Origin of the sequence: Halomonas sp. CSM-2, from assembly GCF_002119345.1 — a bacterium.
In the GTDB taxonomy this organism is placed as follows: domain Bacteria; phylum Pseudomonadota; class Gammaproteobacteria; order Pseudomonadales; family Halomonadaceae; genus Vreelandella; species Vreelandella janggokensis.
Genome location: NZ_NBYR01000019.1, coordinates 1 through 57,170, shown reverse-complemented (window position 1 = coordinate 57,170; position 57,170 = coordinate 1). Strand labels below are relative to the sequence as shown.

At 59.1% G+C, this 57,170-nt stretch carries 52 protein-coding genes (1 of these 52 running past the window's edge); 24 read left to right on the top strand and 28 right to left on the bottom strand.

Annotated features, from left to right (window positions below):
* From putA to B7L15_RS15855, 5 genes are all read right to left on the bottom strand, one after another.
* Window positions 1-1,603, bottom strand: the beginning of a protein-coding gene (putA, locus tag B7L15_RS15875) for a bifunctional proline dehydrogenase/L-glutamate gamma-semialdehyde dehydrogenase PutA (RefSeq protein ID WP_085919909.1). It extends 2,063 nt beyond the left edge of the window; the window shows 1,603 of its 3,666 coding nt (coding positions 1-1,603); its start codon is at window positions 1,601-1,603; its stop codon lies beyond the left edge, outside the window.
* Between the two features lie 149 nt (window positions 1,604-1,752).
* A complete protein-coding gene (gene putP / locus B7L15_RS15870) occupies window positions 1,753-3,243 on the bottom strand; it encodes a sodium/proline symporter PutP (RefSeq protein WP_085919908.1) in 1,491 nt (496 codons plus the stop codon).
* 431 nt (window positions 3,244-3,674) lie between these two features.
* Window positions 3,675-4,499: an AraC family transcriptional regulator gene (locus B7L15_RS15865; protein ID WP_085919907.1), complete on the bottom strand. Its 825-nt coding sequence runs from the start codon at window positions 4,497-4,499 to the stop codon at window positions 3,675-3,677.
* Window positions 4,500-4,522: 23 nt separating this feature from the next.
* Window positions 4,523-4,882: a hypothetical protein gene (locus tag B7L15_RS15860; RefSeq protein WP_085919906.1), complete on the bottom strand. Its 360-nt coding sequence runs from the start codon at window positions 4,880-4,882 to the stop codon at window positions 4,523-4,525.
* A gap of 271 nt (window positions 4,883-5,153) precedes the next feature.
* A complete protein-coding gene (locus tag B7L15_RS15855) occupies window positions 5,154-5,561 on the bottom strand; it encodes a CBS domain-containing protein (RefSeq protein ID WP_085919905.1) in 408 nt (135 codons plus the stop codon).
* 223 nt (window positions 5,562-5,784) lie between these two features.
* On the opposite strand from B7L15_RS15855, the gene B7L15_RS15850 reads away from it, so the two are divergent.
* From B7L15_RS15850 to B7L15_RS15820, 7 genes are all read left to right on the top strand, one after another.
* On the top strand, window positions 5,785-6,306 hold the full coding sequence (locus B7L15_RS15850; protein WP_085919904.1) for a YqaE/Pmp3 family membrane protein: 522 nt from the start codon (window positions 5,785-5,787) through the stop codon (window positions 6,304-6,306).
* A 117-nt stretch (window positions 6,307-6,423) separates the two neighbouring features.
* Complete coding sequence (locus B7L15_RS15845; protein WP_085919903.1) at window positions 6,424-7,293, top strand: carboxylate/amino acid/amine transporter; 870 nt, start codon at window positions 6,424-6,426, stop codon at window positions 7,291-7,293.
* A 113-nt stretch (window positions 7,294-7,406) separates the two neighbouring features.
* On the top strand, window positions 7,407-8,315 hold the full coding sequence (locus B7L15_RS15840; RefSeq protein WP_085919902.1) for an NAD(+) kinase: 909 nt from the start codon (window positions 7,407-7,409) through the stop codon (window positions 8,313-8,315).
* Window positions 8,316-8,317: 2 nt separating this feature from the next.
* The gene (locus tag B7L15_RS15835; protein ID WP_085919901.1) at window positions 8,318-9,334 is read left to right on the top strand and encodes a metallophosphoesterase; all 1,017 of its coding nucleotides are present in this window, start codon (window positions 8,318-8,320) and stop codon (window positions 9,332-9,334) included.
* 248 nt (window positions 9,335-9,582) lie between these two features.
* Complete coding sequence (locus B7L15_RS15830) at window positions 9,583-10,428, top strand: rhomboid family intramembrane serine protease (RefSeq protein WP_085919900.1); 846 nt, start codon at window positions 9,583-9,585, stop codon at window positions 10,426-10,428.
* A 14-nt stretch (window positions 10,429-10,442) separates the two neighbouring features.
* On the top strand, window positions 10,443-10,727 hold the full coding sequence (locus B7L15_RS15825) for a YeaC family protein (RefSeq protein WP_085919899.1): 285 nt from the start codon (window positions 10,443-10,445) through the stop codon (window positions 10,725-10,727).
* Window positions 10,711-11,556 (top strand): DUF2797 domain-containing protein, encoded by an 846-nt coding sequence (locus tag B7L15_RS15820; RefSeq protein WP_441316955.1) that lies wholly within the window; start codon window positions 10,711-10,713, stop codon window positions 11,554-11,556. Before B7L15_RS15825 ends, B7L15_RS15820 begins: the two co-directional genes overlap by 17 nt.
* Window positions 11,557-11,562: 6 nt before the next feature.
* Here B7L15_RS15820 and B7L15_RS15815 read toward each other — a convergent pair whose 3' ends face one another.
* The 6 genes from B7L15_RS15815 to ptsP all read right to left on the bottom strand — a co-directional run bounded on the left by B7L15_RS15815 (window position 11,563) and on the right by ptsP (window position 20,657).
* A complete protein-coding gene (locus B7L15_RS15815) occupies window positions 11,563-11,868 on the bottom strand; it encodes a winged helix-turn-helix domain-containing protein (RefSeq protein WP_085919898.1) in 306 nt (101 codons plus the stop codon).
* 40 nt (window positions 11,869-11,908) lie between these two features.
* Window positions 11,909-12,994 (bottom strand): PA0069 family radical SAM protein, encoded by a 1,086-nt coding sequence (locus B7L15_RS15810; protein WP_085919897.1) that lies wholly within the window; start codon window positions 12,992-12,994, stop codon window positions 11,909-11,911.
* Between the two features lie 237 nt (window positions 12,995-13,231).
* Window positions 13,232-14,905, bottom strand: a complete 1,674-nt coding sequence (gene pgi, locus B7L15_RS15805) for a glucose-6-phosphate isomerase (RefSeq protein WP_085919896.1) — start codon at window positions 14,903-14,905, stop codon at window positions 13,232-13,234.
* A gap of 168 nt (window positions 14,906-15,073) precedes the next feature.
* On the bottom strand, window positions 15,074-16,816 hold the full coding sequence (locus B7L15_RS15800) for a PTS fructose-like transporter subunit IIB (protein ID WP_085919895.1): 1,743 nt from the start codon (window positions 16,814-16,816) through the stop codon (window positions 15,074-15,076).
* Window positions 16,813-17,784, bottom strand: a complete 972-nt coding sequence (gene pfkB, locus B7L15_RS15795) for a 1-phosphofructokinase (protein WP_085919894.1) — start codon at window positions 17,782-17,784, stop codon at window positions 16,813-16,815. The genes B7L15_RS15800 and pfkB overlap by 4 nt, the downstream gene beginning before the upstream one ends.
* Window positions 17,784-20,657, bottom strand: coding sequence for a phosphoenolpyruvate--protein phosphotransferase (gene ptsP / locus B7L15_RS15790; RefSeq protein WP_085919893.1), 2,874 nt, complete (start codon window positions 20,655-20,657; stop codon window positions 17,784-17,786). Before ptsP ends, pfkB begins: the two co-directional genes overlap by 1 nt.
* A gap of 181 nt (window positions 20,658-20,838) precedes the next feature.
* Between ptsP and cra the strand changes: the two genes are divergently transcribed.
* Window positions 20,839-21,840, top strand: coding sequence for a catabolite repressor/activator (gene cra / locus B7L15_RS15785; protein WP_085919892.1), 1,002 nt, complete (start codon window positions 20,839-20,841; stop codon window positions 21,838-21,840).
* A gap of 44 nt (window positions 21,841-21,884) precedes the next feature.
* On the opposite strand, the gene B7L15_RS15780 is transcribed toward cra, so the two are convergent.
* Window positions 21,885-22,361, bottom strand: coding sequence for a methylglyoxal synthase (locus tag B7L15_RS15780; RefSeq protein WP_085919891.1), 477 nt, complete (start codon window positions 22,359-22,361; stop codon window positions 21,885-21,887).
* 22 nt (window positions 22,362-22,383) lie between these two features.
* A complete protein-coding gene (gene pyk, locus B7L15_RS15775; RefSeq protein ID WP_085919890.1) occupies window positions 22,384-23,856 on the bottom strand; it encodes a pyruvate kinase in 1,473 nt (490 codons plus the stop codon).
* Between the two features lie 283 nt (window positions 23,857-24,139).
* On the opposite strand from pyk, the gene gap reads away from it, so the two are divergent.
* Window positions 24,140-25,144 (top strand): type I glyceraldehyde-3-phosphate dehydrogenase, encoded by a 1,005-nt coding sequence (gene gap / locus B7L15_RS15770; protein ID WP_085919889.1) that lies wholly within the window; start codon window positions 24,140-24,142, stop codon window positions 25,142-25,144.
* A 9-nt stretch (window positions 25,145-25,153) separates the two neighbouring features.
* Here gap and B7L15_RS15765 read toward each other — a convergent pair whose 3' ends face one another.
* The 6 genes from B7L15_RS15765 to B7L15_RS15740 all read right to left on the bottom strand — a co-directional run bounded on the left by B7L15_RS15765 (window position 25,154) and on the right by B7L15_RS15740 (window position 32,278).
* On the bottom strand, window positions 25,154-26,203 hold the full coding sequence (locus B7L15_RS15765; protein ID WP_254902960.1) for a LacI family DNA-binding transcriptional regulator: 1,050 nt from the start codon (window positions 26,201-26,203) through the stop codon (window positions 25,154-25,156).
* Window positions 26,204-26,340: 137 nt separating this feature from the next.
* Complete coding sequence (locus B7L15_RS15760; RefSeq protein WP_085919887.1) at window positions 26,341-27,447, bottom strand: ABC transporter ATP-binding protein; 1,107 nt, start codon at window positions 27,445-27,447, stop codon at window positions 26,341-26,343.
* 63 nt (window positions 27,448-27,510) lie between these two features.
* A complete protein-coding gene (locus tag B7L15_RS15755) occupies window positions 27,511-29,136 on the bottom strand; it encodes an alpha-glucosidase family protein (RefSeq protein WP_085919886.1) in 1,626 nt (541 codons plus the stop codon).
* Window positions 29,137-29,166: 30 nt separating this feature from the next.
* Window positions 29,167-30,009: a carbohydrate ABC transporter permease gene (locus B7L15_RS15750; RefSeq protein ID WP_085919885.1), complete on the bottom strand. Its 843-nt coding sequence runs from the start codon at window positions 30,007-30,009 to the stop codon at window positions 29,167-29,169.
* Entirely contained in the window at window positions 30,006-30,992 is a 987-nt protein-coding gene (locus tag B7L15_RS15745) for a carbohydrate ABC transporter permease (protein ID WP_085919884.1), read from the bottom strand. The genes B7L15_RS15750 and B7L15_RS15745 overlap by 4 nt, the downstream gene beginning before the upstream one ends.
* A 14-nt stretch (window positions 30,993-31,006) precedes the next feature.
* Window positions 31,007-32,278 (bottom strand): ABC transporter substrate-binding protein, encoded by a 1,272-nt coding sequence (locus B7L15_RS15740; protein WP_085919883.1) that lies wholly within the window; start codon window positions 32,276-32,278, stop codon window positions 31,007-31,009.
* 391 nt (window positions 32,279-32,669) lie between these two features.
* Between B7L15_RS15740 and B7L15_RS15735 the strand changes: the two genes are divergently transcribed.
* The 7 genes from B7L15_RS15735 to B7L15_RS15705 all read left to right on the top strand — a co-directional run bounded on the left by B7L15_RS15735 (window position 32,670) and on the right by B7L15_RS15705 (window position 39,657).
* A complete protein-coding gene (locus tag B7L15_RS15735) occupies window positions 32,670-34,181 on the top strand; it encodes a carbohydrate porin (RefSeq protein ID WP_085919882.1) in 1,512 nt (503 codons plus the stop codon).
* A 191-nt stretch (window positions 34,182-34,372) separates the two neighbouring features.
* The gene (locus tag B7L15_RS15730) at window positions 34,373-34,897 is read left to right on the top strand and encodes a DUF3455 domain-containing protein (RefSeq protein WP_085919881.1); all 525 of its coding nucleotides are present in this window, start codon (window positions 34,373-34,375) and stop codon (window positions 34,895-34,897) included.
* A gap of 118 nt (window positions 34,898-35,015) precedes the next feature.
* Window positions 35,016-35,570 (top strand): sigma-70 family RNA polymerase sigma factor, encoded by a 555-nt coding sequence (locus B7L15_RS15725; RefSeq protein ID WP_233337418.1) that lies wholly within the window; start codon window positions 35,016-35,018, stop codon window positions 35,568-35,570.
* Complete coding sequence (locus B7L15_RS15720) at window positions 35,567-36,283, top strand: anti-sigma factor (RefSeq protein WP_085919879.1); 717 nt, start codon at window positions 35,567-35,569, stop codon at window positions 36,281-36,283. Before B7L15_RS15725 ends, B7L15_RS15720 begins: the two co-directional genes overlap by 4 nt.
* Window positions 36,284-36,780: 497 nt before the next feature.
* Complete coding sequence (gene zwf, locus B7L15_RS15715; protein WP_085919878.1) at window positions 36,781-38,286, top strand: glucose-6-phosphate dehydrogenase; 1,506 nt, start codon at window positions 36,781-36,783, stop codon at window positions 38,284-38,286.
* Window position 38,287: 1 nt separating this feature from the next.
* Window positions 38,288-38,953, top strand: coding sequence for a 6-phosphogluconolactonase (gene pgl / locus B7L15_RS15710; protein WP_085919877.1), 666 nt, complete (start codon window positions 38,288-38,290; stop codon window positions 38,951-38,953).
* A gap of 41 nt (window positions 38,954-38,994) precedes the next feature.
* Entirely contained in the window at window positions 38,995-39,657 is a 663-nt protein-coding gene (locus B7L15_RS15705) for a bifunctional 4-hydroxy-2-oxoglutarate aldolase/2-dehydro-3-deoxy-phosphogluconate aldolase (protein ID WP_085919876.1), read from the top strand.
* Window positions 39,658-39,691: 34 nt separating this feature from the next.
* Here B7L15_RS15705 and B7L15_RS15700 read toward each other — a convergent pair whose 3' ends face one another.
* From B7L15_RS15700 to edd, 9 genes are all read right to left on the bottom strand, one after another.
* Window positions 39,692-40,573, bottom strand: a complete 882-nt coding sequence (locus tag B7L15_RS15700) for an SMP-30/gluconolactonase/LRE family protein (RefSeq protein ID WP_085919875.1) — start codon at window positions 40,571-40,573, stop codon at window positions 39,692-39,694.
* Window positions 40,570-41,181, bottom strand: a complete 612-nt coding sequence (locus B7L15_RS15695) for a 2-dehydro-3-deoxy-6-phosphogalactonate aldolase (protein ID WP_085919874.1) — start codon at window positions 41,179-41,181, stop codon at window positions 40,570-40,572. Before B7L15_RS15695 ends, B7L15_RS15700 begins: the two co-directional genes overlap by 4 nt.
* A gap of 28 nt (window positions 41,182-41,209) precedes the next feature.
* A complete protein-coding gene (locus B7L15_RS15690) occupies window positions 41,210-42,175 on the bottom strand; it encodes a 2-dehydro-3-deoxygalactonokinase (protein WP_085919873.1) in 966 nt (321 codons plus the stop codon).
* 28 nt (window positions 42,176-42,203) lie between these two features.
* Window positions 42,204-43,352 carry a galactonate dehydratase gene (gene dgoD, locus B7L15_RS15685; protein ID WP_085919872.1) on the bottom strand — a complete coding sequence of 383 codons (1,149 nt, stop codon included), beginning with the start codon at window positions 43,350-43,352 and terminating at the stop codon, window positions 42,204-42,206.
* Window positions 43,353-43,385: 33 nt separating this feature from the next.
* Window positions 43,386-44,105 (bottom strand): FadR/GntR family transcriptional regulator, encoded by a 720-nt coding sequence (locus B7L15_RS15680; protein WP_085919871.1) that lies wholly within the window; start codon window positions 44,103-44,105, stop codon window positions 43,386-43,388.
* A 142-nt stretch (window positions 44,106-44,247) separates the two neighbouring features.
* Window positions 44,248-45,210, bottom strand: a complete 963-nt coding sequence (locus B7L15_RS15675; RefSeq protein ID WP_085919870.1) for a carbohydrate kinase family protein — start codon at window positions 45,208-45,210, stop codon at window positions 44,248-44,250.
* Window positions 45,211-45,254: 44 nt separating this feature from the next.
* Entirely contained in the window at window positions 45,255-46,124 is an 870-nt protein-coding gene (locus B7L15_RS15670; protein WP_085919869.1) for an aldo/keto reductase, read from the bottom strand.
* Window positions 46,125-46,146: 22 nt separating this feature from the next.
* Window positions 46,147-47,112 carry a glucokinase gene (glk, locus tag B7L15_RS15665; protein WP_085919868.1) on the bottom strand — a complete coding sequence of 322 codons (966 nt, stop codon included), beginning with the start codon at window positions 47,110-47,112 and terminating at the stop codon, window positions 46,147-46,149.
* The gene (edd, locus tag B7L15_RS15660) at window positions 47,112-49,001 is read right to left on the bottom strand and encodes a phosphogluconate dehydratase (protein ID WP_085919867.1); all 1,890 of its coding nucleotides are present in this window, start codon (window positions 48,999-49,001) and stop codon (window positions 47,112-47,114) included. The genes glk and edd overlap by 1 nt, the downstream gene beginning before the upstream one ends.
* Before the next feature lie 270 nt (window positions 49,002-49,271).
* Between edd and cobT the strand changes: the two genes are divergently transcribed.
* The 8 genes from cobT to B7L15_RS15620 all read left to right on the top strand — a co-directional run bounded on the left by cobT (window position 49,272) and on the right by B7L15_RS15620 (window position 57,051).
* Window positions 49,272-50,336, top strand: a complete 1,065-nt coding sequence (gene cobT / locus B7L15_RS15655) for a nicotinate-nucleotide--dimethylbenzimidazole phosphoribosyltransferase (protein ID WP_085919866.1) — start codon at window positions 49,272-49,274, stop codon at window positions 50,334-50,336.
* A complete protein-coding gene (gene cbiB / locus B7L15_RS15650; protein ID WP_085919865.1) occupies window positions 50,333-51,370 on the top strand; it encodes an adenosylcobinamide-phosphate synthase CbiB in 1,038 nt (345 codons plus the stop codon). The genes cobT and cbiB overlap by 4 nt, the downstream gene beginning before the upstream one ends.
* A complete protein-coding gene (gene cobD / locus B7L15_RS15645) occupies window positions 51,367-52,482 on the top strand; it encodes a threonine-phosphate decarboxylase CobD (protein WP_085919864.1) in 1,116 nt (371 codons plus the stop codon). Before cbiB ends, cobD begins: the two co-directional genes overlap by 4 nt.
* Window positions 52,466-53,002, top strand: coding sequence for a bifunctional adenosylcobinamide kinase/adenosylcobinamide-phosphate guanylyltransferase (locus tag B7L15_RS15640; RefSeq protein ID WP_085919863.1), 537 nt, complete (start codon window positions 52,466-52,468; stop codon window positions 53,000-53,002). Before cobD ends, B7L15_RS15640 begins: the two co-directional genes overlap by 17 nt.
* Before the next feature lie 41 nt (window positions 53,003-53,043).
* Window positions 53,044-53,814, top strand: coding sequence for an adenosylcobinamide-GDP ribazoletransferase (gene cobS, locus B7L15_RS15635; protein WP_085919937.1), 771 nt, complete (start codon window positions 53,044-53,046; stop codon window positions 53,812-53,814).
* Complete coding sequence (locus B7L15_RS15630; protein WP_085919862.1) at window positions 53,751-54,404, top strand: histidine phosphatase family protein; 654 nt, start codon at window positions 53,751-53,753, stop codon at window positions 54,402-54,404. Before cobS ends, B7L15_RS15630 begins: the two co-directional genes overlap by 64 nt.
* Window positions 54,356-54,781, top strand: coding sequence for a bifunctional adenosylcobinamide kinase/adenosylcobinamide-phosphate guanylyltransferase (locus B7L15_RS15625; RefSeq protein WP_085919861.1), 426 nt, complete (start codon window positions 54,356-54,358; stop codon window positions 54,779-54,781). Before B7L15_RS15630 ends, B7L15_RS15625 begins: the two co-directional genes overlap by 49 nt.
* A gap of 170 nt (window positions 54,782-54,951) precedes the next feature.
* Window positions 54,952-57,051, top strand: a complete 2,100-nt coding sequence (locus B7L15_RS15620) for a type VI secretion system Vgr family protein (protein WP_085919860.1) — start codon at window positions 54,952-54,954, stop codon at window positions 57,049-57,051.
* The last annotated feature ends 119 nt before the right edge of the window (window positions 57,052-57,170 follow it).

The following is a 57,170-nucleotide window of genomic DNA, read 5'->3' as shown; positions in this document are numbered from 1 at the left end:
AAGCCGGCTCGTTGATACGGTAGCCCTTGGAGTTCTTGCGATCAGGCTCGAACAGCTCGCCGGGCTGGCGGATCAGGGGGCTTGATACGTCATTGCCGAGCTGCTTAAACCCTTCAATGGGATCCTTCGAGACCTCGCTCGGGGGAATCGAACTATCCACTACCTGGTTAACGAACGAGGAGTTGGCGCCGTTCTCCAGCAGGCGGCGAACCAGATAGGCCAGCAGGTCGCGGTGGGCGCCGACCGGGGCGTAGATGCGACAGTGGGTGCCTTCCGACTCCTTGACGATGTGGTGCAGCGACTCGCCCATGCCGTGCAGGCGCTGAAACTCGTAGCTGTCCTTGTCATCGCCCGCCATCTCCACGACGGCAGCACAGGTGTGGGCATTGTGGGTCGCAAACTGCGGATAGATGCGGTCGCGCCGGTCGAGTAACATCTGGGCGCAGGCCATGTAGCTGACGTCGGTATTGACCTTGCGGGTGAAGACCGGGAAGGTTTTGACGCCCATTTCCTGGGAGAGCTTGATCTCGGTGTCCCAGTAAGCACCTTTTACCAGGCGTACCATGATTTTGCGATCGAAGCGCTCGGCGAGTTCGTAGAGCGTCTCGATCATCGGCGCTGCGCGGCGACCGTATGCCTGCACGACGACCCCGAAACCATCCCAGCCGTCCAGGCTGGGGTCGGCCATCAAGGCTTCGATCACGTCCAGGGACAGATCCAGCCGGTCTTGCTCTTCAGCGTCGATATTGAAACCGATATTGGCTTTGGCCGCTTGTTGCACCAACTCTTTAGCGCGGGGCAATAGCTCTGCCATCACCGTGTCACGGTGGGTGTATTCATAACGCGGGTGCAGCGCCGACAGCTTCACCGAAATGCCGGGGCTACCGCGGACATCACCCTTGGCCTGCTCGGCGATAGCAGAGATCGCCTTGGCATAAGCCTGGTGGTAGCGGACGGCATCTTCGTCGGTGCGCGCTGCTTCGCCCAGCATATCGTAGGAGTAGGTATAGCCTTGCTTTTCGAGCTCACGGGCATTCTTCATGCCTTCTTCGATGGTCTGACCAAGCACGAACTGGCGGCCAAGGATCTTCATCGACTGGCCAACTGCTTTACGCACGACCGGCTCGCCCATGCGCCGAACCAGACCGCGCAGTGCCCGTGTGGGCCCCTTGGGATCTTCTTCCAGTACCTTACCGGTCAGCAACAGTGCCCAGGTCGAGGCGTTGACCATCGAGGATGCTGACTTGCCCAGGTGGGCGCCCCAGTCGGACGGCTCGATCTTGTCGTGGATCAGGTCGTCGATGGTTTCCGCATCGGGCACGCGCAGCAGCGCTTCTGCCAGACACATCAAGCCGACGCCTTCGGTAGTCGAGAGCCCGTACTCGGCCAGGAACGCCTCCATCATCGAGGGCGACCTTTCCTTGCGCACACGCTCTACGTACTTGGCGCCAACGGCGGCGACTTGCTTGCGGTCATCCTCCGACAGCTTGATACGCTCGATAAGCGCGTGCAGTACATCTGCCTCATTGGCGTCGTAATTCTTGCGAATGCGCGAGCGCAGGTCACTCACGTCGCTATGCAGATGAGGATTGGCTTCGTTCATAGGGGTCTCTCCTTGCTAGCCGACACGTAACGTTATTGCGTCGGTTAGGGTTTAGTCGGTCTTTTGGCAGCAAACACAAAAGATCAAACCAACAGAGGGCTCCTGGGGGGAGCCCTCCTGATACGTTGAATGTATCCTGCGCGCTCTTGCTAGCGGGTAATGTGCTGATACTCGCCGGCATCGGCCGTGGCGCTGCTTACCACCAGGATGGCAAGGAAGGCCGCGATGAAGCCGGGAATGATCTCGTAAATGCCCGGGCCACCCATGAAGGAAGCGTTCCAGCCCAGGGCAATCCAGATCATTACGGTGAGGGCACCCACGACCATGCCAGCAATGGCGCCATTGCCGTTGGTGCGCGACCACATCAGCGACAGGATGATCAGCGGGCCGAAGGCGGCGCCGAAGCCTGCCCAGGCGTTACTGACCAACCCGAGTACCTGCGAGTCTGGGTCCGACGCAATCACGGCGGCTATCAAGCCCACCAGGACGACGCTCACACGGCCCACGTTCACGCACTCCTTGTCCGTGGCCTCTTTACGCAGGAAGAGGCGATAGAAGTCCTCGGTCAGCGAAGAAGACGCTACCAGTAGCTGGCTGGAAATGGTGCTCATGACCGCCGCCAGCAGCGCTGCATACAGGAAGCCGGTGATCAGCGGGTGGAACAGCAACTCCGCCAGGATAATGAAGATGGTTTCCGGGTCTTCGACATTCATGCCGTTGCGAACCGCATAGGCGCGACCAAAAATACCCAGCGACACCGCGCCGATCAGCGAGATGGCCATCCAGCTCATGCCGATGTTGCGGGCAATCGGCACATCCTTGAGCGTGCGGATTGCCATGAAGCGCACGATGATGTGTGGCTGGCCGAAGTACCCAAGCCCCCAGGTCACCGCAGACAGCCAGCCGATAAAGGTCAAGCCTTCCGTCCACGACAGCAGCGTGGGATCGACTTCATTGAGGGTCTGTGATGCCTGACCGAAGCCGCCGCCGCCTTCGCCAAAGAGCACCACCGCCGGCATGATCACCAGGGCCAGCATCATGATGCAGCCTTGGACGAAATCGGTCATGCTCACCGCCAGAAAACCACCGACCACGGTGTAAACCAGCACGACGCCGAGGGTGATCAGCACGCCCGCACCATAGTCGCTCATGCCGCCAATGTTCACGACCCCCGCAAAGGCGCTTTCGAACAGCTTGCCGCCGGCCACCAGGCCCGATGCGGTGTAGACCGCAAAGAAGATGACGATCACGATGGCAGACACCGTGCGCAGGGAAAGCGACCGTGTCGGGAAGCGGTTTGCCAGGAAAGCCGGAATGGTGATCGCATTGCCATAGTGAACCGTCTGTTCACGCAGGCGCGGAGCGACCAGGATCCAGTTGAACAATGCCCCCACCAGCAAGCCAATACCGATCCAGGCCGATCCCAGGCCAGAAGCGAACATCGCCCCGGGCAAACCCAGCAGCAACCAACCGCTCATGTCCGACGCGCCAGCTGACAAGGCGGCCACTTTGGGGCTGAGGTTACGGCCACCCAGCATGTAGTCTTCCGAGGAAGAGGTAGCCTTGCGCATGGCATAAATGCCAATGGCAATCATGAGCGCAAAGTAGGCAATGAGACTAATCCAAACACCAATAGCCATGTAACTTCTCCAGTTCGTCAGGACGGCGTTAATTCCGCCCAGTTTGTGCGGTTACCGGGAAGTGCCCGGTAGTGATCCGCATTATTTTTATTAACCCTGTTTTCTACTCACACCACGAGGCCCAACGAGCGCCCGCTAGAACTAGAAAGAGTGTCAGAAGGGTTGATCGCACGGTTGTCAGCAACGACCCCAGTATTATTTTCGACCATAAGAGAGTTCCCTGTTCATGAGTTTTGGTTTGTCGATGATGAGCTGCTCACCCATCGCCCGGCGCCGAAAGCGGCGCATTTCCGCCCAGTGAAGCGGTAATATTGGTAACAGGACGTAAAGCCTGAGCTAACGCTCGAATGTAGAGCGGTGTGGCTATCGGTGTATGCCATTTCCGCGGGAAAATGTGTCAAATTCGAGGTAAGTCGATCACTTATAAGACGTTAGTTGAGTTTGGCAGGCTCTGCCAGCGGATTAAATGGACGGCTAGTCAACGGGCTGGAGAGTCTGCGGGATTGACGAAGCTGGCGGGGAGAAAGGCCATAGCTGCGGCGAAACGCATGCGATAGTGCACTCTGGTTGGCAAAGCCGGTTTGCAGCGCAATATCGGTCAACGACAAGTGGCTCTGTACCACAAGCTGATGCGCAGCATGCAGTCGCTGGCGCTTTACGTATTGCCACGGAGAGAGGCCTGTCTGTTGACGAAAACGTTCTGAAAAATGTGCCTCGCTCAGGCATACCAGTTTCGCCAGGTCGGCAACACGCAGATTGTCGGCCATATGCTGCTGAATAAAACGGTCAAGGTGGCGAATATCGAGGCGCGAGGGTGGTTCAGGGGCATTGCCCAGTCGCCCCTTGAGAGCACCTAGAAAGGTGGCAGCCAGTCGGTCATGTTGAAAGGGCGGCAGGCCAGGGGAGTCGGTCTGGCCAAGCTCGCATTCCATGAAGGCCAGGTAGTGGCGCAGTGAGGCATCCAGGGCAAAAAAACGTGGCGCATCGAACAAGGCGACAAGCTCGCGCTGCTCACCGGTAAGCGCCGGTGCATCTTCTGGCAGGTCCAGTATCAACTGTCGGTTATAGCCGCTGCCCGAGTAGTAATGCTCATGATTTGCGGGCACGATGCAACCCGAAAACGCATTGACACGCCCGCCCAGCCCCTCGATTTCAAACTCCGATGCACCGCACAGAGTAATAACGATCTGGTGAAAATCATGAGCGTGGTGACGCGTAGCGCTTTCCAGAGGAATTCGACGAATGGTGCTGGGCATAGGAGTCTCCGCCGCCACCTGAGTTAATGTGCATGGAGTTCTGTGTGAGCCGCCAAATGATCGCGCAGGGCTTTCAGCTCTGCCTGACCCTCTTCATTAAGCAGGGGCTTTCCCTGAGCCAGTTGCCAGCGCCTGCCATGTTGATCCATCAAGTGGGATGCCCGTCTCCGCACGCCCTCTAAATATTCGTTATGCCGGATGGGGTAGCCGATCAGGGCGTTCCATTCCGTTTCGCTCACCTGGCTGGCCAACGCTTTGTCAAAAAGCGCCAGCAGATCTTTCGGTTCAGTGCGGTAGCGTGGCGTGCGCGAGGTCAGCAAAACGGCCAGGACACTGCCAATCACCAGAAAACACACCCCAAATACCAAAAGATAAAGTGCCATGCAGTACTCCCTTGGGGATTGAGCGTGAAATGACGATAAAGGCCATTATACCGTTCACATTTTTCGAAACGAAAATTTTGCAGATTGCCGAACTTTTTCAGAACAGCGTGTCTGAGTATGTACAGGCAACGTAGTGATAGCAGTCGCTAAAGGTGTTGCCTCGATATTGTTTTGATCCCTTGCTTCCGCTGCTCCATGAGCAGCGGTTTTTTTTGCCTGGCGATAATGGCTTCACGGCAGTGTGCTTTTGCAACGTTCTGCGACAGCCTTCTCAGTGACGGCGAATGGTTAGCAGGGCGACAAGAATATCGCGTCGTGTGACAATCCCTACCAGGCGGCGTTGTTCAACCACCGGATATATTTTGGGTTTTGCGCCCAGCATTTCCTGAGCCAGATCGGTGATGCTTTTCGCCGGGGTGACGCTGAGCACCTCATTGCGCATCAGTTCCTTGACCAATGGCGCCTCATCGTCATGGTACACGCTGTCAAGAACGCGGCCCAATACATCCTGTTCTGAAATAAAACCGATCAGGTTGTCGTGCCGATCAACCACAGGCGCACCCGGCAGACGATGCAGCGCGAGTCCCTGGGCCAACGTGGTGATCGACATTTCCGGCGAGACACGATAACAATCGCGAGACATGATATCGCGTACATTGTGTGGCGTGGGTTTTGACATTGCGGCTCTCCTTTTGCGTGAGCATGGCGAACGTTTTGTTAACCGTCACTTTATTCACTTTAGAAGATTTACATACAGATGCGATGATCATCCTGCAGGGGCATTCAACGTTTTAAAGGCGCTTGTAAAGGGGCGCGAGCGTCGCAATTGTTACTCTTATCTGGTCGAATAACCCAAAGGGCTAACGACAACTGACCCTAATGACTTAGCGTGAGGAAACATTATGGACGCACGTGAATATTTGAATCGTAAAGGGGTGCCGCTGGATCGCGATGCCGACCGCCCCAACACGCTGGAAGAAAAATCCTGGGAGCGTGCGCGTGAGGCCGGACATCAACGTCCCAAGGTGGGGACACCCCACGATTGGGAAGAGTGGGAGCGTTATCATGATGATCTGGCGCACGACGCTGACGCGCTGACGCAAAAAATCGACAAGGACGCACACCGCAAGACGAAGGTTAACGAGTCCACCAAGGCTGAAGCGACGCCCACTGTTGATAAAAGCGTTGAATTTTACACTCCTGAAAAACCATCCGGTAATGAATCGGCGACGCAGCCACCGCCGCTGACAGACATGCCTTCATCGGTGAAGGCGGCGTATTATGCATTGGCAGTGCTATTCCCGCCATTGGCGGTAGCGCTGACGGATGGGGGCGCACGACGCGTCACCATCGCGACCTTACTGACGCTCTGTGTCTGGCTACCAGGGGTTGTTTTCGCTCTTGTATGGCTTCGCCGACAATAAGGCGCCAATTCCCAGGCAGATTCACCTACACAGGCGATGTTTTTGCCCGTCAGCCATTGGCAATAGCGATGCGCGACGTATAATCCACGTCAACTTTTATATTATCTGGGGTTTACGATGGCGTATCTCGTCGGTGTCACCGCGCTGTGGGCGTTCTCTTTTTCGCTGATAGGCGTTTACCTGGCAGGCCAGGTTGACAGTTATTTTGCTGTACTCCTTCGGGTAGGGCTTGCCGCCTTGGTGTTCTTGCCGTTCCTGCGGCCGAGCCTGTTAAAAGGCAAACAGCGTTTGGCACTGATGGTGCTGGGCGCCATTCAGCTTGGCATTATGTACACCTTCTTCTACCAGTCGTTTATATTGCTGTCGGTTCCCGAAGTTCTACTTTTTACTATCTTTACGCCTGTTTACATCGCATTGCTGGATGATCTGCTGTTTGGTCGCTTCACGCCGATCTACCTGTTAAGTGCTGCCCTGGCCGTCATTGGCGCGGCGGTTATTCGCTACGATGGGGTGGATAGTGGTTTTTGGGCAGGCTTTTTAGTCGTCCAGGGAGCCAATCTGTGCTTTGCCATTGGCCAGGTCGGCTACCGGCGTTTAGCGGCTGACTTGCCCGCTGACTTGCCTTGGCACAATGTGTTTGGCTGGTTTTTTATCGGCGCCATGGTGATTGCGCTGCCGGTCTTTCTAGTGTTCGGTAATAGTGCCGCCTTGCCAACAACCAGCGTGCAGTGGGGCGTGCTGGCCTGGCTTGGACTGGTCGCGTCGGGCGTCGGTTATTTTGCCTGGAACCAGGGTGCCACGCGGGTAGATGCAGGCACGCTTGCGGTCATGAACAACGCGCTGGTACCCGCAGGGCTGGCCGTCAACCTGTTGATCTGGAACCGTGAAGCCGATGTGGCTCGGCTGTTGCTCGGCGCGGGGATCATGGCAGCGTCGCTGTGGCTGAATCACTGGTGGCTGCAGCGCAAGCAGGCACACCCTGCCTAGGGCCTGTTGACGTTTCACTCACGTAAGTCCATTTGCCCGCGCTGCCTGCTCTGGCCATAATGGCTTGATCTTACTTGTGTCGACTCACGACCCATCATGTTCAGGAAGCTGCTGTGCCATCGAATACGCCAAAGGAGTCAGGGCGGCCATTTAGTACCATCGGGCTAATTGGCCGCCTGGGCAGCGATAAAGTCGTCGACTCGCTGCAGCGCTTAGTTAACTACCTGGTTGAGCATCGCTACCGTGTGCTGGTCGAGGACCGCACGGCCACGGTAATCCCGCACCATGGTCAGCCCGAGGCCAGTCGTCGTGCGCTGGGGGAAATGTGTGACCTGGTGATCGTGGTCGGCGGCGATGGAAGCTTGCTTGGCGCGGCCCGCACCCTGTGCCATAGCGGTACGCTGATTCTAGGCGTTAACCGCGGGCGGCTGGGGTTTTTGACCGATATCTCCCCGGATGAACTGGAAACCCGCGTTAGCGAAGTGCTGGCCGGCGAGTTCGAGCGCGAAGAACGCTTTCTGCTGGATATGGCGTTATATCGCAACGGTGTGATGGTGGGGTCGGGGGAAGCGCTCAACGAAGTCGTTGTCCATCCTGGCAAAGCGGTGCGCATGATCGAGTTCGAACTTTTCATCGATGGCCAGTTCGTATACAGCCAGCGTAGCGATGGGTTGATTATCGCTACGCCGACAGGCTCTACTGCCTATGCGTTATCCGGGGGTGGGCCGATCATGCACCCCAAGCTGGATGTGATTACCCTGGTGCCGATGTTTCCGCATACGCTTTCAAGCCGCCCCATTGTGATTGATGCGGCCAGCGAGATTCGCCTGCACATCGGTGAGACCAACCAGTCCTATCCCCACGTCAGCTGCGATGGGCAAACCCGCTCGGTTGCCAAACCGGATGATGTTGTAGTCATTACGCGTAAGCCAGAGCGAGTCCAACTGGTGCATCCCATTGGGCATAATTTTTACGAGGTGCTGCGCAGCAAACTTGGCTGGAGCAACCGGTTGGGAGACTGAAGATGGTTCATCAAGTCGCCGCCAAGCCGGTGTTTGAAGGCTATGATCTGATTGGGGACGTGCACGGCTGCGGAGCAACACTTGCAGCGCTGCTCGAAAAGCTTGGCTATCGCCAGCGCAATGGCGTCTATCGCCACCCGCGGCGTCGGGTGATATTTCTTGGTGATCTTATCGACCGGGGGCCACGTATCCGTCTTGCCGTGACGATAGCCCGGCGTATGGTCGAGTCCGGCGAGGCCCAGATTGTCATGGGCAACCATGAATATAACGCCCTGGCGTATACTCACCCGGCACCGCCGGGTAGCCAGCAGCGCTGGTTACGCGAGCACACACCGCGTCACAACCGGATTATTCAAGACACGCTGGAACAATACCGCGACCACACCAATGAATGGGAAGATACGCTGGCGTGGTTTAAAACGCTGCCGCTGTTTCTCGAACAGGATGGCTTTCGGGTGGTACACGCCTGCTGGGATCATCAGCTGATAGAGCAGTTCAAACAGGATTACCCCGATGGTTGCATGGACGACGATTTTCTTGTCGCCTCGACCGATCCGACGACCCAGGCATTCCGCATCCTGGATCGCCTGACGCGGGGCAGCCATCTATCGCTTCCTGATAATGTCGCTATTCACTCGGGAGATGGGTTTACACGGCGCAGCTTCCGAACCCATTTCTGGGCGGCATCGCCACAGTACTGGGGCGATGTTGCCTTCCAGCCCGATAATTTACCCGGCGATCTAGAACAGCGGCCGCTTACCCAAAATGAGCGTAAGACGCTGAGTTATTACGGTCCCGACGAACCGCCTTTGTTTATTGGCCATTACTGGTGTGAAGGCATACCTGCGTTACCCACCGCGAACATTGCCTGTCTGGATTACAGTGCGGTGAAGTATGGCCGTCTGGTTGCCTATCGTTGGAATGGCGAACAAAACTTGAATGCTGACCAGTTTGTCTGGATTCGTGTCGCCAGAGAAGAGCAACGTGTTTTAAACACCTTGCAGGACGACGATGATTGAGCTGAATTGTTGTTGTTACATTAATTTACATAAATTTTGCAAAACATATGAACTAACGCTGCCGCCGCTCGTCAGATTAGGTGTTCCCTTGAATGATCCCTTGCTATTTACCCGGCGGCCCCCTCCGCCGGTTTTTTTTGGTGAAAATAATAACCACTGTATTGCCACGTCCAGGCGTGATCTATCCAATGGGTTGCCAAGCTTAGCGTTTGTATGAAAAGCCTATGTCGTTATCATAAAGGAAGCCTATGCACCCCGTAATGCGTTTACCCCCTGACGTCGACACCCAGGCGCTTCGCAAAGCGCTCTGGCGTTATCGTATTGGGCACCGGATTACCGCTGAAGGCGATGCCCAGGTGCTCTGGGTCGCCGACCCGGGTCAGCGTGAAGCGCTTCTCGCGCTGGTGGCCCGCTGGCAGCAGGGTGAACCTCTTGAGTTAGCGGAGCAGGTCTCAAAGGTGGATTCCCCGGCGCTATTCTCAACGCTTAAACGGTTGCCGGTTACCGTGGCCATGGTGGTGGCGAGTCTGGTGATCTTCGCGCTGATAGGTGTGTTTGGTGATCTGTTGATTGTGGCCCTCACCATTGTGCCGATTGGCATCGTGGGTGGTGAGCTAACCTACGGGTCGCTGACGGAGACGCTGGCCAGCGGCCAGGTATGGCGCCTACTGTCGCCAGCGTTTCTGCATTTTGGCTGGATGCACCTGATCTTCAACCTGATGTGGGTATGGTATTTCGGGCGGCAGGTTGAAGCGTTACAGGGCGGAAGGACGCTGCTCCTGCTGCTGGTCGTTGCAGGGGTGTTGGCGAATCTGGCCCAGTACGCGACGGGTACAGTGTTATTCGGCGGTATGTCGGGCGTCGTTTATGCCTTGCTGGGGCACGTATGGCTGATGTCTAGACGGGTTCCGGGAAGCGGTTTTTTTGTGCCGCAGATGCTCGTCGTGTTCATGCTGGGCTGGATGGTGTTTACCATGACCGACATGGCCGGGCTGGTAGGTTTTGGCAATGTTGCCAATGAGGCCCATCTTGGCGGATTGATCGTCGGCCTGATAACGGGCTGGTATTATAGCGCGCGGCGTTTACGGTCTTAACTGAGGAGTTTGGCATGAGCGACATGACCTTCGACAAAATGATCAACCAGATGACCCCGGCGATTTACGAGAGCCTCAAGCAGGCCGTATCGCTGCGCAAGTGGCCGGATGGACGCTACCTCACGGCTGAGCAGACCGAGTTGTGTCTGGAAGCCGTGATGCGCTATGAAGCGGAAAACAACGTGCCCGAAGCGAACCGTGTCGGGTATCTGGAACAGCGCACCTGTGGTGCTGGCGCCACCGGGCAGGGCGTTTCACCGGAAATGGCCGGTCTTGCCAAGGATGCGTCGCGTGACTGATGGGGTAGTGCAGGGGTGCTTGCGTAAAATGGCGGTGGAACCGGGCCCGACCCAGGCTCAACCTGTCAGCTACCAGCTGCGCGCGGGTGAACACCGCATTGACTTGAACGAGCGGTTGGGGTTGCCTTTACAGCTGCGTTGGAGTGGTGCTATCGCCTGCACCCACTGCGGTCGTGCAACCAAGAAAAGCTTTGCCCAGGGTTACTGCTACCCCTGCTTCAAGCGTCTGGCCCAATGTGATACCTGCATCATGAAGCCGGAAACGTGCCATTATTTTCAAGGCACCTGTCGCGACCCTGAATGGGGAGAGCAGCATTGCTTTCAGCCGCATATCGTTTACCTGGCCAACTCGTCGGGTTTGAAAGTGGGAATTACCCGTAAAACGCAAATGCCTACCCGCTGGCTGGACCAGGGGGCGATACAGGCCTTGCCGATTCTGGAAGTCGATACCCGCCAGCAATCAGGCTTTGTGGAGATGCTGTTCAAGGAACATGTCGGTGATCGCACCAACTGGCGGGCTATGCTAAAAGGCGAAGTTGCGGAGCTTGATCTGAAAGCCGAACGCGATCGCCTGATGGCCGCAACCGCCAGCGGCCTTGGGCAACTTAGAAGCGAGTATGGGGCGGATGCCATTCGCGAACTGGATGGCCAATACCATGCCTTTCACTATCCGGTGGAGACCTTCCCACGCAAGATTATGTCGCACAACTTTGACAAGCAGCCGGAGGTCAGCGGTATCTTGCAGGGGATTAAAGGCCAGTACTTGATGCTGGATACCGGCGTGATCAATCTGCGTAAGTTTACCGGTTATGAGGTTAGCGTCGCTTAATACTGCTTAGGCGTCACGGTAGCCCAGTGCCTCTTGCAGGTATTGGGCGTGACTTGCCACCCAGCGTGGGTCAATCGCCCCCCAATCACGTATCTGATAGCGGCCGATGTTATGCCGCTCTCCCTTATCCTTTTCGAACACACACTCGATATCCAACTCAGCAAGCGAAGTAATGGTATCTTGCGCGGTGCGCCTTGGCATGCCGGTCGCCTCAATCAAGGCCGGGACGCTGGCAGCGCCTTGGTCAATCAGGTACGCCACGTACAGGCGACGGTAAAAGCTCGATTTGGTTTTGCTTAACGGCGCGGGCATGGCGCATCCTTTATGGGGTTCGACAGTAACGCTGCCCAGTCTAATAGAATAAATCCCCTTGCGCGCGCGGCGGGCGAAAATCGCGGGTATTCAATCCCTGCTCGGTGCGGGACTGCAACTTCCACTGGCGGCTGGCACGATTAAACCGCTGGCTGATCATTTCGGCAAACACCCCTTCACCGCGGAAACGCTTGCCAAAGCGGGCGTCATAATCCTTCCCACCACGGCACTGTCGAATCAAGCTCATCACTTTGGCAGCCCGCTCGGGGTAGTGGGCTTCCAGCCACGCCTCGAATAACGGCGCCACTTCATGGGGCAGGCGCAATAGCATCCAGGTAGCGGTGCGCGCCCCCGCTCGGCTGGCGGCTTCAAGAATCCGCTCAATTTCATGGTCGGTCAGCCCAGGGATAATCGGCGAAACCAGCGTGCCCACAGGAATCCCCGCCGTATTCAGCTCGCGGATGATTTTCAGACGGGCTTGAGGCGACGCCGTGCGCGGCTCCAGGGTGCGTTTCAGGTTGGCATCCAGACTGGTAAGGCTGACAAAAACCCGCACCAAACGGTGTTCGGCCATTTCCGAAAGCAACTCCAGGTCTCTCAGTATCAGGCTGCTTTTAGTCACAATGGTGACCGGATGGCGACATTCCAATAACAACTCAAGCAAGCGACGGGTGGTTTGGTGTTTCGCCTCCAGTGGCTGGTAGCAGTCGGTATTGCCGGAAAGGTTAATCGGACGGCATACGTAATTAGGGTGGCACAGCTCGTCGGTTAACCGCTCCACTAAACCGCTGCGGGCAATCAGCCTGGTTTCAAAATCCAGCCCTGGCGATAAATCCCAATACGCATGGGAAGGGCGGGCATAGCAGTAAACGCATCCATGCTCGCAGCCACGGTATGGATTCAGCGAGCGATCAAACGGCAAATCCGGCGAGGTGTTCCACGACAGCGCGCTTTTGCTCACTTCCTCGCGCACCTCGGTTACGATACTTGTGGATGTTTCCTCCCGCCACCAGCCATCGTCTTCCGCAACGCTTTGGGTGGGTGCAAAGCGGTTATGCGGGTCGTACGTCGCTCCACGTCCTTTGCGCACCGAGGAACTGCCATCAGCGTAATGAAAAGCCGTCATTTGCCACCCCGTTTATATATGGCTATATATACAGTATATGACGTTTTGTCCAGTGTGCAAGAATGAGTATAGAGCCATGTTTGGTTGCTTCAGCCTTTCCCGGCCAACCAGGGGAAACAGGCTAGGTCAGGCGGTGGGGTAGGTCGGGATATCGAAAAATGGTTGTATGGACGGTAAATGCAAAACGCCTTGGCTCTCTAAAGCCAAGGCGTTCCGCGTTATCCAGCACGTGATTCGCTAGCGCTTAGCGCTTTTTCCGCGTGGTTTTTTATCGCCGTTGGCTTTTTCGGCGCTGTCTTCACTTCCCCCATTCCCGGGAAAATGGCCGCGCAACAGCTCCAGCAGTCCCTGGGTCGAGGCATCGAAGTCGGCGGCGTTGGTGTCGATGCGTTCGCTGATTTCACCGGCGATGCGCTTGCCCAGCTGCACGCCCCACTGGTCGAAAGAGTTGATGTTCCAGATAACGCCTTGCACGAACACCTTATGCTCGTAGAGCGCGATCAGGGCACCCAGGTTTTTCGGCGTCAGCTCGTCCAGCAGCAGGGTGCTTGATGGGCGGTTGCCGGGGCAGCTGTAGGGGTCATGCTGGCTGAGCTCCTTGCTGTCTCCCTGGCTGCCTTCCATAAAGGCGTTGGCCTGGGCGAGCATGTTGGTCAGCAGCGCGAAGTGGTGGTCTTCGACACCCGGCTCGGGCTTGAGTGAGGCGATAAAGTCGATGGGCACGTAGCGCGTGCCCTGGTGCAGCAACTGGAAGAAAGCGTGCTGACCGTTGGAGCCGGTCTGGCCCCAGACAATCGGGCCGGTCTTGTAATTCACCGGATGGCCGAAGATGTCCACCGACTTGCCGTTGGACTCCATATCCAACTGCTGGAGAAACGAAGGCAGCTGGTGCAGGGCCTGGTCGTAAGGCACGATGGCTTGGGTTTCCGCACCAATGAAATTGATGTACCAGATACCGATCAGCGCCATCAGCACGGGCATGTTCTCGGAGAAGGGCGCTTCAATGAAGTGGTTATCCATCTCGTGAGCGCCTTCCAGCAGCTCGATGAAGCCCTCAAAGCCAATCGAGAGCGCAATCGGCAGGCCAATTGATGACCACATGGAGTAACGCCCGCCGACCCAGGCCCAGAACTCGAACACATTCTCTTCACGAATGCCGAATTCCATCGCTGCCTTGCGGTTGGTGGAGGCAGCGATAAAGTGCGCGCCCACATCGGCGTCTTCACCGGCGTTCTCCAGGAACCAGCGCCGCGCGGTCTTGGCGTTGAGCAGGGTTTCCTGGGTAGAGAAGGTCTTGGTCGAGACGATGAACAGCGTGGTGGCTGGGTCGAGACGCGACAGCACCTTCTGAATATGGGTGCCGTCTACGTTGGAAACAAAGTGGAAGTGCAACTCTGGGTGGCGGTACTTCAATAGCGCACGGACGGCCATGTTGGGGCCCAGGTCCGACCCACCAATGCCAATGTTGACCACGTCCTTGATGCGCTTGCCGCTATAGCCTTTCCACTCGCCGCTGCGCACCGCCTCGGAAAACTGCTTGATCTGCTCGCGGGTACGGGTGATTTCGGGCATCACGTCCTTGCCGTCGACAAATACCGGATCATCGCCGAGGTGGCGAAGCGCGGTGTGGAGAACCGGACGGTCTTCGGTGACGTTGATGATATCGCCCGAAAACATCTGGGCTCGGCGCTGGACGAGGGCGGAGTGGTCGGCCAGTTCGATCAGTTTGGCCTTGACCTCGTCGGATACGTGGTGCTTCGAGTAGTCGAGGAAAAGACCGCCCACCCGCAGGCTCATTTTTTCAAAGCGCTGCGGGTCATTGGTGAAATAGTCACGAATGCGATCGTTAGCGGTTTTGTCGCGCAGGCGTTCGAGAGCCTGCCACGTCACACTGCGGGTCAGCTGAAACATAGCGGTGTCCGTTGTTGTAGGTCGGCGAGTTGCCTTGATGTTATGTGTGTAAAAATACTACATAAAACGCGTGCTGTGGCAAACCATCGTGAACAAAAGCATGTTGTACGGTAATAAAACCAATAGCGAGCCCAATAAAAAGGCGGGCCTTGGCCCGCCTGGCATTGTTTAGCTGGCAATGGCCACTTGAGTAGCGCCCCGTTTGATCATGGCATAGCTCAGACCGGTAATCAGCGAGCCGACCACAATCGCGCTCAGGTAGAGCAGCACGGGGGTAATGGCATTGGGGATCAGCAGGACAAAAATGCCGCCGTGGGGGGCCATCAGTTTAGCGCCTACCAGCATGGAAAGTGCGCCGGTAACGGCACCGCCCAGCATGCAAGCAGGGATTACCCGCAGCGGATCTTTGGCGGCAAACGGAATCGCCCCTTCGCTGATAAAGCACATGCCGAGTACAAACGATGCCTTGCCTGCCTCGCGCTCGGGCGCGGAAAATTTATTGCGTGCCACCAGACTGGCAATGCCCATGCCGATGGCAGGTACCATGCCAGCGGCCATGATCGCCGCCATGGGACCATAGGTTTCCGAGGCCAGAAGTCCGACGCCAAAGGTATATGCGGCTTTGTTGACCGGGCCACCCAGGTCGAAACACATCATGGCGCCCAGCAGAATGCCCAGCAGCACGGCGTTGGTGGAGCCCATGTTTTCAAGGAAGCTGGTCAGCGCGGTAAGAATGCCCGCCACCGGCTCGCCGACGATATAGATCATTACCAGGCCAGTCACCAGGCTGGCGATGAGTGGAATAATCAGGATCGGCTTCAGCGATTCAATGCTCGAAGGCAGTTTAACGTAGCGGGTAACCGCCAGGGCGACGTAACCGGCCAGGAAACCGGCCAGAATACCGCCGATAAAGCCGGAGCCTATATCGGCTGCCAGCATGCCGCCAATCATGCCCGGCGCGATACCGGGGCGGTCGGCAATCGAGTAGGCAATATAACCGGCGAGTACCGGAATCATCAGCGCGAAGGCGGTGCCGCCGCCGATTTTCATCAGCGCGGCGGCCAGTGAGCCTTCTTCCTCGGCGGCGTTGATACCGAACACAAACGACAGTGCGATCAGCAAGCCACCAGCGACCACCATCGGCAGCATGAACGACACACCGGTCAGCAGGTGCTTGTAAACCCCTTTCTCTTTGACGCTTTTGCCTTCACTGCTGGCACTGGGCTGGTTGCCGTCTTCAATGCTGGCGTGAGCGAGGGCAGCTTCCAGTGTTGGGCGCGGTTTTTTCAAGGCACTGCCGGTGGAAGTGCGGTAAATGCGCTTGCCCGCAAAGCGGGCAGGGTCAACGTCGATGTCGCAGGCCAGCACGACCACGTCAGCATCAGCGATCTCTTTATCCGTCAGCTGATCTTGTGCGCCTACCGAGCCTTGGGTTTCCACGCGGATAGCGTGGCCCATGGCTTTGCCGGCTTCGGCGAGTGCCTCGGCCGCCATGAAGGTGTGCGCAACGCCCGTCGGGCAGGCCGTCACGGCGACAATATTCTGTCCTTCAGTGGCGCTTGGCGCCGCAGAACGGGCTGCGGGTGCATCGGTGGGTGCCTGATAAAGCGGCGCATCGCGTTTCGCCGTGGTCAAAAAGCCACTCGGGTCAGGGAGCGCGTCGGTAATCGGCGCTTGATAAAGCCGCTTGCCTTCAAAGCGCTCGGGCGCGGGCACATGATCTGCCGCGACGACGATCAGGTCGGCATTGGCAATCTGCTCGGCGGTGGCCGCCTGAAGCGGCGCCAGCTCACCGTGCATTTCCACATGAGCGTGCCAGCCCTGGCGTTCTGCAGCCTGCTCCAGCCGCTTGGCGGCGAGGAAGGTGGTCGCCATGCCGCTGGGGCAGGCGGTAATCAGAATAATATTCATAGCGTGGCTCCCTCGGTGATGGTGTCGTCAAGACGCCGTACCCGGGTCTGTTGTTGGAGTGAGTCGAAGTCGTCGGCCTGGGGGTTACCCACGCCCACATGGCGGACCGCATCGGCAGATAATGCCGTGGCAAAACGAAGGGTTGTTTCGGGATCGTGGCCGCTGAGCAGGCCGTGGAGCATGCCCGCAACGAGCGTATCACCGGCGCACACGGTGTTGACGGCGGTCACGGACGGTGGCGTTGCCTGCCAGCTGCCCTGGGCATTCACCCACAGCACGCCATCGGCGCCGGCAGAAACAAGCGCCTGTTCCACGCCGCCCTGATGCAGACGACGCACCGCCTGGGTCAGCGCAAGGCTGGTTTCAAGCGGCGCACCGGCCCAGTGTGCAAGCTCAAGTTCGTTGGGCTTGACGGCGGTGGGCTTTACCTCAATGGCGGCGTTAAGTGCCGCGCCGCTGGTATCCACCCAGAGAGGAACGCCGCTGGCCTTCAGGTGCTTTAGAAAAGCACGAAAGTCATCGAGACTGAGCCCCGGCGGTAAACTGCCCGCCACCACGACGGCGTGAGGCGGTGTGGCGTTATATAAATGTGCATCCAGCCTTGCCGTTAAGCGTTGCAGATCCTTTGAGGTGATCGGCGTGCCGGGCCCGTTGATGTCGGTGACCCGGCCGCTTTGTTCAGCAAGCTTGGCATTGATGCGTGTTTCCCCTGCTACGCGCACAAAGTCATCGTGCAAGGCGGCGTGCTGAAAGGCCAGCGCGAAAGGCGCGTCGTTGTCAGCGCCCAGAAAACCGCTCACGGTAACGTCATGGCCTAACCCTGCCAGTACGCGGGCGACATTGACGCCTTTACCCGCGGCTTCCAGCTGTGCGCTGTGGGGGCGGTTAACCGCCCCTGGAATGAGCTGGTCAAGACTGAACGCCAGGTCCAGTGCCGGGTTGAGCGTAATGCATAGCACACGGGCCATCAGCGAGCCTCCAGCGCGTCGCGCACGTCATCGCTGGTGGCCTGAGCCAGCGCCAGTTGAGCACTGGCCTTGGCATCCGCCAGATCAAATTCGCGCAGCCGTGCCTTGACCAACGGAATCTGGCGCGCGCTGACCGACAGTTCATCGACACCCAGGCCGACCAGTACCGGCACCGCCATGGCGTCTGAGGCCAGTTCGCCGCAGACACCGACCCATTTGCCCTGAGCATGGGCGGCGTCAACGGTCATCTGGATCAAGCGCAGTACCGCGGGATGCAGGCCGTCGGCCTGGGCGGAAAGCTCCGGATGGCCACGGTCGATGGCCAGGGTGTACTGGGTCAAATCGTTGGTGCCCACCGAGAAGAAATCCACCTCGGCGGCAAGCGATGGCGCCAGCAGGGCACTGGAGGGCACTTCGATCATCACGCCGAGCTGCACGTCAGTGGCACGTTGTGATGGCGAAATTTCGCTCAGCAGCCGATCATAGATCGCCTTGGCGGCGCGGAACTCGGCGATGTCCTTGACCATCGGCAGCATGATGCGCAAAGGGCTGTCTTTGCCGGCCATCAACAGCGCGCGAAACTGGGTTTCGAGCACTTCCGGCTGGGTCAGCGCCAGGCGAATGCCGCGCAGGCCAAGGAAGGGATTATCTTCTTGAGGCACCGGCCAGTAGGGCAGTGGCTTGTCACCGCCGACGTCCAGCGTGCGGGCCACCAGCGGGCGGGCACCAAGGGCGTCAATCGCCTGGCGGTATTCATCGATTTGGGTGGATAGGTCCGGCGCGCTGGCGTGGGCCATGAACAGGAATTCAGTGCGCAGCAGGCCAACCCCCTCGGCGCCGCGTTCAACGGCGTCTTCCGCATGAGCGGTATTGCCCAGGTTGGCAGCGACTTCGACCCGGTGTCCGTCGCGGGTTTGAGCCGTTTCAAAGCGCGTTTCCCAGGCGTCGGCTTCGCGCTGCTGCTGGTCAAGCAATTGCTGCTCGGCGCGCTGCAGACGGTCTTCCGAAGGCTTGTGGGTGACCCGTCCGCGTTCGCCATCAAGAATCATCATGCCGCCGTCAGGTAGCGCCATGACGGCGTCACCGGCACCGACAACCGCCGGAATGCCTAACGCGCGGGCCAGAATCGCGCTGTGCGCTGTAGCGCCGCCGCGAACGGTGAGCAGGCCACGCACTCGCGAGGTATCCAGTCGCGCGACATCAGACGGGCCAATATCGTCCATCACAAGAATATACGGATGGTCGGGCGGCTCGGGCAGCTTGACGTCACACAGCACGCCAAGGACTCGGCGGCCCACGTCGCGCAGGTCGGCGGCGCGTTCGGCCAGTAGCCGGTCGGCAAGCATTTCCTGGGCGTGGGCGGCGGTGTCGATGGCTTCCCACCAGCCCGCCTCTGCCGACGCCCCTTCGCGGATAGCATCAATGGCGGCCTGGTGCAGCTCCGGGTCGTCGAGCATTTCTTCGTGCATGGAAAGAATGTCGGCGACTTCACCGCCCGGCGCGTCATGCACCAGTGTTTCCAACTGGGTGGCACCTTCCTTCAGCGCCTCGCGAAGACGGGCAGCCTCTTGTTCGGGATCGTCGGCGTGTTGCGGGTATTCAAAGCTTACCGGGCGAATGACAAATACCGGTGCAATGGCAAGCCCCGGGGAGGCGGCCACGCCCGCATGTGGCGTATCGTTAACCAGCGGCTCGGCGGCGGGTTTGGTGCTTTCGGTGGCGGGAGAGAGGCTTTCCCGGCCGCCATCAAATGGGGCAACCTTCTCGCCCAGGCCAGACTCGACGGCCTCGCTGACGGCCGCGAGTGCCTGGCTTGCCTGCTCGCCCTCGGCAGAAAACACGAGCCATTGCCCGCGTCTCGCGCCCATGCCAATCACCTTGGTCAAGCTGGCGGCGGAAACCGGCGTGGCGCTGCCTTCTTCCAGTCGAACGTTGATCGGCACCGCCTGGGCGCGGGCAATTTGTACCAGTTGCTTGGCCGGGCGGGCGTGCAGGCCGTGAGGGTTCAGCACGCGGGCACGTTGAGTTTGTGTGCTGGCAGTTTCACCCGCCAAGGCGGCCAGCCACTGGGCGCTGGTTTTATTGACCAGGCTTTTGCTTTCGCTGTGATCAAGGAGTGGCAGTAATTGCTCAAGCAGCGAACGATGGCTCTCGCCGCTGGCCGCGAGGCAGAACAAGGCATGCACGGGATGTTCCTGATGGCTCAGTGATGTATCTGCCGGGGTTGCGACACCCAGTGCAGGCTGGGCGACACCATGAGGGTGGCTTGCCAGCCATAGGCCATTCCCCAGCCAGGTGGGTTCGACAGAGGCAATGGCACTAATAAACGTATTATCGACACAGCCGCTTTGACGCAGTCGCGCGGCAGCGGCTAGCGTCAATTCCTGCAGGTCCTTGGCGGGGAAGCTAACACACAGCGTTTCGTTATCCAGACGTGGCACCACGGCTGGCTTGGAAAGCAGGCGCGCCACATCGTCGGCGGAGGTGGCGTTAGCCAGTTGCTCAGCGACACCTTCGCGGTCCAATACATGGGTCAGTTGGCGCAGGATATCGAGGTGCTCGTCGTTTTGCGCGGCGATAGTCACCAGTACGTGCACCTGTTGGCCGTCGTGCCACTGAACGCCTTGGGGGAATTGTAAAACGCGTACCCCGGTTTGCTTGACGTATTGGCGGCTTTCCGGGGTGCCGTGGGGGATGGCGATGGCATTGCCCAGAAACGTCGAGGATTGAGCTTCCCGGTCGAGCAGGCCGTCACGGTAATCAGGGTCGACAAACCCCGCCGCCACCAGCGCATCGGCAGCGCTGTTGAGTGCTGCTTGCCAGTCGTCAGCATGGCAGTCCAGCAATATGTCATCAGAGCCGAGCGTCAGCATAGGTGTCTCCGTGTAGAACCATGGTCGTAGCGCACCGAAGTGGGCTGGATGAATCGTGTCATCTGTGTATAGTTGGCTATGCTGAATCGATTCACTTCAGGACACAAGAGGTTCGCGCCTAGACTTTGGTCTGATGGGCGTCTGTCGACTGTTAAACTGGCGGCAATCAGAGGGGAAATTCATGACACTTGCCGATATAGCCCGGCTTGCCGGGGTATCACGTACTACCGCCAGCTATGTGATTAATGGCCAGGCCGAAAAGCGCCGCATTAGCCAGGCGACCATCGACAAGGTGATGTCGGTCGTTCGCCAGCACCGCTATCACATTGATCCCCAGGCGGCCGCATTGCGCCGGGGAGCGAGTCGTTTACTGGGGTTGATCGTGCCCGATCTGGAAAACATCAGTTACGCGCGGCTTGCCAAGCGCATAGAGCGGGGCGCTCGCGAACGTGGCTATCAACTGCTGGTGGTGAGCTCCGATGACTGCCCGGACAGCGAGCGGGCGCTGGCGCTAGCGCTGCGTGCGCAGCGCTGTGAAGTGCTTATCACGGCGAGTTGTCTGGCCAGCGATGATCCGTTTTACGCAGACCTGGTAAAAGAGGGCTGGAGCGTGGTGGGAATGGACCGGGGGCTGGATCCTGCGCGTTTTGCCAGTGTGGTCAGTAACGACCGCCAAGCATCGCTGGCGCTGACCCACTCGGTGATTGATCCTGCTACCCGGCGCGTTGCATGGCTGGAAGCGATGCCTGACCTTTCCATCAGCCGAGAACGCAGGGCGGGATTCGAACAAGCACTTGCGGGCACGTCCATTACGCCGCTATATCTAAGCGGTACGCACTATGAGCGTAGCGAAGGCGCCCGGCTGGCGGTCAAGCTACTAGATGAAGAGGGCGGGGCAGATGCATTGGTCACCGCGTCCTATACGCTGTTGGAAGGGGCGTTTGATGTCTTTCTGGAGCGAGGAGGTTTGCCGGAAGGGATGCGGTTGGCCACCTTTGGGGATCATCGCCTGCTGGACTTTTTGCCTCAGCCGGTCAATTCAGCCTTGCAGGATTACGATCGCATCGCTGAGCTGACGCTGCGCTGTGCATTGGCCGCGACAGAGGGCGAACCTCAATGCGGCCAGCAAGTGGTCGCAAGGCATTTGCGCACCCGCCATCCCGGTGCGCAAATGAGGGCCTGAGCCAAGTGGTTGAGCTGACTCATTAGCAGCCGGTCGGTGGTCAGTCACTCCGTGCGTGCCGCGGCCCAGGCGTTGGCATCAGGAATCGACATGTCGTAGCTTTCATCCAGGTAAGGCGAGGAAAGGACAAAGTCGGCGCTCGCTGCATTGCATGCCACCGGGACGTTCCATAGTGCCGCAAGGCGAAGCAGCGCTTTGACATCCGGGTCATGGGGCTGGGGAGCGAACGGGTCCCAGAAAAAAATCAGCACGTCGAGCGCCTGCTCGGCGATGCGCGCGCCAATCTGTTGGTCACCGCCAAGCGGTCCGCTCATCAACCCTTCGATAGGCAGTCCCAGCGCGTCGTGCAAGCGCTTTGCTGTCGTGCCGGTGCCGAGCAGTTCGTGGCGGCCCAGCGTATCCTTCCAGCGCGTCGCCCATTCAAGCATTTCGGTTTTCTTGCCGTCATGGGCGATCAACGCAATCCGCTTGCGGGCCTGGAGCGTACGAGTCGCCTGACGAGGAGGGCGCGCATCATTCATGGTATGGATCTCCAAAGCAGGATCATTGCGACTCGGCCGCCACCGCTAACACCTTCATGGTGTTGGTGCCGCCATGGGCGTTCATATGGTCACCTCGGGTCAGAATGACATGCTCGCCGGGATCCGCCAAGCCGTGGGCTTTTAATAATCTCAGCGCCTCGCCGTTGACGTCTTCTGCCTGCATATGGGTCGTGTCGAACGGTATCGAGACAACGCCCCGATACAACGCCATGCGTCGCTGAGCGATGGGGCTATGGGCCAGGCCGACAATTGGCAGCTTGGAGCGAATGCGCGACGCAATCAGGGGCGTGTAGCCGGTGGCAGTCATGCAGGCGATGACACTGACGCCCTCGAGATGGTTGGCTGCATACATCGCGGATAGAGCGATCGTCTCGTCAATGCGCTCGAAGCCTTCGTGAATGCGGTGGCTCGACTCCTGGGCAATGCGCTCGCGCTCGGCGCCCAGGCAGACGCGGTTCATCGCCTCGATGGTTTCAACTGGATAATCGCCCGCGGCGGTTTCGGCCGAGAGCATGACCGCATCGGTGGCATCCAGCACCGCGTTGGCCACGTCGAACACTTCGGCGCGCGTGGGCAGCGGCGACTCGATCATCGATTCCATCATCTGCGTGGCGGTAATCACTGCACGATTCAGAGTGCGGGCATGCTTGATGATGCGTTTTTGCGTGCCAATCAGCGCTTCGTCACCAATTTCCACGCCCAGATCGCCGCGGGCTACCATCACCGCTTCTGAGGCCAGGATAATGCCATCCAGGGTTTCGTCGTTGGCCACGGCTTCGGCGCGTTCGAGCTTGGCGACCAGGCCGATTTCTCTTCCAGCCTCGCCCAGCAGGTCGCGTGCCTCTTGCATATCGGCAGCACTACGCGGGAAGGAAACCGCCAAATAGTCCACGCCGATATCCAGGGCGGTAATCAGGTCAGCCTTGTCCTTTTCAGTGAGCGCTGGGGCGGAAAGACCGCCGCCTTGCTTGTTGATGCCTTTATTGTTGGACAGTTTGCCACCCACATGAACTCGGGTGTGAACTTCCTGGTCAACCACTTGGGTGACATCCAGTACCACGCGGCCATCGTCAAGCAGCAGGCGGTCGCCGGTGGTGACGTCATCGATCAGCGATTTGTAGTCACAGCCGACCCGCTCCTGGTCGCCCTGATCGGCCTCCATTGCCATGTCGAGGATAAACGGCTGGCCCTGGGTGAGGTGGATGGCCGCATCCTTGAAGCGGGCAATACGAATCTTGGGTCCCTGGAGGTCGCCCAATACGGCAACGCTGCGGCCCAGTCGTTGGGCGATCTCGCGGACGTCCTGGAGACGCCGCCGGTGGTCATCGGCAGCGCCATGGGAAAAGTTGAGGCGAACGACGTCGACGCCCGCTTTAAGCATGGCTTCCAGAACGCCTGGGCGGTCGCTGGCAGGGCCTAGCGTGGCCACGATCTTGGTGCGGCGTAAGGGGAGCGAGAGGGGTTGGCTCGTCATTGCACATTCTCCTGGGTCGGCCATTGGTTATTGTTGGCGCTGCGCTGGATATTGAAATTGCAGGCTATTAAGTTGTGGACTACGATAGCGTCTATATAGTAATTTTACTACATATTGATTGATGGTTTGCCTTTTTGGAGGCTTGAGACACACCGACGACCCCAATAAGGTGCTTAACTACGTATTTTTGAGTAATTTTTTACGAAATATAGAATTGGTTATGTAGCAAAAAATCAGCTATGTATTTTTGTTACAAACGTTCTCTGCAAAGGTGAGGTGCTCCATGACAACAAGAGTCGCTATCAACGGTTTCGGTCGGATTGGCCGTAACGTACTACGCGCCCTCTATGAAAACGGCTACCGTGATCGTATGCAGGTCGTTGCGATCAACGACCTGGGCGATCCGTCGCTTAACTCCCACCTGCTTCGCCATGACACCGTCCACGGTCACTTTCCCTATTCTGTCGATCATGACGCGGAAAGCATCAGCGTCGACGGCGACCGCATCGCGATCTCCTCCGAGCGGGATCCTGCTAAATTGCCCTGGGCGTCGATGGACATCGATATCGTCATGGAATGCACCGGCTTATTCACCAAGCGTGAAGCGGCAGCCAAGCATATTGAGGCGGGTGCCAAGCGCGTATTGATCTCGGCCCCCAGCCCCGATGCCGATGCCATGATTGTTTACGGCGTCAATGAAGAGACACTCACCGCCGACCATAAAGTGGTCTCGAATGCCTCCTGCACAACGAATTGCCTAGCACCGGTTGCCAAGGCGTTAAACGATGCCGTGGGTATCGAGAATGGCCTGATGACGACGGTGCATGCCTATACCAACGACCAGAATCTGTCGGATGTCTATCACACTGACCCCTACCGGGCGCGCAGTGCAACCCAGTCGATGATTCCGACCAAGACCGGCGCCGCGGCTGCCGTTGGCAAGGTGCTGCCAGAGCTTGAGGGGAAATTCGATGGCCTGGCGGTTCGGGTGCCGGTGATCAACGTCTCGCTGGTGGACCTGACCTTCACCGCTGGCCGTGACACCACTGCAGAAGAGATCAACGCGGTTGTTGAAAAAGCGGCTGTCAATTCACCGGTCTTGGCGGTCAACGCGCAGCCATTGGTGTCTATCGATTTCAACCACGACGCCAACTCGTCCACGTTCGATACCAACCATACCCGGGTGAACGGGCGGCTGGTGAAAATCATGGCCTGGTACGACAACGAGTGGGGCTTCTCCAACCGCATGCTGGATACCGCAGAAGCCATGCAGGCTGCCGCCAAGTAATCCAACGGATCAGGGGCAGGTATCGCCGAGCAACAGCTCCGTTTTCAACAGTTGTTGCTCGGCAGGCAACAGGCCGAGAATCATCTGTGCCGCGACCCGTCCCTTGCCTTCGCTATCCTGACGAACGGTGGTTAAACGAGGAGCGCGGTACTGGCCCTCTGCAATGCCGTCAAACCCGGTAATCCTCAGATCTTCAGGCACCCGAATGCCGCGCTGTTCGGCCAACGTCAGCGCCGTCAGGGCAATGCGATCCGACATGCACAGCAGCAGGTCGGGCCGCTGATGCTCAGGTTGGTCGAGCAACTCTGCCAACACCGGCCCGCACACCTCGAACGTATTCTCCTCAATATTCCACAGCGGTACTTGTTGTGTATCCACCCCGTGTTCGCTGAGTGCGGTATGGAAACCTTCCAGCCGTGCGCGGCTGATCGTACTGGTATTGGGCAGCAGGGTGTGCTCGGGCGTCACGCGACCGTTGCAGGCTTCTTTAGTCAACCGTAGGTTGATGATGGCCGGGCGCATAGGTTGTTGTTTCAGGGCATGACAGGCGATGTGATAGCTGGCCTCGCTATCGTCTATGTGCACCGTTGGGCAGTCAACCACATCAAAGTCCACGGACACGATCGGACGCTGCGCCGGTAGTCGATTCAACAGCTGATTGTTGGGCATCAAGCCGTAGACGATAAAACCGTCGGCAATATTCGCCGAGCCGGCCGGCTGTGAGTCGTGCCCCCGCCCTGGCAAGAGCAACAAGGTGTGCCCATGGGCGTCGAGCACCTCGGCGACGCCGGATAAAAATTCACTGGCCACCGCATCATTCAAGCTGTAAGTGAGACTCTCCGCTAGCACCACGGCGATGATCCGTGAGCGTCCGGTACGCAAGCTGCGGGCTTTGGCATCAGGGCCGCTATAGCCCAGACGGGCCGCCTCACTCAAGATGCGTTCGCGTAGGGTGGGAGATAGCTGGTCCGGCCGGTTAAAGGCGTTGGAAATGGAGGCAGTCGAGACGCCGAGTTCACGGGCAAGGTCCTTGAGCGTCATTCGGCGGGGTGGTGTCACGGGTTTTCCTATGCAAACTAATGATGAGACGTCCATTCTCAAGAATACCGACCCACGCTGTCTCCCGACAAGCCTCGCCTCATAATGCTTGTCGCGATCGGCGTGGGTCAGTAAGTGGAGTGGTCAAGTTGTGCCGATTAAGCGGCCTGTCGTTGAGCAGGCAAATCCAGGGCGGCACCGCCCTCGTCGAACAGGTGAACATGCTGGGTGTCAGGCACCAGCGCGACGTGCTGCCCCAGTTTCCACTGGCTCGGGGCTTCGCTGCGATGGATCAATAGCGTATCCCCTGCTTTTGGGTCCAGATATACGTAGACTTCGTTACCCAGGTATTCCACGTTGACGATTTCGAAGCGATTTTCTCCAGACGGTTCTGCCAAGCGGAGGTGTTCCGGGCGCACGCCAATACTGAGCGGGGCACTTTGCGGCTGCGCCCTTGCATCCTGTGGCAAGGCGAGTTCGCCGACTCCAGCAGCGAGTACCCGGCAGCCATTGTCATCGTTTGCCAGCAGTTGGGCAGGTATGAAATTCATGGTGGGCGAGCCGATGAACCCGGCAACGAATTTGGTCGCGGGGCGCTGGTAAAGCTCTTGAGGGCTGCCCACCTGTTCGACATGGCCGCCGTTGAGCACCACGATCTTGTCGGCGAGGGTCATGGCTTCCACCTGGTCGTGGGTCACGTAAATCATGGTGGAGCCCAGGCGATAATGCAGACGCGCGATCTCGTTGCGCATTTGCACGCGCAGCGAGGCATCGAGGTTGGAAAGCGGCTCATCGAACAGCAGAATACGTGGCTCCCGGGCCATGGCACGCCCCATGGCCACACGCTGACGCTGTCCACCGGAAAGCGCCTTGGGTTTGCGGTGCAGTAGCTCCTCCAGTTGCAGGATGCGCGCCGTCGCCATCACGCGGTCGTCGATAGTTTCCTTGGTCTTTTTCGCCAGCTTTAGGCCGAAGGCCATGTTCTCGTAGACCGACATATGCGGGTAGAGCGCGTAGGACTGGAAGACCATGCCGACACCGCGTTCACGTGGTGGTAAGTCGTTGACCACAGTATCGTCGATACGTAAATCGCCATCGGTAATCGACTCAAGACCGGCAATCAGGCGTAGCAGGGTGGATTTACCGCAGCCCGATGGGCCGACGAAAACGACGAATTCGCCGTCGCCGATTTCAAGGTCGACATCGTCGATGATGTGGTCGCGGCCAAACACCTTATTAATTTTTTCAAGCGTAACACTTGCCATGGGTGACTCCTTGCCAACCTCAAGACTTTTGCCCCGGGTTGGCCTGTTGTTGTTTAAAACGGTCTAGGCGGTGCGCATAAAGGCCGCCTGGTAAGCAGGGAGCCTCAGCCGGTTGCCGTCGCGCTGATAGTTGAAGCCATGACCATCGAGGTCGCCGGCCACCGTAACGGGGAGCGAGACCTCTTGCGCTTGGCCGGTCAGGTTGAAAACGCACAGCAGGGATTCGTCGTCGTGTTGACGGGTAAAGCCCAGTAGGTCATCGCCCACGTCGACCAGCGTCAAATTGCCATCAAACAGCGCAGCGTGCTGGCGACGAAACGCCAGCAACTGGCGTGTGGCATTAAGGGGGGACGCCGGGTCGCCCTGTTGCTGACTGACGGCAAGCTCGCGATGTCGTGGCGAGATCGGCAGCCATGGCTCAGCGCTTGAAAAGCCAGCCTGGGGCGAACCATCCCAGGGCATCGGGGTGCGACAGCCATCGCGGCCCTTGAACTCGGGCCATAGCACCTTGCCATAGGGGTCCTGAATGCGTTCAAAGGGGACGTCGGCTTCGGGAAGGCCAAGCTCTTCGCCCTGATAAAGGCAGACGCTGCCACGTAGTGAAAACAGCATCGCCAGGGAAACTTTAGGATAGGCCGTTGGGTCTTCGTCGGTGCCCCAGCGCGAGGCACTGCGCTCAACATCGTGATTCGAGGTGGCCCAGCACGGCCAGGCATCGCCCGCCAGCCGCTGGAAACGCTCGATCACTTCACGTAGATACGCAGCGGAATGTGGCTTGTTAAGCAGGTCAAAGGTATAAGCCATGTGCAGCTTGTCGCCGCCCGCGGTGTACTCGGCCATGCGCTCCAGCGGGTTGTCATCGCCAATTTCACCCACAGTCGTGGTGCCGGGGTACTCATCCATCAGCGCGCGCAGGTCTTTAAGGAAGTCGAGATTTTCCGGGCGGCTGAGATCATAAACATGACGTTGCCAGGTATACGGATTGCTGTCCGGGGCGCCCAGGGTTTTGGCTTCGCCTTTGGGAACAGGCGGGTTGTCGCGTAACGCCGCGTCATGGAAGAAAAAGTTGACCGTGTCCAGGCGGAAGCCATCGACACCCAGCTCCAGCCAGAAGCGCATATTATCCAGCTGGGCCTGACGTGCTTCCGGGTTATGGAAGTTGACGTCCGGCTGGCTGGTTAAAAAGTTATGCATGTAATACTGCTGGCGGCGTGGCTCAAAGGTCCATGCCGGCCCGCCAAAAATCGACAGCCAGTTGTTGGGTGGCGTGCCGTCTGGCTTGGGGTCTGCCCATACAAACCAGTCGGCCTTGGGGTTGGTGCGATCCTGACGGCTTTCCTGAAACCAGGCATGCTGATCCGAGGTATGGCTGATGACCTGGTCGATCATCACTTTCAGGCCAAGCCTGTGCGCTTTGGCCAGCAGCGCCTTGAAGTCGTCCAGGGTGCCGAACATCGGATCAACGTCGCGGTAGTTGCTGATGTCGTAGCCGAAGTCGAGCATTGGCGAGGTAAAGAAAGGCGATAGCCAGATACCGTCGACATTGAGTGATGCTACATAGTCGAGCTTTTCAGTAACGCCGGGTAAATCACCGATACCGTCACCGCGGCTGTCCATGAAGCTGCGCGGATAAATCTGATAGATAACGCCGCCGCGCCACCAGGCTTTTGTGTCTTGGGTATCTTGCATGAGAGAGTCCGTTGATGACATTAAAAATCCTTAGCCTTTGACGGCGCCAGCGGTGAGTCCAGAGACGATGCGGCGTTGGAAGATGATCACCAGCACCACCAGCGGAACTGTTACCACGACAGACGCAGCCATGATGGGGCCCCAGGGCAATTCGTAGGCGCTGCCGCCGGACAGCAGGGCGATCGCCACCGGTACGGTGCGCTGGGTGTCGGTCAGGGTGAAGGTAAGCGCGAACAGAAACTCGTTCCACGCGGCAATAAAGGCGAGCAGCCCGGTGGTCGCCATGGCAGGCCACATCAGGGGTAAAAACACCTTGGTAATGGTGATCCACGGGGTGGCGCCATCCATGATGGCGGCTTCTTCAAGTTCCATGGGGAGCTGCTTCATGAAGGTGGTCAGCACCCACACCGTGAAGGGCAGGGTGAAGATGGTGTAACTCAAGATCAGCCCGGCCGGGTTGTTGTAGAGGTTGAGCGTGCGGATAACTTCAAACAGCCCGGAGAGCACTGCCACCTGGGGAAACATCGATACCCCCAGAATGACCAGCAATACCGTTGAGCGCCCGCGAAAACGTACGCGACCCAGGGCATAGGAGGCCGTGATACCCAGCAACAGGGCGATAAATACCACGCTGGTCGCCACCACAATGGAGTTCAAGATGGCGCGTAAAAAGCTGGCTTGGGTCAATACTTGAACATAGTTGCCCAGGTGCCAGGAAGAAGGCCATAGCTCGACACGGAACAGCTCGCTCGATGGCTTGAACGAGGTAATCACGGCGTAATAAAACGGGAAGACGGCGTAAACCATGATCAGCACGATTAGTGCCCAGAAGCCGATCTGCTTGGCTATTTTACTCAACTGACGTGCGTTCATGCCTCACCTCCCAGTTGTAGTTGCTTGCGGCCAGCATAGATGTAGGCAACGGTTGCCAAGGCAATAATCAGGAACAGCAGGGTGGACGCCGCGCTGCCATAACCGACGTCCTGGAACTCAACCAGCTGTTGGCGTGCATACACCGACATGGACATGGTGCTGGTGGAATTCGAGGTCAGTACGTAGATGACATCGAACACCCGCAGCGCGTCGAGCAGACGGAAAATCACCGCCACCATCAAGGCAGGCGTTATCAGTGGCAGCGTTACCTTGAAAAACACCCGCACTGGATGAATGCCGTCGACCTCGGCGGCCTCGTAACAGTCCTTGGGCAGCATCTGCAGCGCAGCAAGCACCAGCAGGGCGACAAACGGAGTGGTTTTCCAGACGTCGACCATGATCACTGCCCACATCGAGTAGGTGGCGCTGGCGGTCCAGGCAATAGGGTTGTCGATGACGCCGATCCCCATCAGCATGTGGTTGATGATGCCGAACTGGTCGTTGAGCATCCATGCCCACATTTGCGCCGAGACGATGGTGGGGATGGCCCAGGGAATCAGTACGGCGGCACGCACAATGGTGCGCCCTTTAAACTCCGCGTTGAGAATCAGCGCGACGATGACGCCAAAGACAACCTCAAGCGATACCGACACCACCGAGAAATAGACGGTGTTCCATACCGACTGCCACCATACGGGGTCGGCCATGATGCCAAACCAGCGGCCGTTATCGTGAACCAGATAGTTTTCAAAGCCGATGAAGTTGGCTGTGCCCAGGTCAGACAGCGAGGCGTCGGTAAAACTTAAAAAGAAGGTGCGAAATAAAGGCCAGCCAGCCACCAGGGCTAGCGCGACCAGCATGGGCGTCAGGAATAACCAGGCCGCTTTGACGCGCTGGCGCCGCACCTTGGTGCCGCGAGAGCGCCGCGCCGTCAATGCGGCTGTGCGCGCCCCATCGGGCGCGCTTGAGTGAGAAGTCGTCATTAGGCTCTCCAGCGTTACCAGTTACGACGCTTCAAACGCAGAAGCTCGTTTTCCAGGTCCTCAACGGCTTGGGCGCCATCTTTCGTGCCTGACAGTACTTCGTGTGAAGCGCTAAAGAAGGCGTTGCTCACCCGGCCGTAGGCATCACCGGTGGGAGCTGACGGGCGTGCCACCGCATTGGTGAACGTCTCGTAAAGGGTGCCGAAGAAGGGGACGGCGTCGAGCACCTCTTCATCCTGGTAGAGCGCATCGATAGTGGGGTTATAAGAGGCTTCAATGGCGCGTCGCTTCTGCTCTTCTTCGCTGGTCAGAAAGGCGACGAGCTCGGCGGCCAGTTCAGGGTTTTCAGTGTAGCGTGATACCGCCAGGTTCCAGCCACCCAGGCCAGCGGCGCTTTTACCGTCTTCGCCGCCCGCCGGTAACTGGGTGACGCCAACCTTATCGCGCACGTCGCTGTCTTCGCTCTGCGCCAGCGCCCAGGCGTAGGGCCAGTTACGCATGAACACCGCGTTGCCGCTCTGGAACACACCACGGGCCTCTTCTTCGGTGTAATTGAGCACGCCATTGGGCGAGATGTCGCCGATCCACGATGCGGCAAGGTCGAGGGCTTCGGCGGCCTGCGGGTTATTGATGCTGATAGTACCGTCGGCCTCGACAATGTTGCCGCCACCGTGGCTAGCTACCCATTCAAGGGCGTTCACCGTCAAGCCTTCATAGGCGCGTCCCTGGAAGACATAGCCCTGCATGCGGTCGTTGCCTGCCTCGCGCTCGGCCTGTTTGATCTCGCGGGCGGTCTCGGTAAGTTCTTGCCAGGTGGTGGGCACGTCATGACCATGTTTTTCGAGCAGATCTTCGCGGTAGTAGAGCACGCCCGCGTCGGTAAACCACGGCATGGCGACCAGCCGGTCGTCGATGGTGTTGTTGGTCACGATGGTCTCGAAATGCCCAGCAGCGACGTCATTACCCAGCACTTCGCGCAAATCCAGCAGGTGGTTGGCCAACAGGCCCGGCCAGACAACGTCAATTTGCATCACATCGATATCGCTGGAATTAGCCGACAAGATCTGCTGATAGAGCGATAACCGCTCGGTGGACGAGTTGGGTGTCGAGACCACATCGACCTCATGACCGGTTTTTTCTTCCCACGCTTCAATGCCTTCTTCACAAAGCGTCAGTTCGGCACCCACAGCACCGCATGAAATGGTCAGGTCAGCCGCCTGGGCCTGACTGATGCCACCGGTTGCGCTGGCGAGTGCAATGGCGGTCGTTAAAAGCGTTTTTTTCATGATGGTTCCTCGGCGTTTGTTGTTGTCGGGTAGCGCACCGTTCAAGCCCGTCGAATTTGAACTTAAACGATTAAGTTGATGCGCCTAGTTAGCCGCCTCTTGCCAGCAAGTTCAATAGAGACTTTTGTCTAATTATTTATTCAGGTTGTGCTAACCCGATGCTTGGTGTTTAGACATTGGTCGATAATTAGTGATTACTGGTTGGTTTACGAAGTCTTAATCGATTAAGTTTCACGTATTCCAGCGTTTTGGTTGGTAGCAATAGTTGCTTTACCAACTGTTGGAATAAATACGCTTTACAACGATCGACTCAAACGCGACCGCTTTAATGCGCATCGGATTGAAAAAGCAGTGATGGGCGGGGCGTCGAACAACAACAGGGTTTAAAACAATGGATAAAATGACTTTCAAAACACCGCTGGCGATTGCCATCGCCGCCGCCAGCCTGGGTGTCAGCGGTGCGGCCATGGCCGATACCACCATGGAAGAGCGGCTTGCCGGGTTGGAAGCCCGGATTATCGCCGCTGAACAGCGGGCCGTCGCCGCCGAGCAGCGTGCCGCCGAGGCTGAACAGCAGCGCGCCGCAACCGCCGATATTGAAAGCGATGCTGAAATTGAAGAGCGTCTGGCAAGGGTAGAGCGCTATGCTGACGGCGAAGAAGGGTTTTCATTCAATGTCTATGCGCGCTCGGGCCTGTTGATCGGTGAAGATGGCAAAAGTGCGGAGGGTGGCCCTTACGTCACCCCTGCAGGCCCTGAAGGCGGCGCGGTGGGTCGCTTGGGTAACGAGCCAGATACCTATGCCGAAGCGATTCTGAACTACCGCATGCGTTTCGATAACGGCGCCAAAGCGCTATACCGCACCATGATTGCCGACGGCACCACCTCGAGCAATGATTGGACTGGCGGCGAGTCGGATATCAACGTCCGTCAGGTATATGCCGAATTCAGCGATCTACCGAGCTTTACCGGTGCGTTTGAAAACGCCTCCATCTGGGCCGGTAAACGTTTTGACCGCGACAACTTCGACATCCACTGGCTGGATAGCGATGTGGTCTTCCTCGCCGGTACCGGCGGCGGTATTTACGACATGCAGCTGGCCGATAACTGGAAATCCAACCTGTCGATTTACGGCCGCAGCTTTGCCGACTTTGACGTGGTCAGCAGTGAAGACCCCGGCCTTGAGGGCAATACCGATAACCTGATCCTGACCTCCAACAACTACTTTGGTAACTGGCAGTGGATGGTCAACGGCATGTCGGCAGCCGATAACGACACCCGTGATATCGGGTCAGGTCAGGATGCTGCCGAAAATGGTTTCCACACCATGGTGGCCTATCACGGCGACAGCTTCTTCGGCATGGGCGAGGGCAGTTATAAAGCGGCGGTGCTGCATGGCCAGGGCCTGGGCGCCGAGACGAAAAACATCGGCGCCAACGGTGATTTGACCGATGATGCCAACTCAACCCGTCTAGCGCTTTATGGGACTACCTATCTTGCACCCAAATGGCGTATTGCGCCCTCAGTGCTTGCTGAAACCAGCGAAGACCGTTTTGCAGAAGGCGATTCGTATGACTGGGCCACGCTCAACGTCCGCTTGGCCAACGAGCTGACTGAAAACTTCGAAATGCAGTACGAAGCCAGCTACCAGATGATCGATATTGATCCTCAGGGCTATTCTGACCGCAATGAGGTAGATGGGGACTACACCAAGTTTACTATCGCGCCGACGTTCAAACCCGAAGTGGGAGGGTTCTGGCAACGGCCTGAAATTCGTCTGTTCGCAACCTGGAGTGATTGGGACGACGAGCTTAACGATTACTCAGCGACTGATTCGTTTGGCTCTGATGAATTTACCGGCAGCCAATGGGCCTTTGGCATTCAAAGCGAAGTCTGGTTCTAAGCTAGTAAGCCTGGCAGAAGGCCAGGCCGCTTGTTGTTTCTCCGTTTCTGTTTGCCCGCGACACGTCGCGGGCTTTTTTTACGTTTTTTAGAAATATTATGCATTGACTGCATCCAAAACGCCTCCTCGCGGGTATTCCCTATACAGCTGCTATTAAAGGCAGCTGATATTTAACCCTTCGGAGACTGAAAATGACCATTCACCATCTAACGCGCGCTACCTTGGCCGCCACTCTGATTGCATCCTTCAGTCACGCTGCGCTGGCAGACATGACGCCCGCGGATGTCCAGGTACCGGACGGCAATGCCGTTGCGCTCGAAACTGTCGGTGTTGGCGCAATCACGTATATGTGTGAAATGAACGACGACGACACCATGGCTTGGGTATTTAAAGGCCCGCACGCTGCACTTAATGATAGCGACGGTAGCCAGGTCGGCAGTTACTACGGTCCGCCCGCCACCTGGGAAGCGTTGGATGGCTCAAAAGTAACCGGCACCCAACTGGCTACGGCTGCCAATGGAGATGGCAACATTCCGCTCCAGCTTGTTGAAGCCAACCCCGCTGAAGGTGAAGGTGCAATGAATGGCGTCAGCTACATCCAGCGCCTGAACACCCAGGGTGGCGTTGCTCCGGATGTGGCCTGCGATATGGATCATGACGGTGCCACCGCCGTCGTTACCTACCAAGCCGATTACATCTTCTGGGCGGCTGAATAAGTCGGCTGGAACGCCAATTACGCTGAGGACTCGTTTGTCGAGCCCTCAGCGGCTATGCTGTCTGAGAGTACGACGACTGGCGTCGGTGCCGTCACCAGGGAGCTAGGGTTTGACTGACGTGTCCTCAGAATTTGATCATGCTGGCGCATTAGCGAGATGTGCTCGCGGCGAGCATGATGCCTTGCACCAGCTATACGTCCATGAAGGTGCCAGGCTGCTGGGTGTTGTCTTAAGAATCGTCAAGGATCGTGGCATGGCCGAAGATATTGTCCACGATGCCTGCATTAATATTTGGCAACGCGCCAATAGCTTCGACCCAGCCAAAGGGTCGGCGCGAACATGGATATTCAGCGTGGCGCGCCATCAGGCATTAAACGCCATACGTTACCGTGATCGTGAAATCACGTTTGATAGTAATGACCCCACCGAGATAGACCTCGACGAACATTTCCAGCATTCGTCCGTTGTCGAAGACGCTTTCGATTGGCAGACCGGCCAGCGCATGGATGACTGTCTGCATCAGTTAGAGACCGAGCGGCGAAACTGTGTGCTACATGCGTATGTGGATGGTCTCAGTCACGCGGAAATTTCCGCGCACACGGGTGCGCCGCTGGGTACCGTTAAAGCCTGGATAAAACGCAGCCTGCTGCGCCTAAGGGAGTGTATGGCATGACCGGTCCCATTGAGCACGACGACCACGCCCTGGCAGGTGAATACGTACTGGGAACACTATCGTTGGCACAGCGTAAGGCAGTCGAAGCGCGACTCAAAAACGAGCCGGAATTACTCCGGGCTGTGATGGCGTGGGAAGAACGCTTCATGCCCTATACTGCGCTGACTCAGCCAGTAAGGCCTTCTGACTATTTATGGCCACGTATCGAACGCAGCCTTGATGCTTCGCATGACCCAGAACCAGAGAGCGTGATGCCACCGCCACGCCGTCGCTGGGTCAACCACCTGCCGTTTTGGCAGGGGGCCGCCGGTATCGGCATGGCCGCTGCGTTAGTGTTGGGCGTGGTGTTGACCAATGTGTCTACCACGCCCACAACGCCGGAATACATGGTCGTACTGCTGGCTCCGCAAAGTCAGTCCGCCGGCTGGGTGGTGCAGGCGTCAACCCGCCAGGACATCGAGCTGATACCGTTGGGTACCTTTGAAGTACCGGAAGGCAAGGCGCTGGAGTTCTGGACCAAGGCCGACGAATGGCAGGCCCCAGTATCGCTTGGCTTGGTAGAGCCGGGAGAGCCAATTCGCGTGCAGCTAGATAACCTGCCGCCGCTTGAGGACAACCAGCTGTTTGAGCTGACGCTGGAAGAAGAAACCGGCTCACCTACTGGCTTGCCTACTGGCCCTATCCAGTTTATTGGTCGCGCCGTGGAGATTTAGCTGTTTCATTAATAAACACCCGACCTTTGCCGGGTGTTTGCCTGCTGCTTCGCACATGAAAACTCCCTAATCGATGCCGCTGCGTTCCAGTTCCAGGTTTCAGGCGTTCTCATTCTCATCATAGCGGCTACTTGGCCTTTTCCGGATACCTTTCCGATCCTCCTATCCTGATCGTCCGTTGATCAGCCACGAAGTGAAACCTCAGTTCTTGTCGGCGGTGTTGGCATTGCCCCTTGAGCAGGCTTGGCTACGCTTATTCATACCTGCGCTGCCTCATTATTCCGGGACGCAGAAGTCGTTTATATGGTGGGAATACTTGATGTGAAGAGCCGCCGCTATGTCATATTGCAACAGTGCAACACCATAATAGCGTTAAGGTAACGCTTGAAGGTTTTTTGTAGTAAAATTACACGAAATATTGCGTATAATACCTTTTTTCAGATAGATTTTAGGTAATCTAACAACATTAGATCATCTAATGGTCAACAGGAGCTGAGATGAGCCCGTCACCTGCTTCCCAGGGTGCCCCGTTGGGCGATCCGAATAACGCCATCGACCTAGCGCTGTTTGGCGCGCTGGGCGATTTGGCGATGCGCAAGCTGTTTCCTGCGCTCTACCACCTCGACCGTGAAGGATTAATGCCCGAAAGCACGCGTATTCTGGGGTTAGCACGCCAAGAGTATGAACCCGATGCGTTTCGTCAACTGGTTAGCGGTGCGCTGCAAAAACGGTTAAAAAAGGACGAGCAGGATAAAGAAAGCATGGAGCGCTTTCTAGATCGCCTCGATTACTTGAAGCTGGATTTCACCAGCGTGGAAGGCTTTGATGCCGTTCGACAATGGCGTGAGGGTTCGCCGCGCCCGATGGTGGTCTATCTGTCGGTGGGCGCTAAAATCTACGGCGATATCTGTCGAAACCTTCAGCAAAGCGGCAGCCTGGATGATGCCACGCGCGTCGTGGTGGAAAAGCCGATCGGTTTCGATCTGGCGTCTTCCGAGGAGATTAATGACGCCATTGGCGATGTCTTCCCCGAGTCGCGGGTGTATCGCATCGATCATTACCTGGGCAAAGAAACCGTTCAGAACCTGATTGCATTGCGCTTTGCCAATCCCTTGTTCGGCACCCAGTGGAACCAGAACCATATCTCCCATGTGGAAATCACCGTGGCCGAAAAAGTCGGCATTGAGGGCCGCTGGGGGTATTTCGACGAAGCCGGTCAGCTGCGTGACATGGTGCAGAACCATCTGCTGCAGTTGCTCTGCCTGATTGCCATGGACCCGCCCTCGAATCTGGACGCCGACGCCATTCGCGACGAAAAGGTCAAGGTGCTCAAGGCGCTCAAGCCGTTTACCGGCGAAGCCCTGGGTCGCGATGTGGTGCGCGGCCAGTACACGGCAGGCACCAGCGACGGCCAGCAGGTGCCGGGCTACCTGGAAGAAGAGGGCGCCAACACCGAGAGCCAGACGGAAACCTTTGTGGCGATGAAAACCGAGGTCGCCAACTGGCGCTGGGCGGGCGTGCCGTTTTATCTGCGTACCGGTAAACGCATGCCGGAGAAGCTGTCGCAGATCGTGATCCACTTCCGCCAGCAGCCGCACTATATCTTTGACCCGGATCAGCGCAATATCGCGGCCAACAAGTTGATCATCCGCTTGCAGCCGGAAGAGGGTATCGCGCTCCAGGTCTTGACCAAGGACAGCGGCCTGGACAAAGGCATGCGCCTGCGCCCCGGCCCGCTGCATCTGGATTTCAACAACGCCTTCCCCAAATCGCGCATTCCCGATGCCTACGAACGGTTGCTGCTGGAAGTCATGAAAGGCCAGCAGTACCTGTTCGTGCGCCGTGACGAAGTCGAGCACGCCTGGCGCTGGTGCGATCAACTGATTGATGGCTGGAAGGCCCGGGAAACCCCACCGCGGCGTTATCCGGCAGGTTCCTGGGGGCCGGTCGCCTCCATTGCCATGATTACCCAGGATGGTCGCAGCTGGTACGAGGATTATTAACATGAGCGATGCACGCACACAGCTTGCCGAACAGCTGGCCGAGGCCGTTTTTCAAGCCTTGAACGACGACCTGGAACACCAGGAAAACGCCTTGTTGGTGGTCTCCGGCGGCTCGACGCCAGTCCCCTTTTTCAAAGCCCTGGCGGCCAAGCCGCTGCCCTGGGAGCGGGTGGAGATCACGCTGGCGGACGAGCGTTGGGTGGATGCACAGAGTGATGACAGCAACGCGAAATTGGTCCGCGAGCACCTGCTTCAGGGGGCAGCGGCGGCGGCCCGTTTTGAACCCTTGACCAGCGACGCAGGCACACCTGAAGAAGGCGTGCCTGATGTCAGCGAGCGTGCGCTATCGCTAAGCTGGCCGGCAAGTGTGGTGATCCTGGGCATGGGCGGCGACGGCCATACGGCCTCGCTGTTTCCTGACAGCCTGGAGCTTGGCCTGGCGCTCGCCACGGAGGAGCCGCTGGTCGCCGTGCGAACGCCCAGCCAACCGCAGCCACGCATCACGTTTTCGGCGGACCGGCTGCATCAGGCGCGCCGTCACATTTTACATATTACCGGCGACGATAAGCGGGCGGTGTTGGCCAAGGCACTGAGCGGGGACGACATGCGTCAACTGCCCATTCGTGCCTTTCTATCCTGCCCCTTGGCGATTTACTGGGCGCCTTAGCGCCAGGTTTTACAGATAATAATTTGCTTGGAGACTCACGCATGACCATCGATAAACAGCTGCCGTCGACGCGCACCGCAGAGCTGGACAGCATTTGCCTGAAAGCCGAAGTGATCCCGGTGATTACCATCGACCGCTTGGAAGACGCCGTGCCATTGGGCCGTGCCCTGGTCGAAGGTGGCCTGACCGTGCTGGAGATTACCCTGCGGACCGAGTGCGCGCTGGACGCCATCAAGCGCATGAAAGACGCCCTGCCCGGGGCGAGTATCGGCGTAGGCACGGTATTGACCCCTGCCCAGTATCGCCAGGCCGAGCAGGTCGGCGCTGACTTCGTGGTAACCCCAGGAGCGACCGAGGCGCTTTATCGCTATGGCGTGGAAAGCCCGGTGCCGATGCTGCCCGGCGTATCCACCATTTCGGAGCTGATGACCGGCTGGCAGTACGGCTATCGTCGGTTCAAGTTCTTCCCTGCCGAATCCAGCGGTGGCTCAAAAGCGATCAAGGCGTTTGGCGCGCCGATTCCGGAAGCACGCTTCTGCCCGACTGGCGGTATCACGGTGGATAACGCTGAAGAGTACCTCAAGCTGCCGAACGTCATGTGCGTGGGCGGCTCCTGGGTCACGCCCAAGGCGATGGTCGAGGCGGAAGACTGGGACGGCATCCGCGAACTGGCCCGCCAGGCCGCCGAACGCTTCCACCACTAACCTGAATCGCCCCGGACTTGCGCCGGGGCTTTTTTTACTCAAGCGTCAGTAACGGATCGGCGAGGCCATGAACGCCTACGTTGGCCTTGAATAACCCGCCTGCCAACGGCTCTTCGCGGCGCTGTGCGTCGCTGAATCCCTCCTGCGCCGTGGTGATATAGAGCGTTTCAAGGCCAGGGCCTGCAAACGCCGGGCAGGAGGGCTGGCTGACCGGCACATGCACTTCGTCAATCACCTGACCCGCGGTATCGAGCCGCACGATCTTACCCGCGCCCCAGAGGGCAAGCCACAGGCAGCCTTCGCTGTCGATCACCGCGCCGTCGGGGTTTCCTTCAACCGCCGTGAAGTCCGCCCAGGCAACCGGTTCGCCCACTGGCCAGCCTTGGCTATCCAATGCCCAGCGCATCACGACCCCGGTGGCTGTGTCGGTAAAATACGCCGCGTCACCCATGGGTGAAAAGCAGATGGCATTGGGAATGGTCAGCCCGCTGCGCAGCCGAGTCAGTTCCCCACGATGCAACCGATAGAGGCTGCCCGCTTCGGATTCGGCGGTCTTGCCCATGGTGGAAAGCCACAGGCTACCGTGGCGGTCCACGCGGGCATCGTTGCTGCGCGTAACGGGGTTGTCGGCTTCAAAGTCGGCAAAATGCTCAAGGCGTTGCGTCGCCGGATTCAACAGGCTCAGGCTGTGCTCGCCGACCAGCATTAGTCGGCCATCGTTCAGTGGTGTGGCGAGCGATACCCTTTGCTCAAGCGGGTAATGGCCATGCTCGCCGTTTTTAAGTGACAGCCAGTGAAGGCATTTGCCCAGAATATCGCACCAGTAAAGCCGTCCGCTTCCGGCGTCCCACTGGGGGCCTTCGCCCAGCTCGCAGCGGCAATCCACCGCCAGTTCCGCCATCTTGTTGTGATTCATAAACGATCTCCTGCGGCTTGCCAGGCGTCTACCAGCGCCTGGGCCTGCTTGCCGACTTGCTGAGGCGTTTGCCCCGGTTGGTAAAGCGCGCTGCCCAGGCCTGCTCCATCCACGCCCGCGGCGCGCCAGGCGGCAAAATTGTCGATACCGATACCTCCCACCGCATATAGCAAGGTGTTAAGGGGCAGCACGGCGCGGACAGCCTTCATGCCCGCGATGCCCACCTGTACCGCCGGGAAGAGCTTTAGCCCGGTCGCACCAGCATCCAGGGCATCAAAGGCTTCGGAAGGCGTCACAATGCCTGGCCAACTGGCCATTGAGAGGCGATAGGATTCTTCGATGACGGCAGGGCGGCAGTTGGGCGAGACGATCAATCGACCGCCTGCAGCATGAACATCACGTACCTGCTCAGCGCTTAATACCGTTCCCGCACCGATCAGCGCCTGGTCGCCAAAGGCGTCCGCCAGGCGCTGGATGCTGGTGAATGGGTCGGGGGAATTAAGCGGCACCTCGATTTGCGTGATGCCCGCATCAAGCAAGGCGCCGCCAACGGCCACCGCATCATCGGGCGTTACCCCACGTAAAATGCCAATTAAAGGCAGTGTCATAGCGCTCTCCTTGTTTAGCTGATGCTTATTACCGGGTGCTTTGGTAGGCGAGGGTCAGTCCGGCCAATACCGCTGTGTCGCCGTCAACGCGCTGGGTGCCGATGTCGAGGGCTTCCAGGGCGAGTGCGTAGCGGTGGTTGAGCGCCTCGTTGCCGATCAGGGTCACGCTTTCCCCTGGCGTCAGCTCGTGGCAGGCACCGGCCAGTTCGAGACCGATCGCCAACCCCGAGAGATGTGCGGCAAGCACGGCACCTCGGGCATCACCGCTCGGCAAGGTATTAGCCAGCAAGTCCTGAGCGCGGACGCCGAATAGCCGCTGGCTGAAGCGTTCGGGCGCCTGATAGCTTGCCTTGACCGCCTGGGTAAACGACTGGAGACAGCCGTCGTGTTGCAGGTCATCCTGCCCTACGGAGTGCTTCAGTACGGATTGATGCGCGAGCAGTTGATACAGCTCGCCGGTCAAGTAGGTCGCAAACTCGGTGACGGCACCATCGGTTAAGCGTGCCCATTTGGCATGGGTGCCGGGCAGGCAGACAAGGCCGTTAAAGCGGTACGAATCGGCCAGAAGGCCCGCTAACTGGGTTTCTTCGCCGCGCATCACATCGTAGAGATGCGTATTGCTCCCGGACTGACTTAATCCAGGCAGCAAGTAAACCTGCAGGCGAGCGTCGGCGAGAGCCGGCATCACCGCGCCACGAGAGAGTTGATCGAGACGCGTGGGCGTCGCCAGATAAGCGGCCTCCTGCCAGCCCTGCCGTGCGCCCGCCATACCGCATACCATCACAGGCGTTTGGCCGTTATCGGGCAACCAGGCGTCGACGATCCCAAGCAGCTCGGCCTCATACTCGGCGGCGGTCAGCGACAGCATGCCGCGAGGGCTGGAGGCACTCGCCATGACGTGATTCTGGGCATCCATGGCCCAGGCGCGCAGGTTGCTTGACCCCCAGTCCACCGCAATCCACGCTAAAGGATGTGTTAACTCACTCGCGCCCATAGGGCTATCTCCCGGTTAGTCGCTTGGTTTACCACTCGGCAATAGAGCCATCTTCATGGGTCCATACCGGGTTGCGCCAGCGATGGCCAACGTTGGCGCGCTCTTCAACGAAGGCTTCGTCAATCTCCACACCTAGCCCCGGCCCCTGGGGAATCGCACAGAAGCCGTCTTCAATGCTGAGCGCCGATTTGTCGACCAGATAGTCGAGTACGTCGTTGCCCTGATTGTAGTGAATGCCCATGCTCTGCTCTTGAATAAAGGCATTGTGGCTGACAGCGTCCAACTGTAGCGACGCGGCCAGGGTCAGGGGACCAAGCGGGCAGTGGGGCGCCAGGGCAACATCGTAGGCGGACGCCAAGGCGGCGATTTTAAGCCCCTCGCTGATGCCACCGCAGTGGGAGATATCCGGCTGAATAATGTCGATCATGCCGTCTTTAAGCAGGTCGCGGAATTCAAAGCGGGTATGCAGCCGTTCGCCGGTGGCGAGCGGGTACCCAAGGCCACCGGCAATGTCTTTCAGGCAGGGCAAGTGCTCGGGGGCAACCGGCTCCTCGACGAACATCGGGTGGTAGGGCTCCAGCTCGCGCAGCAGTGCTTTGGCCATGGGGCGGTGCACACGGCCATGAAAATCGATACCAATGCCCACATCCGGGCCGACCGCATTGCGCGCTTCGGCCACCCGGGCGACCGCTTCGTCTACCTTGCGGTGTGAGTCGACGATTTGCAGCTCGGGTGTGCCGTTCATCTTGAAGGCGGTAAAGCCCTTGTCAGCCAGTGCCTTGGCGCCTGCACCCACGTCGCTAGGACGGTCGCCGCCGGTCCAGGCGTACATGCGCATTTTATCGCGCACCGCGCCGCCCAGTAGCTGGTGCACGGGCACACCCAGATCGCGCCCTTTAAGATCCCACAGCGCCTGGTCGATACCCGCAATGGCGCTCATCAAGATTGGCCCGCCGCGGTAAAACCCGGCGCGATACAGCGTGTTCCACAGGTGTTCGATACGGTGCGGGTCCTGGCCAACCAGGTAGTCGGAAAGCTCATGAACGGCAGCCTCGACAGTCGCCGCGCGGCCTTCGATGACCGGCTCGCCCCAGCCGTAGCAGCCTTCGTCGGTTTCGATCTTGAGAAACAGCCAGCGCGGGGGGACTTGCCAGGTTTTCAGTCGGGTAATTTTCATAGGGTCAGATCCTAGTCAGTGGTCGATGGCCGGTTAATTGACGATGCCCAGGTCGATCGCCGTGCGGCGAAGCACTTCCCGCGCGGCGAAAGACGCCGCCTCGGCATCCCGGCGCACAATGGCTTCAAGAACGCGGCGATGCCGTGACAGGCTGTCGTCGAAGGTGTCGGTGCGGTGCTGAGAGCCATGTACCAGGGCCATGATCGAAGGGCGCAACAGGTGTCCCATTTGCCGCCACACCAGGTTGTGGCTGGCCTGGTAGGTGGCATCGTGAAACATGACGTCGTACTCGGCATGCTGGGCGCGAGCGGCAGTTGACTGGGCAGTTTTCTGCATGCCTTCAAAGGCGGCTTCCAGCCGGGCGATATCGTCCGCATCGGCCGCTTCGGCGGCAAGGCCCGCCACGACAGGCTCGGCCGAAAAGCGAAACGCATAGATGGCGCGCGTGAGCTGCGGGTCGAGGTCGGTAAGCCCCGTCATCCATTCGCTCATCAACGGATCCAGCAGGTGCCAGTCGCTCATTTCACGGACGTGCGTGCCACGCCCGGCGGTACGGTCTAAAAGACCAGCGGAGGTCAAGCGGGCCAGCGCATTACGCACCTTATTACGGCTCACATCGAAGTGCGTGCCGATGTCCATTTCCTTGGGGAAGATGTCACCCGGCTGCCAGTGGCCTGCCAGTAATGCCCTTGCCAGCAGGCGGGCTAATTCATCCGCACCCCCTTTATGGCGGGGAAGGGTCTCCAGCGTCATGGCGGTCACTTATTAACGATAGTGTCGGTATGCTAGTAAATGTCTGACATTTATACAAGCCGGAGCTGTACGACCTTTGTCTGCAATGAAGGGCGCATAATGGTGCGCCCTGGGCAAGTGGCTGTTAGTTAGGACGTGTCATTTAGGGAGCGTTGCGCAACGCTTCGATATCTGCGTGGGTGGGCAGCGCTGCGTAAGCGCCTGGGCGCGTTACGGCGTGAGCACCGCAGCGGCAGGCGAGGTCCACCGCGCGGGTGAGGAAGTCAATATCCTGGTGCCAACCTTCCTCGATGCCGTGCTTTGACAACTCGGCCAGCAGGCCGCCGATGAACGCATCGCCACCGGCGGTGGTGTCCACGGCGTCAACCCTGGGGGGCGCGATGGTCTGATCAAGACCCGCGCCCTTGAGGGCGACGCTATTGGGACCGTCGGTCACCAGCATGACTTTCACGCCCGCGGCAAGGCGCTCTGCTATCCAGGCGTCTTGGGGGTGATCGCCGCGCAGGTAATCAAGTTCGTCGAGCGATACCTTGACCAGCTCGGCGCTATCCAGCAGTTGCGTCACCAATCCCATATCCGCTTCGCCTTCTGGCCAGAGATTGTGGCGCAGGTTGGCATCAACGCTAACCAGGCAACCTGTGCGTTTCGCCATGGTCGCCATGGCCAGCGTCACGTCGGCGATTTCCGGGTCGGTCAGGCTATTGCTGCACAGGTGAAGAATCGCGGGGTTCTCGAAAACGCCCTGGGGGAGGTGTTCAAGACGGTAGAGCAGGTCGGCGGCAGGTGGGCGGTAAAAGTCAAAGGTACGCTCGCCGTCGCTGTCCCGGGAAACAAACGCCAGCGCCGTACGTGCTTCTTGGGTGAGTACCACGCCCTGGGTGTCCACGCCGTGGTGCTGTAACTCTCGGATGATGAAATGCCCAAAGGTATCGTCACCCACCATGCCCAGAAACTGGCTGGGGACGCCCAGCCTTGCGCAGGCAACCGCCACATTGGCGGGGGCGCCGCCAGCGTAAGGCGTGAAGGTTTCGGGGCCGGATGCGTCACCCAGGCGGCTTGAAAGCATGTCGACGAGGGCTTCGCCAAAGGCAATTATCGGCGTCATCATGGGATCCTTGTGATTATTGGTCAGATGGAGAGGAGATACACCTAAGCGACGCAGTGGCCGCGAGCAGCTTCGAGCAATGCGTACCAATCTTCTCTGGGCAGCGTGTCGGGGCCTTTGAGCATATCGGCAATGCGCTCGGATTTCACGCTACCGACCACCGGCACTGGCCGATGGGGCAGGCGACGCAGCCAGGCAAGCGCCAGAGCGCCTGGGGTGCTGGTGTGTTCCTCGGCGAGCCGCCCAAGCGTGTGATTGACTTCACCTTGCAGTAGCTTGCCGCCCGCGAGCGGCGACCAGGCCATCGGTGCGTGGCCGTCGGCACATAGGTCGTCGAAGCTGCCGTCGAATAGCGGCGTGCTATGGGCAATGGATAGCTCGATTTGATTGGCGCGCAAAGGCTGGTGCATGGCGTTTTGTAATCTGCGCCACTGACTGGGCAGGTGGTTGGAAACGCCAGCAGCGCCAATTTTGCCTGCTTCGATGGCCTTGTCCAGGGCGCGTCCGGTGGCTTCGGCATCCATTAACAGGTCGGGGCGGTGAATCAGAAAGTGATCGATACGCTCGACGCTCAAGCGGTCTAGCGCGTCGTCGATCGCCCGGTTTAGGTAGGCCGGGCTGGCGTTATAGTGCTTCACCTTGCCGTCCCCCGGGGTCGGGTTATCGTTGGCGATACTGGCTTTCGTTACCACGTGAAGCTGTTTGGCAAGCGCGGGGCGCGCGCGCAGTGCCTGACCAAACAGCGTCTCGCCAGCACCCTTGCCGTAGATATCGGCGTGGTCAAACCAGTGCAGGCCCTGCTCGAGTCGTGCCTCTATCCAGTCAGCCAGGTGGTTGGCCTGATGCATCTCGGCGGTTTCGTGGAGACGCATCATGCCAAGGACAAAGGGCACGTCGAAGGTTGGCGCGGGCATAGGGAGGTTCCTGTTGGTGGGCTTAAAACACTTCTTCGTTGTGCAACGCCTCAGCGGCACCAAGCAACCCTGTCCAAGGATGGGTGACCACCCAAACGGGGATGTCGGCGTTATAGGCGCCCATGCGGCCCTTGTTGACAAAGGCCTCGCGCAGTTGGCTTGTCGGCAGCCAGTCAAGAAGGCGTGGCAAGATTCCGCCGCATAGGTAAACGCCACCTCTGGCGCCCATGGTCAGCGTGGCATCGCCACATACATCGCCGAGGATTTTCAGGAACCGTAACAGCGTGGCGGTGGCGATCGAGTCGCCCTCGTTGGCTGCCTGGGTCACCTCCGCGGGGGAGGCGCAGCGGGGTGCCTGATCGTCGAGCGCGCAGTGGGCCTGATAGAGCTCGAGTAAGCCTTGGCCACACAGAATGCGCTCGACGCTAACACGTTGGTGGCGCTGTAAAAACACGTCAAGCAGCGCGCGCTCGGTGTCATCGGTGGGCGCGAAGGTGACGTGGCCACCCTCGGTAGGCAGCGGTATCCAGGCATGCTGGCCGGGGAAGACACCGGCTACGCCAAGCCCCGTGCCGGGGCCAATCACCAGGCGGGTGGAATGTGCCTGGCCGTCACCGGCCTGAACCGCGACGAGGTCATCGGCCGTCACGTGGGGCACGCCCAGGGCCTGAGCAGTAAAATCGTTGATAACCTTGAATAGCGACAGGTTCAGCGTTTCGCGAACCTCGCGCTTCATGAAGTCCCAGTGGTTGTTGGTCATCTTCACCCGCTCGGCGTGAACCGGGCAGGCAAACGCCAGGCATGCCTCGCGAGGGGCGTTGTCACCGGTCGCCCCCACTCGGGTCAGGTAGTCCTGAATCGCCTCAATAACGCCTGGGTAGTCGGCGCAGGGGAGGTTGATAATATCGTGCGGGGTGATGTCGCCTGGCGTCACCAGCGCCAGGCGTGCATTGGTCCCGCCGATATCGCCGATCAAGGCTGGTCGCATCAGGCGTCCTCTTCGAAGATCTGACCTTGCTGGCGGGCGAGATCGTCGGCTTCGAAGCCGCCAAAGACACCTGCGCCTTCCTCGCCGCGCATGGCCAAGTGGCGGAAGCCTGAAAACAACTCGCGACCCAGGCCAACGTGGTATTGGTCAAGATTGCCGATGGCCAGTTCACGCTGCCCCCAGGTGACAGGGTCTACCTTGGCGTCGAGCGTGCCGGCGTTGGCATCCAGGCGGACGATGTCGCCATCGCGGAGTTTCGCCAGCGGGCCGCCGTCCAGGGCCTCCGGGCTCATGTGAATGGAAGCCGGTACCTTGCCCGATGCGCCCGACATGCGGCCGTCAGTCACCAGCGCCACTTTATAGCCACGATCCTGTAGCACACCCAAGAACGGCGTCAGTTTGTGCAGTTCCGGCATGCCGTTGGCTTTGGGGCCCTGGAAACGGACGACCACGATCACGTCGCGATCCAGGTCGCCGGATTCGAAGGCCGCTTTCATCTCGTTCTGGTCTTCGAAGATCTTCACCGGCGCTTCCACCACGCGGTGCTCTTCGGTAACCGCCGAGACCTTGATCACGCCCCGGCCCAGGTTGCCTTTCATCACCGTCAGGCCGCCGGTGGGCGCAAAGGGCGATGAAACCGGGCGTACAACGTCTTCGTCGAGGCTTTTTTCAGGACCTTCGTGCCAGACGACCTTGCCGTCTTCAAGGAAGGGCTCCTGGGTGTAGGCGGTCAGGTCGGTACCGAACACGGTGGGAATATCGCCATGGAGCAGGCCAGCGCCCAGCAGCTCGCGGAACAGGTAGCTCATGCCGCCTGCTGCCTGGAAGTGGTTGATGTCTGCCTGGCCGTTGGGATACACCTTCATCAGGCTGGGCGTGACCGCGGAAAGGTCGGTGAAATCGTCCCAGTTCAGGGTAATGCCTGCCGCTGCCGCCATGGCGATCAGGTGCATGGTATGGTTCGTGGAACCGCCGGAGGCGAGTAGCCCGACGACGGCATTGACGATAGCACGCTCGTCGATCTGCTTATAGAACGGGCGGTAGTCACCGCCAGGCTCGGTGTTGCGGATCGCCTGCTCGGTCGCGTAGCGGGTCAGGGCTTCGCGCATTTCGGTGCCAGGGTTGACGAACGAAGTGCCCGGCAGGTGCAGGCCCATCACTTCCATCATCAGCTGGTTGGAGTTGGCCGTGCCGTAGAAGGTGCAGGTGCCAGGGCTGTGATAAGACTCGGATTCCGCCTCCAGCAGCGCATCGCGACCCACCTTGCCTTCGGCGTAAAGCTGGCGAATGCGGGCTTTTTCCTTGTTGGGCAGGCCGCTGGGCATGGGGCCTGCCGGCACGAACATCGCGGGCAGGTGGCCGAAGCGTGCGGCACTGATAAACAGCCCGGGGATAATCTTGTCGCACACGCCCAGGTAAAGTGCCGCATCGAACATGTTATGGGAAAGGCCCACGGCGGCGGCCATGGCAATTACATCCCGTGAGAATAGCGACAGCTCCATCCCCGGCTGGCCCTGGGTCACGCCATCGCACATCGCCGGTACGCCACCGGCAAACTGGGCTGTGGACCCCATCGCGCTGGCTGCGGCTTTGATAGTGGCCGGGAAGGTTTCGAATGGCTGGTGGGCCGACAGCATGTCGTTGTAGGCCGAAATGATCCCCAGGTTGGCGCTATTCATCAGCTTGAGGGAATTTTTGTCCTGCGGGTTGCAGGCAGCAAAGCCGTGGGCCAGGTTACCGCAGGAGAGCTCGCCGCGATGCACGCCGCGCTTGTGCTGATCGGCCATGCGGCGCTCATAGAGGGCGCGCCGTTCGGCAGAACGCTCACGTATGCGTTGGGTAACCTCGGCAACGGTGGGATTTAAAGGGGCGTGTGTTGAGCTCGGCATAATTACCTCTGCATGGTAGAGACGGTGAGTCAAACCTGTAGTTATTTTACATTTTTTGGTGGCGATAGGAGAGACTTTACGGCAATAAAATTGCTATTTGTAGTTTTATTACCCTAATTGATGACAACTATCGCCCTGAACAACCGGGGCTAAAGAGGGCTGGCTGATCGTGGCGGTCAGTGCCCGCTTACCAAGTTTAAACCGCAAGTATAGCAGGCCTGCATTTGCTACCATTCCCCCTTCCTTTATGTTGAACGCTTTGGAGCCACCATGCCCCCCGATGTTGCCCCGTCGATGATCGCGCGTATCGTGCCGGTAGACGCTTGCGCAGGTGAACGTGCGCGTGCCTATCTTGATACGCTCACCAAACCGCCGGGCAGCCTTGGAAAGCTAGAAGCGCTCGCGGTTCAGCTAAGCAGCATTACCGGTGAGCTAATGCCCAGGGTAACGCCGCCGGGCGTGCTGGTGTTCGCCGCCGACCACGGTGTGGCGGCAGAAGGCGTGTCGGCGTTTCCCCAGGCCGTGACCGCCCAGATGGTCGCCAACTTCGCCAGCGGTGGGGCGGCAATTAATGTGTTTGCCCGGCAGATTGACGCCCATGTCGAGATCGTGGATGTGGGCGTGGCGTCTAACTTGACGATGCCTGGCGTGACCCACGCCAAGGTGCGTCAGGGTACGGCCAATATGGCACTCGAAAATGCCATGCAACCTGAGGAAGCCCAGGCGGCGATTGAGGTAGGCGTGGCCGCCGTGGAGCGGGCTCGGCAGGCAGGTGCTAAATGCCTCATCGTCGGCGAAATGGGGATTGCCAATACCACCGCCAGTAGCGCCATGCTGGCGGTGTTGGCCGGCACCCCGGTGGCCCAGGCAGTCGGTGCCGGGACGGGTATCAATAGCGTCCAGCAAGCGCATAAGGTGGCGGTAATCGAACATGCCATTCAGGCACGCCAGGCCGACCTCGATGATCCTTTAGACGTACTTGCGAAACTTGGCGGGCTGGAAATTGCTGCCATGGTGGGTGCTTATCTAGCCGCAGCGGTTCAACGGCTGCCCGCCGTTGTGGATGGCTTTATCGCCACGGTGGCAGCGCTTGTGGCGTGCCGCCTATGCCCGGCGGTGCGAGGTTATCTGGTGTTTGGCCACCGCTCGGAAGAGCCCGGCCACGCCACGGCCCTGGAGGCACTTGACGCCCAACCGCTGCTGGCGCTGGGCATGCGGCTGGGTGAAGGCAGTGGCGCGGCGCTGGCATTCCCGCTGCTCCAGGCGGCTGCCGGAATGCTCAATGAGATGGCGACCTTCGCCGATGCAGGCGTTAGCGACAACAACTCCCAATGATGCCGTTCAGCGACTATTTTCCTGCCATGCTGGTTTGGGTGACCGTGGCGATCGTGATTGACCTGATCGTCGGTGATCCGCGATCGCTGCCGCACCCCGTGGTGATAATCGGCCGAGCCATCAGTGCGCTGGAAAAACGTTGGAACCAGGGCGCCGCCAAGCGTCGATGGCGGTTGGGGTTTTTACTCACCGCCGTTATCGTGCTGGGGACCTTTGGCGTTGCGTGGCTGGTGCTGGCACTGTTGAGCGCGCTGCACCCATGGCTTGGCGTTGTCGCCGAGATAGGGCTGTTAGCCACGACGCTGGCGATTAAAGGGCTGGCGGAGGCAGGGCGTGCCATTGCCGTTCCGCTTGCCAAAGGCGATTTGCCTGCTGCTCGGCAAGCGCTGGCCATGATAGTGGGGCGCGATACTCAGGGCCTGGATGAAGCCGGGATCACCCGCGGGGCGGTGGAAACCGTGGCGGAAAATACCGTCGATGGCATTACCGCACCGCTGTTTTTTGCCCTGATCGGCGGTGCCCCCCTGGCGCTGGCGTACAAGGCGGTGAATACTCTGGATTCGATGGTCGGTTACCGCAACGCACGCTATAACGAGTTTGGCTACGCCTCGGCCAAGCTGGATGACGTGGCCAACTGGCTGCCAGCACGCTTGACGGCCTTGTGTCTGTGGCTTGCAGGGCTGTTGCTCAGCGTTTCAGGCGTTTCAGGCGTTTCAGGCGTTTCAGGCGTTTTACGGTTGCGCTGGCGGGGCGCGTTGCGTGACACCTGCCGCGAGGCGCCCCGCCACCCAAGCCCCAACGCCGGCTGGCCGGAAGCCATGGTGGCATGTTTGCTCGGCGTTCAGTTAGGGGGCACTAATTTCTATCAGGGTGTTGCCTCTCATCGTGCGACGCTGGGCGAGCCGTTGGAGGCGCTGCACGTTGCCCATATCGACGCAACGATTCGCTTGATGCACGGTGGCTGGATGCTGTTTATGTGGCTGTCAGCTGTCTTGATGGTTGGGCTGAGTTTGATTCTTCCGAGGCTTTTATGAGCATACCCGAATGGCCCAGCCACGGCGGGCAGTCCGAGGCGTTATTAGCACACTTCGGCTTGCCACCAGGGCACCGGCTGTACGACTTTAGCGCCAATCTGAATCCCTTGGGGCCCCCCGCCTGGGTACGCGACTGTTTGACACAACAGCTGGCTGGCCTTGAGCACTACCCGGCGCCGGACTATTCCGTTGCCCGTGAGGCCATCGCCAGCCATCACCAGCTTCAGCCCGAACAAGTGCTGCTGACCAACGGTGGCGCTGAGGCGATTTTTCTTGCCGCCGCGCTACACGCTTGGCAGCGGGCGGCGATTATGACGCCAAGCTTTGGCGAGTACGCCCGAGCGTGTTGTGCCCATCGGCTTTCAGTCACTGAGATCGCACTGCCTGCACCGCACTTTGCCCTGGATGTTGATGCGCTGTTGGCAGCACTTAATGGTATCGATGTGCTGTTTCTATGTCGGCCCAATAACCCCACGGCGACGCTTATCGATACATCAGTCATGGAGACATTGCTGGATTACACGGCTTGGACGGGCTGCCGGGTGGTGGTGGACGAGGCCTTTGTGGATATGGTCGGCGATACGCATGATGCGGTGTCGCTGGTACCGCTGCTGGATCGCTACCCGCATCTGATGCTGCTGCGCTCAATGACCAAGTTTTATACGCTGCCAGGGCTACGGCTAGGCTATATGCTGGCGGATACGGCCACGATTCAAGCAGCACAGACCCACCAGCCGCCCTGGAGCGTGAACCACCTGGCAGCGGAGCTGGTAGCGCCGTTGCTGGCGGACGGTGCCTTCACCCGGCGCACCCAACGCTGGTTAGCCAGCGAGCGTCCATGTATGACCCAAGCGCTTAGCGAGCTGGGGCTGGACGTGGTACCCAGCCAGACCTGCTTTTTCCTTACCCGCCCGGGTACCGAGCAGCGCGCCGCAGGCATCTCCAGCGATGTGCTATTTGAGCGACTGCTACACGAAGGCATGCTGGTGCGCCATACCCACAATTTTGCCGGGCTCGACGGCGACTGGCTCCGTGTGGCCCTGCGCGACAAGCCTGACAATCAGCGGTTATTGAATGTATTAAAAAAGGTACTGCATGATTGTCTTCGTTAGCGGCGGGGCGCGTTCCGGCAAAAGCGACATCGCCGAGCAGCGGGTGCTGGACGTGGCAGCCAGTTCAACCTGTTACTATCTAGCTACCGCAGACGTATATGACGACGAGATGGCCGCGCGTGTTGCTCGTCATCGGCAATCCAGGGGCGCGCAGTGGCTGACGTTGGAAGCGCCGTTGGCCATTGATCGAGCACTGCAAAAAGTGCCTGATGGCAGCAGCGTGCTTTTGGACTGCCTGACCCTCTGGGCCAGTCAGGTACTGTATGCCAGTGAGCTTAGCGAAGACGAAGGCTTGGCGTTACTGGCAGGCGCCCTCGCAGATGCCCAGGCGCGCCGCGTGCATCTAGTGATTGTCTCTAACGATATCAACGAAACGTTACCGCCCAGCGATGTCGAGACCTGGCGCTACCTGGCCTTTCTTCAGCGTGCCCACCGCAGGGTGGCGGCAGAGGCGGGTTCGGTGCTGGAAGTGGTCGCGGGCTGTGCCATCGAGTGGAAAAACGACGGGAAGTTGATGTGAAAGAAAGTACTGTAAAAGAACGTACTGTGAAAGAACACGCGGTGAAAAACGTTCTGTTCGGTCTCTTGCTCGCACTGCAGTTTTTGACCCGAATCCCGATCCCTGTCGCTTGCCCCTGGACGCCTGCAACCCGGCGCTGGGCGGTGCGTGCCTATCCTCTGGTCGGCTTGCACATCGGCAGCGTGTTGGTGCTGGTGGCATTCGCCATGCAAAACGTCCCCACGCCGATGACCGCGCTGGCGCTGCTTAGCCTTTGGGTCGCGCTTTCCGGTGGGCTGCACCTGGATGGCGTCATGGACATCGCCGATGCGCTGGGCAGCAATCAACCCTTGGAACGCCGCTGGGCAATCATGAAGGACCCGCAAATCGGCAGTTTCGGCATGCTGGCGTTGGTGTTTCTACTTGCCTGGAAGGGCGTTCTACTGTGGGCATTACTTACCTATCAAGCGCCGCTCTGGTGGCTGCTGGTGGTGCCCGCGCTCGGGCGCTGGGCAGGTGTGGCATTGCTGGTGCTGACCCCTTGCGCCCAGCCTAAGGGCTTGGCCTGGAGCTGGCAGCAGTCGCTTAGCGGCCAGGATGTGGCGCTGGCGCTGGTACCGCTGGCGGTGATAGCCCTGCTGGCACCCACACTGGTGGTGATGCTGCTGACGGCCTGCGTTTTTGTGGGACTTATGCGCTGGCTTATGCTGCGCCTGTTTAATGGCATCAACGGTGACATGGTCGGTGCCACCATCGAAGGAGGAGAGCTTTGGTTACTGATCTTAGTGTGGAGCTGGTGGCAGTTCGCCACGGTATCACCGCCTGGAATCTAGAGCGCCGTTACCAGGGCCAGCGCGATATTGCGCTGCTGTTTCCTGAGGCTGAAGAGGGCTTGATCGCACTGCGCGACGCAATGGTGGATGAGCGTTTTGATGCCATTTACTCAAGCGACTTGAACCGCTGCCAACAGACGCTTGAGTGGATCCAGGCGGCAAAAGAGGGCGTGCCGGTTGCGCTGGAGCCGCGTCTGCGCGAACTCGATTTTGGCGACTATGAAGGCAAGGTCTACGACGAACTAAAAGATTTGCCCCATTACCGCGCCTGGATCGACAGCGTCGGCGAGCTGCAAATCCCTGGCGGTGAATCCGCCGCCCAACTGCGCACACGCCTGGAGGCCTGGTTGCATGATGTCGCCGTGAATGCCCGGCAGGGCGGCCAGCGAAAGATTCTAGCGGTCACTCATGGTGGTGTGATTCGCGAACTGCGCCGTCGTTTTGAAACCCTTCACTTCTGGGATGGCTCAGTGAGTCAGGCCCAGGGCAGGCGCTGGACACTCACTTATCAAACCGATGCGAATGGCAAAGGAGATTGGCAATGCAGCTCTTCATCGGCGGTGCCTGCGCTGGTAAACGCGACGCCGTAACGGCTCGCTTTCCCGACGCCGTATGGCATCGCCTCGCACCGGGAAAGCGGCTGGAAGAGTGCCAGCAAGCCCTGGTTGCCGACACCCCGCTGGTGATAACCGGTGTGCTCGAGTGGCTCGAAGCCGCTTTAGCAAACGCGGAAAACGATGCACTGCGCCAACAGTGGCAGGGCGATATGACACGGCTCTGCCAGCGTGCTGGCGAGCTAAAGGCGCCGCTGATCATTATTGCCAATGACGTTGGCCGGGGTATTGTGCCCATGCAACCCAAGCAGCGCCGCCTGCGCGACCTCAATGGCTGGTTCACTCAAGACGCCACCGCCCAGGCAGACAAGGTTTGGTACGTACGGCATGGATTGGTGCAGTTGATCAAGTAGTTATCCCGGCTTTTATCACGCTAATTCGGGCGAATTCTTGCCCATTTTGTAAGCTATTTCTTACACGGTGTAAGAGATCGCTGTGACGTGCCCTGCAAGGGTTGCGCTTCGCTTCCGGCTCGCTATTCTGACCGTTTTCATTAGCGATTGATGGTCCAGGGAGCGGCATTATGTCGGAAAGGACGGGGGCGAACAAAACAGGCCTGCAATTCACCCTAGCGCTACCGGGGGTGGATGATATCGCGGTGATCGACTTCACCCATCGCGAAGCACTCTCCCAGCCTTTCGAACTGGCGCTCAACCTGGCCAGCCGCGACGGCAGCCTGGATGCCGCCGACCTCCTGGATCGTGAAGCCACCCTGACTATCTGGCAGGACGGCGAACCGCTACGCCGGGTGCACGGTATTGTCAGCGAATTTGGCCGCGGCGACCGCGGCCACCGGCGTACCTTCTACTCCCTGGTACTGCGCCCGGCGCTCTGGCGGCTCTCGCTGCGCCAGAACTCGCGCATCTTTCAGAAGGTCGACCCGCTCACCATTATCAATACCCTATGCGATGAGCGAGGCATCCGGGATGTAGCCTTTGCGGTCACTCGCGAGCTCCCCGAGCGCGAGTACTGCGTGCAGTACCGCGAGACCGACCTTGCCTTTATCGAGCGCCTGGCCGCCGAAGAAGGGCTGTTTTACTTTCATGAGTTCGAGGAGAGTGCCAACGGCGCCCATCGGCTGGTGTTTGCCGATGATCCGCAGGTACTGACCCATCTCGGCGAGCGCACGTACCACAGCCGTGCCGGGGGCACTGCGCCCACGCGCCATGTACGCAAGCTCAGCCATACCGCCCGGGTGGCGAGTTCGTCCGCCACGCTGAAAGACTACAGCTTCAAGAACCCGGCCTACGCGCAACTGCACGACCATCTGGGCCGCGACGTCGAGCAGCACGGCCAGCAGGTGGATTACGAGCACTACGACTACCCCGGCCGCTACAAGCAGGACGCTTCCGGCGAGCCGTTTACCCGCATTCGACTGGAACAGCTGCGCCGTGAGGCGATTACTGCCAGCGCCGAAAGCGACCTGCCCGAACTGGCTCCCGGTGTGCGTTTCACCCTGACGGACCACGACACCGACAGCCTCAACCGCGACTGGCAGGCCATCAGTGTTCTTCACCACGGCGAACAGCCCCAGGCGCTGGAAGAAGATGGCATCACCCAGGGTGATGCAAACGGTATGACCCTTTATTACAACCAAGTCACGCTGATCCCCGGCGATGCGCCCTGGCGGGCCACGCCAAATCCCAAGCCCCGTGTCGACGGCCCCCAGGTCGCCTTTGTGGTCGGCCCCGACGGCGAAGAGATTCACTGCGACGAACACGGCCGGGTCAAGGTCCAGTTCCCCTGGGACCGCTATGCCGAACCCAATGAAACGGCAAGCTGCTGGGTGCGGGTTGCCCAGGGCTGGGCAGGCGGCGGCTACGGCAGCATCGCCATCCCCCGCATTGGCCACGAGGTGATTGTCTCGTTTCTGGAAGGCGACCCGGACCAGCCCTTGGTCACCGGGCGTACTTATCACGCCGTCAACACCGCGCCGTACCCGCTGCCGGAACACAAGACCCGCACGGTACTGCGCACCCAAAGCCACAAGGCAGAAGGCTTCAACGAGCTGCGCTTCGAAGACGAAGCGGGCGAAGAGCAAATCTGGCTCCACGCCCAAAAAGACCTGGAGCTGTTAACGCTTAACGACCGTATTGAAGAGACCCGCAACGACAGCTTCTTGAAGGTCAATAACGACCGCATCAGCGAAATCGACAACGACGATCACCACACGGTCCATGGCAATCGCTTCGAGCACACCGAAGGCCAACAGCACTTCAGCGTTGACGGCACGCTGCATATCAATACAGGCCAGGCCTGGCTCAGCGAAAGCGGCCGGGAATTGCATATCAAGGCAGGCCATAAAGTGGTGCTTGAGGCGGGGGACGAATTAACCCTGAACGCCGGTGGCAGCTTTCTCAAACTGGACGGCAGCGGCATTACCATCGTTGGTCCCAAGGTGCGCGTCAACGCAGGCGGCAGCCCCGGCAGTGGCAGTGGGCAGGCGGTGGAAGGTCCGCTTCTACCAGGGCATGCGGTGACAGAGGGGCATGAAGCCATACCGCCAACATCACTGCCAAAGCTGAAGGATTACCAGCTAAGCGAAGCGGCCATCATGCCGCTCTGCGGCAAGATCAATGACACCCAGTGTTCGCGCGAGGATTGCCCATGTCTGGCTGGTTAAACCAACTTGCCGAACGCTGTTATCCGGCGGACAACCTTGCGGGGATGGTGACAGGCCAGCGCGGCTTTGTGGTACTGGACCAGCGTCACTCGCCTGAACAGGGCAGGCCACTGCTATCA

What these genes read in the sequence shown, in the direction of transcription:
- putP (WP_085919908.1), bottom strand. Translation starts at nt 3,243, where the DNA reads ATGGCTATTGGTGTTTGGATTAGTCTCATTGCCTACTTTGCGCTCATG.
- B7L15_RS15865 (WP_085919907.1), bottom strand. Translation starts at nt 4,499, where the DNA reads ATGCCCAGCACCATTCGTCGAATTCCTCTGGAAAGCGCTACGCGTCAC.
- B7L15_RS15860 (WP_085919906.1), bottom strand. Translation starts at nt 4,882, where the DNA reads ATGGCACTTTATCTTTTGGTATTTGGGGTGTGTTTTCTGGTGATTGGC.
- B7L15_RS15855 (WP_085919905.1), bottom strand. Translation starts at nt 5,561, where the DNA reads ATGTCAAAACCCACGCCACACAATGTACGCGATATCATGTCTCGCGAT.
- B7L15_RS15850 (WP_085919904.1), top strand. Translation starts at nt 5,785, where the DNA reads ATGGACGCACGTGAATATTTGAATCGTAAAGGGGTGCCGCTGGATCGC.
- B7L15_RS15845 (WP_085919903.1), top strand. Translation starts at nt 6,424, where the DNA reads ATGGCGTATCTCGTCGGTGTCACCGCGCTGTGGGCGTTCTCTTTTTCG.
- B7L15_RS15835 (WP_085919901.1), top strand. Translation starts at nt 8,318, where the DNA reads ATGGTTCATCAAGTCGCCGCCAAGCCGGTGTTTGAAGGCTATGATCTG.
- B7L15_RS15830 (WP_085919900.1), top strand. Translation starts at nt 9,583, where the DNA reads ATGCACCCCGTAATGCGTTTACCCCCTGACGTCGACACCCAGGCGCTT.
- B7L15_RS15825 (WP_085919899.1), top strand. Translation starts at nt 10,443, where the DNA reads ATGAGCGACATGACCTTCGACAAAATGATCAACCAGATGACCCCGGCG.
- B7L15_RS15820 (WP_441316955.1), top strand. Translation starts at nt 10,711, where the DNA reads ATGCGTCGCGTGACTGATGGGGTAGTGCAGGGGTGCTTGCGTAAAATG.
- B7L15_RS15815 (WP_085919898.1), bottom strand. Translation starts at nt 11,868, where the DNA reads ATGCCCGCGCCGTTAAGCAAAACCAAATCGAGCTTTTACCGTCGCCTG.
- B7L15_RS15810 (WP_085919897.1), bottom strand. Translation starts at nt 12,994, where the DNA reads ATGACGGCTTTTCATTACGCTGATGGCAGTTCCTCGGTGCGCAAAGGA.
- pgi (WP_085919896.1), bottom strand. Translation starts at nt 14,905, where the DNA reads ATGTTTCAGCTGACCCGCAGTGTGACGTGGCAGGCTCTCGAACGCCTG.
- B7L15_RS15800 (WP_085919895.1), bottom strand. Translation starts at nt 16,816, where the DNA reads ATGAATATTATTCTGATTACCGCCTGCCCCAGCGGCATGGCGACCACC.
- pfkB (WP_085919894.1), bottom strand. Translation starts at nt 17,784, where the DNA reads ATGGCCCGTGTGCTATGCATTACGCTCAACCCGGCACTGGACCTGGCG.
- ptsP (WP_085919893.1), bottom strand. Translation starts at nt 20,657, where the DNA reads ATGCTGACGCTCGGCTCTGATGACATATTGCTGGACTGCCATGCTGAC.
- cra (WP_085919892.1), top strand. Translation starts at nt 20,839, where the DNA reads ATGACACTTGCCGATATAGCCCGGCTTGCCGGGGTATCACGTACTACC.
- B7L15_RS15780 (WP_085919891.1), bottom strand. Translation starts at nt 22,361, where the DNA reads ATGAATGATGCGCGCCCTCCTCGTCAGGCGACTCGTACGCTCCAGGCC.
- pyk (WP_085919890.1), bottom strand. Translation starts at nt 23,856, where the DNA reads ATGACGAGCCAACCCCTCTCGCTCCCCTTACGCCGCACCAAGATCGTG.
- gap (WP_085919889.1), top strand. Translation starts at nt 24,140, where the DNA reads ATGACAACAAGAGTCGCTATCAACGGTTTCGGTCGGATTGGCCGTAAC.
- B7L15_RS15760 (WP_085919887.1), bottom strand. Translation starts at nt 27,447, where the DNA reads ATGGCAAGTGTTACGCTTGAAAAAATTAATAAGGTGTTTGGCCGCGAC.
- B7L15_RS15755 (WP_085919886.1), bottom strand. Translation starts at nt 29,136, where the DNA reads ATGCAAGATACCCAAGACACAAAAGCCTGGTGGCGCGGCGGCGTTATC.
- B7L15_RS15750 (WP_085919885.1), bottom strand. Translation starts at nt 30,009, where the DNA reads ATGAACGCACGTCAGTTGAGTAAAATAGCCAAGCAGATCGGCTTCTGG.
- B7L15_RS15745 (WP_085919884.1), bottom strand. Translation starts at nt 30,992, where the DNA reads ATGACGACTTCTCACTCAAGCGCGCCCGATGGGGCGCGCACAGCCGCA.
- B7L15_RS15740 (WP_085919883.1), bottom strand. Translation starts at nt 32,278, where the DNA reads ATGAAAAAAACGCTTTTAACGACCGCCATTGCACTCGCCAGCGCAACC.
- B7L15_RS15735 (WP_085919882.1), top strand. Translation starts at nt 32,670, where the DNA reads ATGGATAAAATGACTTTCAAAACACCGCTGGCGATTGCCATCGCCGCC.
- B7L15_RS15730 (WP_085919881.1), top strand. Translation starts at nt 34,373, where the DNA reads ATGACCATTCACCATCTAACGCGCGCTACCTTGGCCGCCACTCTGATT.
- B7L15_RS15720 (WP_085919879.1), top strand. Translation starts at nt 35,567, where the DNA reads ATGACCGGTCCCATTGAGCACGACGACCACGCCCTGGCAGGTGAATAC.
- zwf (WP_085919878.1), top strand. Translation starts at nt 36,781, where the DNA reads ATGAGCCCGTCACCTGCTTCCCAGGGTGCCCCGTTGGGCGATCCGAAT.
- pgl (WP_085919877.1), top strand. Translation starts at nt 38,288, where the DNA reads ATGAGCGATGCACGCACACAGCTTGCCGAACAGCTGGCCGAGGCCGTT.
- B7L15_RS15705 (WP_085919876.1), top strand. Translation starts at nt 38,995, where the DNA reads ATGACCATCGATAAACAGCTGCCGTCGACGCGCACCGCAGAGCTGGAC.
- B7L15_RS15700 (WP_085919875.1), bottom strand. Translation starts at nt 40,573, where the DNA reads ATGAATCACAACAAGATGGCGGAACTGGCGGTGGATTGCCGCTGCGAG.
- B7L15_RS15695 (WP_085919874.1), bottom strand. Translation starts at nt 41,181, where the DNA reads ATGACACTGCCTTTAATTGGCATTTTACGTGGGGTAACGCCCGATGAT.
- B7L15_RS15690 (WP_085919873.1), bottom strand. Translation starts at nt 42,175, where the DNA reads ATGGGCGCGAGTGAGTTAACACATCCTTTAGCGTGGATTGCGGTGGAC.
- dgoD (WP_085919872.1), bottom strand. Translation starts at nt 43,352, where the DNA reads ATGAAAATTACCCGACTGAAAACCTGGCAAGTCCCCCCGCGCTGGCTG.
- B7L15_RS15680 (WP_085919871.1), bottom strand. Translation starts at nt 44,105, where the DNA reads ATGACGCTGGAGACCCTTCCCCGCCATAAAGGGGGTGCGGATGAATTA.
- B7L15_RS15675 (WP_085919870.1), bottom strand. Translation starts at nt 45,210, where the DNA reads ATGACGCCGATAATTGCCTTTGGCGAAGCCCTCGTCGACATGCTTTCA.
- B7L15_RS15670 (WP_085919869.1), bottom strand. Translation starts at nt 46,124, where the DNA reads ATGCCCGCGCCAACCTTCGACGTGCCCTTTGTCCTTGGCATGATGCGT.
- glk (WP_085919868.1), bottom strand. Translation starts at nt 47,112, where the DNA reads ATGCGACCAGCCTTGATCGGCGATATCGGCGGGACCAATGCACGCCTG.
- edd (WP_085919867.1), bottom strand. Translation starts at nt 49,001, where the DNA reads ATGCCGAGCTCAACACACGCCCCTTTAAATCCCACCGTTGCCGAGGTT.
- cobT (WP_085919866.1), top strand. Translation starts at nt 49,272, where the DNA reads ATGCCCCCCGATGTTGCCCCGTCGATGATCGCGCGTATCGTGCCGGTA.
- cbiB (WP_085919865.1), top strand. Translation starts at nt 50,333, where the DNA reads ATGATGCCGTTCAGCGACTATTTTCCTGCCATGCTGGTTTGGGTGACC.
- cobD (WP_085919864.1), top strand. Translation starts at nt 51,367, where the DNA reads ATGAGCATACCCGAATGGCCCAGCCACGGCGGGCAGTCCGAGGCGTTA.
- B7L15_RS15640 (WP_085919863.1), top strand. Translation starts at nt 52,466, where the DNA reads ATGATTGTCTTCGTTAGCGGCGGGGCGCGTTCCGGCAAAAGCGACATC.
- B7L15_RS15625 (WP_085919861.1), top strand. Translation starts at nt 54,356, where the DNA reads ATGCAGCTCTTCATCGGCGGTGCCTGCGCTGGTAAACGCGACGCCGTA.
- B7L15_RS15620 (WP_085919860.1), top strand. Translation starts at nt 54,952, where the DNA reads ATGTCGGAAAGGACGGGGGCGAACAAAACAGGCCTGCAATTCACCCTA.